The following is a 57,671-nucleotide window of genomic DNA, read 5'->3' on the forward strand; positions in this document are numbered from 1 at the left end:
TTCAAAACCTGTTCGTACAAAAAGAAGACTCCGCACAAGTTGCCAAGGAACATCAAAACACTTTTGAAGCGAATAAATAAGTGAGGATTTTACAAAAATCCAGTAAGCGACTTCCGATGAACAGTATATAGATCGAAATGGCCCAGTTCATCTAGATATTGCACTTTGGAGTGACTGGATTGGAATTTTGCAAAATCCCGAAGTAGCAGGCACTAGGGAGGGGGCGGAATGCTTCTTCCCTGATTGGAAATCATGTAGGTTGTACATCCTCAGAAGATGTTCAGAATCAACATAAAGGAGATTAGAGCATGAATGTACTGAAGGTGCCAGCACGTACCATTGCCGTTTTCGTGCTACCCTGCCTGTTGTTGTATACCTGTATGGTATTTGTTCCAATTTTGGTGTCGGTATATTGCGGATTGCTGGATTGGAACGGAATCGCCAAGGCAAAGTTTGTGGGGCTGGCTAATTTTGAGCGGATTTTCACATCAGATTCAGTGTTCTGGCCATCCGTGAAACGGACTATGATGTTCGCTGTGTTTTCCATGCTGGAAATTCCGTTTTGTCTGCTGCTGGCGATCTTGCTTAATCGCTATGTGCGTAAGGCCAATACGCTGGTAACGATGTATTTTCTGCCGGTTATTCTGTCGGTGGTCATTATCGGGCAGCTGTGGAAGACGATCTATAATCCAGCCTCGATGGGTGGAATGCTGAACGGTATTTTGCTGGCGATTGGGCTGGAAAGCTGGACACGCTCATGGCTGACGGAACCGCAGATCGCGATGTACGCCCTCTATTTTGTATCGTTATGGCAGTATTTTGGCTATCATTTGCTTATCCAGTTTACCGGGGTACAAAATATACCGAATGAGCTGTACGAAGCAGCCAAAATTGATGGAGCTGAAGGATTCAAAGCAGACCGCTATATTACGCTGCCGCTCATTGTACCTATTTTCAAGATATCAATTGTATTAGCATTTATCGGCTCCCTGCAATCGTTTGATTTGATTTGGGTGATGACGGGTGGAGGACCAGCCCATGCGACGGATACAGTATCTACGTATATGTACAATATGTCCTTTTTATCGATGAAATACGGATATGGCAGTGCATTGGCTTCAATTCTCGTAGTGATTTGCTTGTCATTTACAATTGTGATAAATTTTGTTTTCAAACGAATCGAAAATAAGGTAAGCTAAAGGAGATGGAACTGTTGAATGTCTTGAAGAAAACGGGAGTCTTTTCCTTATTGGCAATCTTGATTGTCACGCAGCTGTATCCACTCTTTTGGCTTCTGACCTATTCGTTGAAGACAAATGAAGAGATATTGAGCTCAAGCTTCTTTGCACTCCCTCAAGTGCCTCAGTGGCACAACTATCAGGAAGCCTATGAATCAGGGAGCTACTTGCGTTATTTAGGAAACAGTGTGCTGGTAACCGGGGTTACGATGATTTTCGTCATTTTATTAAGCTCGATGACTGCTTATGCGATTACACGTTTTCGTTGGCGCTTCGGGGCTGTTGTGCTGACCATGTTTCTAATCGGGATGATGATCCCGATGCAAGCTACACTGCTGCCGCTGATGGTGATGTTTAAAAATGTCCATATTCTGAATACGTATTTCTCACTGATTTTACCCTACATTGCTTTTCAGACACCGATTGCGGTCTTCATCCTATCCGGCTTTATGCGGTCCATTCCCCACGAAATTGAAGAGTCCGCTTACATTGACGGAGCGAGCATTTATCGTATTTTCCGCAGTGTAATCTTACCCATCTCGATTCCGCCTACCATGACGGTATGTATTTTAACTTTCATTAATATCTGGAATGAATACATTATGGCTGCCACCTTTATCTCGTCCGAGAAGCTCAAAACTCTCCCTTTCGGCGTATATACGTTCGTCAGCCAGTATTCTGTGAACTACGGTAATATTGGTGCTTTTCTAGTCATGGGTGCCTTACCGGTCATTATTATTTATTTTGTTCTGTCCGAAAATATCACCAAGGGCATGGTTGCGGGAGCGGTTAAAGGATAGGCGGCCGATGCGAAAGGAGCGCAGGGAGGTATGATGCGCCGTTTTCAATCCATTCAATACCGCTTGTTTGTTCTGTTCCTATTAAGCATGTCGGGCATTGTGCTGGCGGTCAGTCTATTATTTTACAATCGTACTACGGTGCAGTTCCATGATAAGGTCAGCGAGCTGGCGCGTAAAAATGTATCCCAGACGGCAGGACTGTTCGAATTGTTGCTCGGCAGCTATAATAGTCTCTCCAAATCAATCAGCAACAATATGGATTTGGTTCGTCTGTTGACGACGGATAATAGTGATTTACCTGCTGTCAATTACATCAACGAACGTACGATTACGAATATTCTGGGGGCTATCTATTATTCGCGTGAAGATCTGATTGGCATCCATGTCATCACAGACACAGGCAAGGTATATAACTATGGCAATTATATGAATGTCATTGATACTCATTACGAACAGACGGAATGGTATAAGGAAATTCGAAAGTCGGCGGGAAAAATTGCATGGCTGGGCGTGTATCCTCACTCTGTCATTGATCAGGTGGAAACCAGACCCGTGTTTGCGTTTGGACGGCAGCTCTATGATTTGGATGAGCACAAGCCGATTGGTATTGTCCTGTTTGAGGCTGAGCCGGGTTCTGTTTTGTCGGCTCTCCACAATTTGCGGTTAGGTACCAATAGTCAGGTATATCTGCTGGGTCATGAAAATCGAATTGTGTCGGCCACTTCCCCTGATCCGCCACCGGATTTGCGAAATCTAGAGCAGCAGGTGCCAGAGGGGGAAGTTATTGTAAATCGAAGTAATGAGAATGTTGTAATCGCTTCCAAGTTGCCGTTTGCCGACTGGTCTGTGATTAGTGTGACACCTAGTGAGGATCTGAACGTGGAGCTGGTGCAAAATCAAAGGTACCTATTTATCGTGGCACCTATACTTATTATTGTGTCGGCGTTAATTGCGTCCATCGTCTCCAGAAGCATTTCCCTTCCGCTCAAGCGAGTCATTCGGGAGATGAAGCGAGTAGAGACAGGGAATTTCCGCCATACGGTAAACACCAAATCCTATGAAGAAATCAATCAGTTAGCTACTTCCTTTAACCATATGGTAAGACGAATTGCAGAGCTAATCGAGCTGGTGCGTATATCATCGGTCAGTGAAAAAAATGCGGAGCTACACGCGCTACAGACGCAGGTCAATCCACATTTTCTGTATAATACGCTGGATATGATCTATTGGATGCTGGACGAAGAGGGACAGGATCAGCTCGGAGAGGTGATTCTCTCCTTATCCCATATGTTCCGTTACAGTAGCCATTGGGAAGAGGGGGCTGATGTAAGCCTTCGTGAAGAAGTGGAGCAGGTTGGCCACTATCTCACCATTATTCAAGCTCGGCTGGAGGGCAGGGTATCTGTAGACATTAGCATTAATGAACGATGGATGGATATCCGCTTGCCAAAAATGACCTTACAGCCCTTGATTGAAAATGCGGTGAAGCACGGACTGGAGCCTCTTCATGCGAATACAGGTGGCAAGCTGCTCGTCAGAGCGGAGGAATATGAGGGTGTATTGAGCCTGCACATCATCGACAACGGTGCAGGGATGGAGTACGAACGATGGGAGGTGGTCCAGGTCGCTTTGGCAGAACCCGGCAAACAGGCGGGCAGCGGGCAGGCGGGAGGCATCGGCCTGCAAAACCTAAATTTACGGCTACGGCACATGTTCGGAGAAGAGTACGGCCTACGGATCTCTAGCGCACCTGGGGCCGGAACAACAGCCACTGTAAGTGTGCCTCTGCCACAGAAGGAGGAGAAACATGAATATTCTGATAGCTGACGATGAAAGTATGATACGGCAGGGGATTCGGCGTACCATTGGCCAAGCTCTACCCACCTGCGGCATTCATCTCGCTGCTTCCACCGAGGAAGCAGCAGGCATTCTGGCGGAGCATCCTGTAGATATTGTATTAACTGATATCCTGATGCCTGGCATGGATGGTCTGGAATTCATGCGTATTTCTAAGCGAAAGCATCCTCATCTGCAGTGGGTTGTCATTTCGGCCCATTCCGACTTCCATTATGCACAAAGAGCAGTAAAGCTGGGTGCCAAAGACTACCTGTTAAAGCCGATTGGTAAAAGAAAGCTGCTGGAATGCATTGAAATGTTGGCAGCCGAGGCGCTTGTAGCCTCGCAGCAGGCGAACGAGGGTAGGCTTCTCAAATCCAATATGGTTTATTTGCGTGAGGCCGTTTTCCAGCGCTATGCCCTTGGATTGGATACTGGTAAGCTGGATATACAGCCTTTTGTCGAAAATTATCCGGAATTCCATCTCTTCATGGTTCGCATGGAACCTGATCACAAGCAGACACATCTGGAGCATTTTATGATTGAAAATGTACTGTCCGAACTCGTTGAGGCAGGGGGCAGCGGCTTTGTCGTTAGTCTAGACCGCCATAGTCTGCTGGGTATTGCAAGGCTAAGGAGTGAGGCAGAGGCCGCACGGCTAGAGACGTTGCTCGAATCCCATTTGAAGCGTTATGTGAAGGTGCCCCTACAAATTACACGTTCGGGTGTTCATCACAATTTTGCTTCCATACCTGAAGAGGTGGCGCGGCTAAGACGTACGCCAGAGGAGATTGCAGCCGCAGCAACGGATACAGGAGAATGTCTCCGCAAAGGCATGCATACGGTAGATGTGGCGTTGCAATACATTCGGGCTCACTTTACAGAGGAGCTGTCACTTGAAAAAGTGGCCTCAATTGTATTTTTAAATCCGGTGTATTTTAGCCAGTTATTTAAGCAAAAGACGGGACAAGGCTATAAGGATTACGTCATTTCCTTGCGTATGGAGGAGGCGAAGCGGTTGCTCAGTGATCCTCATTTGCGGCTGGCTGATATTTCAGAGCGGATCGGCTATCAGGATATGCGGCATTTTACACAGGTATTCCGGCGCAAATGTGGAATGACTCCAACCGAGTATCGACATCAGGGAGTCAAGTAAGGCGATATCAACGACCGAATGAAGGAAGTTTATCCAGCATCAGACTGTTTCAGGAGTAGAGCGGTAGAGCATCTACTCGGGAACAGTCTTTTTTGTGTTTTCAGCTTGTAGCAGTTCAACCAATTTGCGAGCTGCATTGGATAAATAACGATCCTTGCGCCATACGACGGCAGGCCGTGTGAAGGGGAACGGCTCCTTAATGGAGAGTGTGCGAAATCTGTCCCCGTATTCTTGTCCCAAGCCAGCGTCTGGAATGATGGTAATTCCCATGCCTGTGGAAACGAGCGAGAGAATGGTCGATATTTCAGGACAGTCCAGTACGACGCGCGGAACAAGATGGTGTTCCTGAAATTTGCGTATGACGGTTTCGTATAGTCCGTGTCCCTCTGTTCGGCGTCCCAGCAAGAGGTCATAGTTGGCAGCTTCTTGTAACGTAATTTCCCCACTGGGATGACGATCTGCCCATTCAGACGGAAGTACGGCAACAAAGGAAACGCCCTCCAACTCAATTGAATGGTACGATTTGTCATCTACCGGAAGCAGCAACAGGGCCAGATCCACTTTATTTTGGTGCAGCAGCTCTTCCAGATGATGTGTGTCTCCGTGTCCTATTTTAATGTATACCTCTGGATAATCTTGATGAAAGCGGCTGAGTTGTTCAGTAATCAGAGACATACAGGCGGATGACGTGCCTATAGCAAGTGTGCCGGTTACTTTGTTTTCAAACTCCCCAATTTCTCTACAGGTGTCCTCCATTTCAGCCAATAATCGTTTGGCGCGTGTATACAGTGTATACCCGGCCTCGGTAACTTCCCACTTCTTTCCTTCACGGTAAATCAGCTTTACGCCAAGCTCGTCCTCCATATTTTTGAGTTGTTGACTCAGTGGAGGCTGGGCCATGTTGAGCGTTCTGGCAGCCTTGGTGATTTGCCCATCCTCCACGATGACACAAAAGTAATACAGATGCTTCATATCCATTGGGATTCCTCCTTATTTCTAAACAACGCTTCAATTAGGATACTTTTAAAGTATGTATTACATATATTATATATATTTTTCGTGTGCAGGGAACAGGCGTATAATTTTTGACAGTAATGCATGGGTGAACATAAAACGATGGAGTGGAAGGAGGGGACATATGAAAAAAATGATTGTAGGAATATCGGGAGCGACAGGGTCGATCTTTGGTATCCGTATATTGCAACAATTACGAGAGGCTGGAGTTCAAAGCCATCTGGTACTATCCCCGTGGGCTATTGCGAACATTCCCTATGAGACAGGCTATACGGTGAAGGAAGTGGAGGCAATGGCGGATGCAGTCTACTCGTATAAGGATCAGGCTGCGCGTATTTCCAGCGGCTCCTTTCGGGTAGACGGTATGGTCGTCGCTCCTTGCAGCATGAAGACTCTTGCCTCTATTCGTATCGGTATGGCGGACAACCTGCTCACCCGATCAGCGGATGTGATGCTGAAGGAGCGAAAGAAGCTACTGCTCATGACCAGGGAAACACCATTAAGCAGTATCCATCTGGAAAATATGCTGGAGCTGTCACGTATGGGCGTGATGATCCTGCCGCCGATGCCTGCCTTTTATAATCATCCTGCAAGTATCGAGGAATTGGTAGATCATATTGTTTTTCGCGTATTAGATCAGTTCGGTATCGTCACAGCCGCAGCCAAACGATGGGATGGAATGAAGCAAACTGACTCCAGACTGCACCAGAATTGAGAAATCGAAAGACGAAGGAGAATGAATGATGGCTTATAAAGACTTTCGCGATTTTCTAAACACCTTGGAAAAAGAGGGACAACTACTCACGATCAGCGACGAGGTAAAGCCGGAGCCAGACCTGGCGGCAGCTAACAAAGCATTAAGCAATCTTGGTGATAAGACACCTGCTCTCTTTTTCAACAATATCTATGGATATACGGATGCTCGTATTGCAATGAATGTGATGGGCTCCTGGCCCAATCATGCCCTTATGATGGGAATGCCAAAAAATACGCCGCTGAAGGAGCAGTTTTTTGAGTTCGCCAGACGCTATGAACAATTTCCGGTGCCCGTGAAGCGGGAAGAAACGGCTCCTTTTCATGAAGTCGAGATTACAGAGGATATTAATTTGTTTGATATTTTGCCGTTGTTTCGTTTGAACCAGGGGGACGGAGGATTTTATCTGGACAAAGCGATTTTAGTTTCACGCGATCTGGATGACCCGGACACCTACGGTAAGCAAAATGTCGGCTTGTACCGGATGCAGGTGAAAGGAAAGAACCGTTTGGGCATCCAGCCTGTACCACAGCATGATATTGCGATCCATATCCGTCAGGCTGAGGAACGCGGCGAAAATCTGAAGGTGGCTATTGCCCTCGGATGTGAGCCTGTTATTACAACGGCTGCTTCTACACCGCTGCTGTACGATCAATCCGAATATGAGATGGCTGGGGCCATTCAGGGTGAGCCTTATCGTGTGGTCAAAGCGAAGGACGCAGATCTGGATCTGCCTTGGGGAGCCGAGGTCATTTTGGAGGGCGAAGTGTTGGCAGGTGAACGTGAGTATGAAGGTCCATTCGGTGAATTCACAGGTCACTATTCCGGCGGTCGCGCGATGCCAGTCATCCAGATTAATCGTGTATATCACCGCAAACAGCCTATCTTTGAGCATCTGTACATCGGGATGCCTTGGACGGAAACGGATTATATGATCGGTGTGAATACAAGTGTACCGTTGTTTCAGCAGCTTAAGGATGCTTTTCCTAATGAAATCGTAGCCGTTAATGCTATGTATACGCATGGGCTGGTCGCTATTATTTCCACGAAAACCCGGTATGGCGGCTTTGCGAAGGCTGTGGGAATGCGTGCGTTAACGACTCCGCATGGATTGGGGTATTGCAAGCTGGTGATTGTGGTGGACGAGGGGGTCGATCCGTTCAATCTGCCGCAAGTCATGTGGGCTTTATCCACCAAGCTTCATCCAAAGCATGATGCTGTCATTGTTCCTGGCTTGTCTATTTTACCGCTTGACCCCGGCTCTGATCCGGCAGGTATGACGCACAAAATGATACTGGATGCGACGACACCTGTAGCACCGGATATTAGAGGCCATTACTCGCAGCCGCTCGATTCCCCGCTGGGTGTAGCGGAATGGGAGAAAAAGTTGAGCCAAATGCTTCGCTAAATATTTTAAAAAAACAAAGAAAGATTAAAGGAGTGCTGACAGATGCATATTTGTCCCCGTTGTGAGTCCAATCGTTCAGAAGTTGTTTCCCATTCGCCGGTTAAAGATGCCTGGGAGGTTTTGTTGTGCCCTGTATGCCTGTTCACATGGCGAACCTCAGAACCGGATAGCATTACGGATCCAGCAAAGTATAAATCGGCGTTCAAGGTAAACCCCAAAGATATTCCGAATGCTGCTCATGTTCCTCCTATTCCAGAGCGGTTATAGGGTCGTTCGTAAGTAGCCGTAAATTATGGTACTTTGAAGTTATAGGCCAAAAGTAAAGGGGATTATACTTCATGCAGACACCAAGGATCGGTAAGGAACTGTTCACGCTACTGGACGGCAAGGCATTGGAGAACAAGCAGCATGAAGCCATGATGCTGCTGACGGTCACGGAAGATCAGTGGCCGCACATAGCGATGATTAGTGTGGGCGAAGTTGTAGCGCTGGACGAGGGGAATTTGCGTCTGGCCCTATGGCCGGGTACAACCACGACGGGCAACATGATCCGCACTGGGAAGGCGACGCTTGCGGTGTTTACCGGGGGGAAGGCGCATTATGTGCGGTTGTCACTGGAACATCTGCCTGCTTTGCCCGGAGCCAAGCATGTACGTGAGCGATTTGCGGCTCATGTTTTTGCAGCCAGAGAGGATTCGGCCCAATATGCGGATATTTTGACAGGTGTCACGGTTCGTCTCAAGGAACCGGAATCGGTGATTCATCGCTGGAAGGAAACGGTGGCTGAGCTGTTAATGTAAAGCCATCTGATTATGATAAATAATCTATGTATTTACCAAGTTTACCGTTAAAATAAATGCGAGGGAATAAGCGCTTACAAGAAATCACGCTGAACTTGTTGGAACAAGAATTAGAGCGCGAGGGGAAGCTTGTTTCTTTTGAAGGAAAAATAGGAGGGATGAATATGTCTCGTTTTGACAAGGTAGATCAGCTATTGCAACAATTTATAGTAAATGGGCCGGCAGGTTGCGGTTGTGCCATTGCCCAGAATGGTGAAGTGTTGTATGAAGGGTATCATGGATATGCTGATCTGGAAGCCGGAAAGCCAATCACTGAGGATACAGTGTATCGCTTGTTTTCCATGACAAAGGTTGTTGTCTGTGCGGCTGCACTTATGCTGTACGAACGTGGGCAATTTTTGTTGAATGAACCCTTGTATGAATATTTTCCCGAATATCGTAATGCGCATGTATTCAAAACCGCTCCTAACGGATACACCTACGTGGATAAGGAAGAGAATCCCATTTTAATTAAGCATATATTCAATATGAGTATGGGTCTTCCTTACGCTTCCGAGTCTTCAGAAACAGGAAAAGCTATGCAGAAGGCCATTGCAGGATTAAAGGAAAAGCAGGGGAAATATGACCTACGCACAGAAATTGAAGCGCTTTCTGAAGTTCCACTTGCGTTTGAGCCCGGAACACGCTGGTTATACGGATATGGTCATGATTTTGTTGCAGGCCTTATTGAAGTGATTTCAGGTAAATCAGTAGGACAATTTTTAAAGGATGAAATCTTTGATCCACTTGGAATGAACAATACAGGTTACCGTTATCGTGGAGATATTGAATCGCGGATGGCCTCCATGTATCAACGGAAAGACGCCGGAAAACTTGAAAAAATGGAGGGTTTCCTGGATGAATATCATCAGCCAGATGCTATATATGAAGGCGGAGGCGCAGGTTTATATTCGACAGTCAAAGATTACCTCACATTTGCACAAATGATGTCAAATGGCGGCACGGTAAACGGTGTGAACTTATTGGGGAGAAAAACCATTGATTTAATGCGCACCAATCATCTGAATACAGCTCAACTATCGGATTTCACCAATTCATACCATACAGGTTATGGCTATGGACTTGGTGTGCGCACGTTAATGGATAAAGCGGTTGGGCATGCAAACAGCTCGATTGGAGAATTTGGCTGGACGGGAATGGCAGGCACCTGGGTTTCTATAGATCCGAGCGAACAATTCTCCGTCGTATATATGCATCAGCTCGATCCCAATATGGAAGAGTACCATCATTTGAGAGTTCGCGCGGCAGCTTATAGCTGTTTATAAATGCGGGATTGTGGATCTGTTGTGAAAACTCTTCACTATGGCCCTGAAGATACACAAATTGTAATGTCTAAATCTTTATCAGAAATGATCTAGTTAATAAGGACCAAATTTCCCTTGAAGCCTAAACTATTCTTTTCCATATGACGACATAAAACGTAGGTATAAGGATTTTGCGAAATCCTTAATTTAAGTTTTGAAATGGGAGGGAATTAGATTTTGAAGAATAGATGGTCCGGTTTTCTGGCGTTGGTCATCCTGATTTCAAGTTTTACATCATATGCAGGGTTTGCATCTGCAGCAGAAGCAGTGCTTTCCAAGATTGTCCTTTCGTCTAACGAGGTAACTTTGCAACAGGGGGATACAGCTGCATTGACGGCTACGGCTGTTTTTAGTGATGGGACAACCTCAAATGTAACCGTAAGCACGGATTGGAAAAGTGATAACACAGCTATTGCTACTGTGTATAATGGTACAGTTTCGGCCAAGGCTGAAGGGGAAGCCACCGTGGTTGCGACCTATAAAGATAAGGTACAATCGGTTCAGGTACATGTAACGAAAAAGGTTAAGGCGCTGACATCTAGTGTACAAAGCCTGAACTTGCGTTCAAGCGGTACAGGACAGGTTGATTTGACAGCGACATACAGTGATAATACAACAGCTCAGGTTTCGGGTGATGCTACTTGGACCTCGGATAATCAAAAGGTTGCAACTGTAGTTAACGGTTTGGTTACCGCTCAGGGAGCAGGTACAGCCAATATTAAGGCCGTATATGGTCAGCAGACCGTAACCATTGCTGTACAGGTAGAGCAAGTTAAACGTCTTGATGTCAGTTCATCAGAGGTTTCTCTTTTGCTGAAGGATACTGAGAAGGTTAAACTTTCAGCGACGTTCCCGGATGGATCGGTACAGGACGTGACAGAGTCCGCTGAGTGGAGCTCCAGCAATGCAGCTGTGGCGGATGTACTGAAAGGCACCATTACCGGCTATAGCGCGGGAAAGGCGACAATTACAGGTAAATATGGCACGATGTCCGCTACGATTTCGGTGGATGTCGATCAAACGAATAAGCTGAAAGCCAGCGAATCCAATATTTTTCTCCGTCTGGATGAATCTAAAAAAATACAGGTTTCTGCTGTTTACCCGGATGGAACAGTAACGGATATCACGGATAAAGCTACTTGGGCATCAAGCGATGAAAAAATTGCAACGGTGAATAAAGGAACGATTATGGCCATCGGTGCGGGTTCGGCAACGGTGACCGCTAAGTATGGAGATAAGACCGTTTCGATCAAGACAGATGTCGAAACCTCTAGATTTCTGGATTTGAGCGAGGACAAGCTGAGCTTGAATGCCAAGGAATCCAAAAAGCTCAAGCTGACCGCAACGTACGTAACAGGTACGGAAGAAGATATCACAAGTAAGGCAGAGTGGAAGTCCAGCAATGAAGATATCGCTTTTGTCAGCGCGGGGGAAGTCACAGGTTATAAAACAGGTGAGGCTACCATCACCGCTTCTTATGGCGGCAAAACAGCTACAGCTACGGTATCCGTAAATGTACCCGGGGATCTGTCTCTGTCCTCCAAAACGGCAACAATTGATATTAATGAGGACTATACTGCAACTTTGACGGCTACTTATGCGGATGGGCGTAAGGAAGATGTAACACAGGATGCAGAATGGGCTTCAAGCGCGGAAGATATTGCCTCTGTGTCCAAAGGGACGATTACGGGTAAATCTGCTGGTAAAGCGGTTATTACAGCGACCTATAATGGCAAAAAACTAACAATTAACGTACAAGTGGGCCTTGTAGACCGTCTGGAAACAGACTCGCGTGTAATTGCGCTTGGTGCTCAGGAAACGAAGCAGCTGAAAGTAACAGGAGTTAAGAGTGGTGGTACAAAAACAGATGTAACCAAGGATGCCACCTGGACAACTAGCAATGTAAAAGTGGTTGAAGTTAGCGAAGGTTTGATCAAAGCGAATGGTAGTGGTAAGGCAACTGTGACTGCTTCATATGGCAAGCAAAACATTACGTTTACGGTAGAAGTGGACGTAGCGCAAAAGATTGAAGCGGATGCAATCGCGCTATCGCTCAAATCTGGAGATCAAAAAACCATCGCGATTGTGGTTAAATCGAGCGATGGTAAAGAAAAGGATGTTACAACCCAAGCTGAATGGAAAACGTCCAATTATAAGGTAGCCACTGTTAAAAAGGGTCAGGTTACCGCGGTCAGCTACGGTAAAGCTAACATTCAGGCGAAGTTCGGCGGGAAGATCATCAGCGTACCTGTAGATGTTGATACGCTTAAATATTTGCAAACAGACGAAGTCGCCTTGAATTTGAAGGCAGGACAGCTGGCTAAGGTTACGGCTACAGCCACGTATAAGGATGAGTCGGAGAAGGATGTTTCCAAACCGGCTGTCTGGTCCTCGTCCAGAATTATTGTGGCGACCGTCAAAGACGGTAACATTAAGGCACAGGGCAAGGGCAAAGCAGTAATTACTGTGAAATATGCAGGTAAAATGACGAAGATACAGGTAACCGTTCAGTAATCTGTAACCCGACTAAAAAGAAAAAGAGCAAGCATACGTCCAGCGACGATATGCTTGCTCTTTTCTTTATAAGGGCGAATTCTCTTTCCCTAGGACAATGTAGGGGAGAGGTAGTCGCCTTGTTTTATAGAGGAAAAGTAATTGGTTTAAAGCTTAGAAATTACGACTTATTCTTCTTGATTGATGCGTTGCGTGTAAGTGATTCGGTCAAACGCTTGCCAGTCGGCGTCTGAGCCAAGCCGCCTTTGGCGGTCTCGCGGTGCTTCGACGGCATCGCGCTGCCGACTTCAAGCATCACGTCAATGACTTCGTCAGACGGAATAGCGCTGCGCACACCCGCCAAAGCCATGTCCGCTGCGGCAAGCGCAGTCACGGCTCCCAGCCCGTTGCGCACGATGCACGGAATCTCCACGAGTCCGGCGACGGGGTCGCAAATCAGGCCGAGCGTGTTCTTAAGAGCGAGGCCCACGGCGTGAACAGCTTGTTCAGGCGTACCACCGCGCAGCTCGACCATAGCGCCAGCGGCCATCCCGATAGCTGAGCCAATCTCAGCCTGACAGCCTCCCTCCGCGCCAGAAATGAAGGAGTTGTTGGCGATCACGTAGCCAATGGCTCCAGCGGCGAATAGGCCGTTCACCATATGCTCATCATCCCAGCCGAACCGTTCCTGCGCACTGATGAACACACCAGGGATAACCCCACATGAGCCTGCGGTAGGAGTGGCGACAATGCGACCCATAGATGCATTAACCTCCGACACGGAGAGGGCATAAGCCATGGCGAGCGCGGAGGCATCACCGGAGCAGGTCTCCCCTGACCGCAGATACTCGGCCAGGCGCTTGCCGTCGCCGCCCGTCAATCCACTGCGGGATACGGTGGCTTGTGTCTGACCGCGATGAACGGCTTCCTTCATGATTTCATAATAATCAGACATTTGGCGAAAGATTTCTTCCTCCGTTGTATTCGTTTCTTGTACCTGCTCTTGAATCATCAAGCGGCCAATCGTGGTGGATTCTTCAGCGCATAAAGCGCTGATCTCATGCAGATGGCTAAACCGCATCGGATTCAGCTCCTTTTTTCAAATTAATCATCTTAATTTCATACATATGAGGTAAAGAACGCAGTTCCGCAATCAGTTCAGCTGGAGCAGAACTGTCCGTTTCAATGGCGGTGAGTGCTTCACCATCCCGGCCTTTGCGATCTACGTGCATATAGGCAATGTTAATGTGGGCCGCGCCCAGCGCTGAAGTTATTGCGCCCAATGTACCGGGCTTATCCGAGTGGAGAAGCACCAGCGTAGGCAGCTCCCCGGTCAGATTGACCCGGAATTCGTTGAGTTGCTGGACATGGATGCTGCCGCCGCCGATGGAGGAGCCCAGCAGTGTGCGCTGATCCTCGCCCTTCCACAACTCGAAACGGACGGTGTTCGGATGAGGAGCGGGGAGTCCACTGACGGCGAATTCCACGGTCATCCCGGCTTGCTCGGCCCATTGCTCGGCATCTGGAATCCGGTGATCGTCCGTATCGTAATTAAGCAGTCCTGCGATGAGCGCCAGATCCGTACCGTGTCCTTTATACGTATCGGCAAAGGAGCCGTACAGTGTCATACGGGCACGGTCAGGCTGCGCCCCGAGCCAGTGCCGGGCAACGCGTGCGAGTCGCACCGCGCCTGCGGTGTGTGAACTGGAAGGTCCGGTCATGGCCGGGCCGATAATAGAAAATACATCTTTGAAACGCATGGTGTGGCCCCCTGTATGTTCTAATACCATACTATATGGTATTTCCGCGTCTTTGCGCGGTTATGACGGTTCCTAATGCTGACGCACAATGTGAGCACAAAAAAGGACAGGATAAGGAAGTTTCCCTTATCTCTGTCCTCGTTACCTGAGAGTTTCGTGCGGTGTTCTTACCGCCTTACCCCTTGGGTGGCTTGCGCTCTCTCCAGAGTTGCGTCAGATGACGATACATGGACCTGAGAGATTATCCGCCAGCCGGGTGCTGGCGTCTTGCTCCTTCGGTGCCGCCAGAGTGTAAGCCCCCTGGACAGACTCTCCCGTCATCTTCATTCGCGTATACCGTTCTACATGTCTTTCTTAGCGTAATGTATGACGTGCTCGGTGTCAATCACAGGGTTTAATTTTTACATAAACAGGTGCATTTCCAATAAAAAAGATTAAAGTTTACATAATTATGGATGAAATCAGGAAGGAATTAGAAGATTGGCGGCTAATCTGATAGAGGACAAGTACATTTATGGAAATCATAGGAGGGATATTGACGTATGGTAAAAGGCTTGCGGTTCACAGGTTCACGCTTAAAAGGGATGCTGCATCTAGCAGCGATCGTTTCACTGCTGATCGGGATCTTCGTTCCGTTCGGTCAGGTCAAGGCAGAGGGAGCATTGACAGTAGCCGAAGCACTTCAGGGCCAAAGCAGTGGAGGTACGGTGACGGTAGAAGGTTATATCGTCGGACATGCTACCGGATCGAAAACGGCTAACTTTTCTTCTCCGTTTGCGAATGATTTTAACGTACTGATTGCCGACCAGGCCAATGAACGTAGCACGTCTAATCTATTGGATGTACAGCTGACATCCGCGTACAGAGGGCAATTTGGGCTAACAGGCCATCCTGAGCTGATTGGCAGCAAAATCCGTGTGACGGGTACACTCGGCGCCTACAATAATTTTGGTGGAGTGAAAAGCCCAAGCGCTGTTGAACTGGTGAACGGAAGCGAGCCGGGGGAACCAGGTGAACCTGGTGAACCTGAACCTGGCAACCCGGGTCAACCCGGTACTACATTGCCGGATGGAAAAGGCAAAAAGGTGCTGTTCGATAATACGCACGCACAGACCGCTGGTGCAGCAGATTGGGTCATTGAAGGCGCCTTCTCCGACTTTGCCAATGGACTGCGTAATGTAGGCTTTACGGTAGACCCATTAAATCGTCCCATTCCTTTTACTTATGGAGAGCAGGCCATAACCTATGACAAGCTGCGCCAATATGATGTGTTCATTATTGGTGAAGCGAATGTTGCCTTTAAGGCATCCGAGCAGGCTGCCCTGCTGCAATACGTGAATAACGGAGGGAGCGTCTTCTTCATCTCCGATCATTATAATGCAGATCGTAACAAAAACCGTTGGGATTCCTCCGAGGTTATGAATGGCTACCGTCGTGGAGCCTATACTAATCCGGCCAAAGGCATGACTGCAGAAGAGGCTGCATCACCGGCAATGCAAGGATTAACAAGCTCCGATTGGCTGGCGGCCAACTTTGGCGTTCGTTTCCGTTACAATGCGCTCGGTGATGTGAATGCTACCGACATTGTAGCCGCAGATCAATCTTTCGGTATTACCAAGGGTGTGCGCTCGATTGCCATGCATGCAGGATCTACGCTGGCTATTATTGATCCTACCAAGGCTAAAGGCATTGCTTACATCCCTTCAGGCACGAAAAAATGGGGTAATGCGGTAGATCAGGGGGTTTATAACGGCGGGGGCCGTGCGGAAGGACCTTATGCCGCTATCTCCAAGGTAGGCCAAGGCAAGGCAGCATTCATCGGTGATTCTTCCCCTGTAGAAGATGCTACACCGAAATATGTGCGTGAGGAAAACGGACAGTCGAAGAAGACATATGATGGCTTCAAAGAAGTGGATGATTCAACCTTCCTGGTGCAAACGGTTCAATGGCTTGCATGGAAGCAGGACTACACGAAATTGTCCGATGTGGCAGGTTTGACTCTGGATCAACCAACGAAGCTTCTGCCATTCGAAGAGCCTGCGGCGTCCACGGAACCACAGCCTGAGCCTTGGTCTGCTCCGGCAGCAGGCTACAAATGGTACGATCCTAGAACATTCAAGTCTGGCTCCTATGGAGCGGCTTCGTAAATTATATTGTCAGGAGCTCAATGTGAGCTTGGGTTAGTTAGTCGTTTGATCCCTGCTGAGGGATCAGGCGACTTTTTTTGTGATGAAAATTAACCTGTGGTTGGTTATTTCATTACATTTTGTGCCAGAAAGGCCGCACTATTGCTGGATCATTGATTTTTTAAATGATGTTGATAGCATAATCTTAATTGATATATCCATATACTGGTGATAGGATGTATTCAAATTATTCCGACAAAAACGGTATGTAATGTTCATGAGAGGTTTTAAACATCAAACATGGTGAGAATAAGCGGGACAAGACCATGGAGAATGGAGGAAGCGCGCATTGAATACCGAACCTGTGTTGGAAATTAAAGGATTATCCGTATCTTTTCGCATCCAGGATCAATATCACCCCGCAGTCGACCATCTGGATCTGACGGTCAACCCCAATGAAGTGCTGGCTGTAGTCGGAGAATCCGGCTGTGGCAAAAGCGCGTTAGCGCTTTCGATCCCGCAACTGCATGACATGGAACGCACGCGTGTAGAGGGGGAGGTCTTTTTTAAAGGAACGGACTTGAACCGTCTTTCCTCAGGGCAAATGAATAAAATCCGCGGAGCGGGAATTGGCATGATCTTTCAGGACCCGTTGACAGCACTCAACCCGTTGATGAGCATTGGCAAGCAGATTGAGGAAAATCTTGATTATCATACGTCACTATCTACGAAGCAAAAAAGGGAACGTGTGCTGGAGCTGCTGGAAAGTGTAGATATACCGAATCCAGTGCGTGTGTATGATCAGTATCCGCATGAACTGTCAGGAGGGATGCGGCAGCGTGTGATGATCGCGATTGCCATAGCTTGCCGACCTTCTCTTATTATTGCAGATGAGCCGACGACTGCGCTCGATGTAACGATCCAATCGCAAATTCTCGACTTGCTCAAACAACTTCAACAGGAGACTGGGAGCGGTATTATCCTGATTACGCACGATCTTGGTGTTGTGGCAGAAGTAGCCGACCGCGTGGTGGTCATGTATGCCGGAGAAATCGTGGAGAGCGCTGATGTTTTTGAATTATTCAGGCATCCACAGCATCCGTATACGCGTTCTTTGCTTGCTTCCATGCCGGGATCGCATACCAAGGGGGAATCACTGCATGTCATCGGCGGCATTGTTCCCTCATTACAAGATATCCCCCGCAATAGCTGCCGCTTTGCTCCACGTATTCCCTGGATTCAGCAGAGGGTGCATGAAGACCATCCCCAATTAAATGAAATTTCCCCTGGACATTGGGTCCGTTGTACATGTTATCAGCATTTTCATTTTGAAGACGAGGCAAAGGGGGAGGCTGCTCATGGCACTACTGGAGTTAAATGATTTGAGGGTGCACTATCCGGTGCGCGGTGGTTTCTTCCAGCGTGTTATCGATCAGGTGAAAGCAGTGGATGGCGTGTCGATCAGCATTGAGGCAGGCCAGACCTACGGGCTGGTGGGGGAATCTGGCTGTGGGAAAACGACGACAGGCAGGACGATCATCGGTCTAAATAAGCTGACGAGCGGACGGATTTTGTTTAAAGGAAAGGACCTTGCAGCTCTAAGTAGTAACAATCGTCATCCATTGCGTAGAGATATTCAGATGATTTTTCAGGACCCATACTCTTCGCTTAACCCGCGTAAGCGCGTATTGGATGTCATTGCTGAACCGCTGCGAAATTTTGAAAGGCTGAGTAGTGAGGAAGAACGGAGAAAAGTACAGACGTTGCTGGAAAAGGTCGGCTTGAACGCCGATGCAGCCTATAAATATCCGCATGAATTTTCCGGGGGGCAACGACAGCGGATCGGGATCGCGCGTGCGCTGACATTAAACCCCAAGCTGATCATTGCTGATGAGCCAGTGTCAGCACTGGACGTTTCCGTGCAGGCACAGGTGCTTAATTTTATGAAGGATGTGCAGCAGGAATTTAATTTGACGTATTTGTTCATCAGCCATGATTTAGGTATTATCCGCCATATGTGCGACCAAATCGGTATTATGTATCGGGGCCGTCTAGTGGAGCAGGGGAGCGAGCAAGATATTTATGAGCGTCCACAGCATCTGTATACCCAGCGCCTCATTGCAACCATTCCCAATATTGATCCTACAAAACGGCTGGAAAATGCTCGAAAAAGGCGAATGCTTTTATCCTCCTACAAAACAGAGCTACCCAAACATCTAGACGCGAGTGGAAAACCGTTTGCACTAAAATCAGTAAGTCCATCCCATCAAGTCGCACTACCATAAGGGGGGTACAGAAATGTGGAAATTTACACTGCGTCGGCTGCTGGTTATGATCCCTCAACTTTTTGCACTGAGCGTGCTTATATTTTTCCTGGCTAAGGCTATGCCGGGGGATGCCCTGACAGGACTTATTACTTCGACACCCAATCTGAATCCGGCCGCACTGGAAGAGCAGCGACAAAGACTGGGACTGAATGACCCGGTGTGGATGCAGTATGGGAACTGGCTCGTCCAGCTTGCTCACGGGGATCTGGGCAAATCTTATGTACATAAAATTAGCGTTACCGATCTGATTGGCAGCCGTCTGGGGAACACGTTCTTTCTGGGCGTAGTCATTCTGGTTCTGACGTATCTGATCGCCATCCCGCTCGGCGTACTCAGCGGTCGTTATCAGCATAGTCTGCTGGACAAAACCGTAGTGGGCTATACCTATCTCAGCTTTGCGACACCTCTATTTATACTCGCGTTGTTGCTGCTGTACGTATTCGGATTCAGGCTCGGCTGGTTTCCAACCAGCGGCAGTGTGGATGTAGGCGTGGAGCCGGGGACATGGGCATATTACGTGAACAAGTCGTATCATCTCATTTTACCGGCGGTTACAGGCGCATTGCTCAGTACAACGGCTACGATTCAGTATTTGCGCAATGAGGTCATTGACACAAGACTGAAGGATTTTGTGAAAACAGCGCGTTCCAAAGGGGTACCCGAAGGTAAAATTTATTCCCGCCATATTTTCAAAAACTCTCTATTGCCGATTGCTGCCTTTTTGGGCTATGACCTGACGGGAGTAATTGCAGGCAATATTTTTCTTGAATCTATTTTCGGTTATCCGGGGTTGGGCCAATTATTTCTCCAGTCCATCACTCAACGGGATTTTTCAGTCGTGAACGCGCTGGTCATGATCTCTGGCTTCTTGGCGCTATTAGGAACTCTTTTATCTGATGTCATCCTAAGCAAAGTCGATCCCCGCATTCGAATTGAATAGCGAACAAGTCTAGAGAAAGGGAGGGATTATGGTGTCTATACAGGTGGAGGAGGTCTTCACGCCGGAAATCATTCATAAATCACCATCCAGTTGGTCTGTACTGCGTCGTGAGCTGGTGCGTGACAAAATGTCCTTGGTTTCCATTGGTTTTGTAATTCTGTTCTTGATCTTTATATATGCCTCTGTCCTGTTTGTAAATCAGGATGTAGTCACGACGGTCGATTTGGGCGCGATCCGTGAAGCTCCAGGCTCAGTGCATTGGCTGGGGACAGATCGAGCGGGCAGGGATATTTTCGGTCAGCTGGTCATTGGAGCCCGCAATTCCTTCACCATCGGCTTTACGATTACATTGTTATCCGCGGCTATTGGCTTAACGTTAGGTTTGCTGGCTGGTTTTTATGGGGGACTGGTCGATAACATCATCATGCGAATCATTGATTTTATTCTGGTGCTTCCGTTTTTGATGCTGGTCATCGTATTTGTCAGCATTGTACCCAAAAGCGGCATAGGGTCCTTTATTTTCATTATGACTGCCTTTTTATGGATTGGGAAAGCACGTCTGATTCGAGCCAAGGTGTTGTCGGAGCGCGAACTGGATTATGTGCAGGCTTCCAAAACCCTTGGCACACCCAATTGGAAAATCATCTGGTTTGGCGTGCTGCCCAATCTTAGCTCGGTCGTGATCGTCAACCTGACCCTCAGCCTCGCGGGAAATATCGGGATTGAGACCGGGCTTTCTTATCTCGGCTTTGGCTTACCGGAATCTACTCCAAGCTTGGGTACACTGGTGAGTTATGCCAATGACCCGGATGTTTTGCAGAATAGCTGGTGGATGTGGTTGCCTGCATCACTGCTTATTTTGGTGTTAATGCTGGCGATTAACTTTATTGGTCAGGCGCTCAAACGCGCCACGGATGCCAGACAACGATTGGGTTAACCGAAGTTCAAGGATAAGGACAATAACAAGGAGGGATTTACAATGGTTAAACGCTGGAAAAAAGGGATTCTGCCTGTTCTATCTGCAATTTTGGTGCTTTCACTGGCCGCATGCAGCGGTTCGCCTTCCGCTTCAAATGGAGGGAAATCGTCTGACGGTACAGGCGGCTCAGGGTCCGACAGCAAGCAGGTGAATGCGACAGCGCTGGCGAAGGCGATCAAGAACGATAAGGCGCCGATTAAGGGTGGCACCATCAATTATGCACTCGTGTCTGATACCCCTTTTGAAGGTATTCTGAATCCTGTATTTTATGATGGCAATCCTGATTTTGAAGTCTTCCAGTTTTTCTACCCTTCTATGTTTTCGATTGACTCCAATCTAAATATTGACGATAAAGGGGCGGCGACGATTTCCTTTTCCCCAGACAATAAGGCTGTGACTGTCAAAATTGATCCCAAGCTGAACTGGACGGATGGTAATCCCGTAACGGCAGAGGACTATGCTTTTTCCTATGAAGTGATTGGTCATAAAGACTACGAAGGTCCGCGTTATGATAGCTTTATGACCAACATTGTGGGCATGGAGGATTATCACGCGGGTAAGGCCAAAACCATTTCTGGCATCAAGGTGCTGAATGAGAAAGAGGTTACCATTCATTTCAAGGAACCTAATCCTTCGGTGAAATCGGGACTTTGGTCTACACCACTGGAGAAAAAGGTATTTCAGAATATTCCCGTGAAAGATATGGCCGGATCTGATCCTGTTCGTAAAAATCCGATTGGCTATGGGCCATTCAAAATTAAATCTATGGTCACAGGTGAATCTGTGGAATTCGTCAAAAATGAAGATTATTTCCGCGGTGCGCCCAAGTTAGATGGCCTTCATCTGAAGGTGGTGAACCCGAATGTCATTACCGAGGCGCTGAAAAGTGGAGAAGTCGACTGGGCCAGCTATCCAACCACCCGTTACAATGAGGCCAGCAATCCGAAAAATGTACAGTTTCTCGGTCAGGAGGAATTATCTTATAGCTATGTAGGCTTTAAGATGGGCAAATTCGATCAGGCCAAGAATCTAAATATCATGGACCCGAACGCCAAGCTGGCGAACAAGTCATTGCGTCAGGCCCTCGGCTATGCGCTGAATAATGAGCAGGTCGGCAAGCAGCTCTATCATGGACTTCGGATTCCAGCAACATCCCTGGTTCCGCCTGCCTTTAAGGGATATCATGATGTGAATGCGAAGGGCATTGCGTATGATCCAGACAAGGCGAAAAAGCTGCTGGACGAGGCAGGATATGTGGATACCAATGGAGATGGATACCGTGAGGACCCTAAGGGCAAGGAACTGGTACTCCATTATGCAGCAATGAGCGGGGATGCGACAGCCGAATCGCTGGCGAAGTTTTATTTGCAAAATTGGAAGGATGTCGGACTTCATGTCGAGCTGGTGGACGGTCGTCTGCTTGAGTTCAATTCTTTCTATGACCGTGTGCAAAAGGATGACCCCGGCATTGATATTTTTGGCGGCGCATGGAGTACAGGTACAGATGTAAACCCTAGTGGGCTGTATGGACGCGGAGCCAGCTTTAACTACTCGCGCTTTACCAGTGAAGAGAATGATAAGCTGTTGCGGGAAGGGGTGTCTGTGAAAGCCTTTGACGACAATTATCGTAAAGATATATACAATCAGTGGCAGGCGTATATGAGCGAGGAGGCACCCATCGTACCGACGTTATTCCGTTACTCGTTAGAGGCAGTGAATAATCGGGTAGCCAATTACGATATTACTCGTGGCAAGGAGTATGATGCAGACACGTTTGCGAATATTACGTTGACTGCGGAAAAAGCCGAAGTAGCCCAATAATCTAAAAAAGCGCAATAACCTGAAGAAGCGCGAACCGGATTGATCCGATCTTGCGCTTCTTTTGACCTTTTCATGCAATCATTCTGGGGATTCTCGAAGGGGGAGAAGGAAGACGGAAATACGTCAGCTTCAATACTTCATTGCCGTATGCGAGGAACTACATTTTACGAAAGCTTCGGAAAAGATCGGAATCTCCCAACCCACGCTTAGCTTGCAAATTAAGGCGCTGGAGGAGGAATTGGGCATGACGCTTTTTGACCGTGCAGGCAAGAAAATTAAAATGACAGATGCCGGGAAATTGTTGCTGCAACACAGTGCACATGCGCTCAAGGATTTACAGCAAGCAAAGGCTTCCATTGAGGAGTTGCGTACCGAGCAACGCGGGAGTTTGCGGATTGGTATTGCATTATCGGAGCTGGAGGAACCATTGCAAGAAATGCTTATCCATTTTCATCAGTCATTTCCTAGAGTCAGCCTGCACATCCATCCATCATTTGATGTAACAGAACAGCTGCTGGATAACCGAATGGATGTTGGCATTACGCTGCATTCGGGTACGGATGAAAGGCTTGTCCAGCTTCCTCTTCGTACGGAGAACTACTGTCTTGTTGTTCCGGTAGAGCATGTGTTTTCCAACCGTTCTTCCATTACGCTGGACGAATTGAGGCATGTATCGTGGGCGATGCAGCCAGAGTGTCATCCCGGCAGGAAGCTGATTGAGAAGTGCTTCCGGGATCGCGGGTATCCCTTTGCAACCGTCTTGGAGACAAATTCCATACCTTCAATCCTGCACTGGGTGCAGGAGGGACTTGCCGTAACCCTGCAGACGGAGTCCCTTGCGGCAGAATTGGATCGCTCACAATTTTGCACTGTACCTATTTTGTGCGGCGTGCTCCAGGGTCAGCTAGAGTTGATTTATCGGTCTGGCCGTTATCAGGGAGAAGCATTGAAGCGATTAATTGAAAAGATACAAGCTGTACTAACAGTGCGTTCCAACTAGTGGCAACGCTGATGAGTATCACGAACTTTAATGTGTACGAACTTCCAGCCTGCGTGCAATCAGTGACATACTGTAATTGACAGCAAAGTACAGGAAAGCTGCGAACAGCAGGGCTGGAATGACAAAGGATTGATTTTGCCCACCGACAATCTGAATGTTATGCGTCAGCTCCGGCAAACTGATAATGACAGCCAGTGAGGTATCCTTGAATAGGGAAATGAACTGGCTGACAATCGGGGGCACCATGCGACGAAGCGCTTGGGGCAGAATGATATGCCATAAGGTTTGAGAGTAGCTTAGACCGGAGGAACGTGCGGCTTCCACCTGTCCTTTATGGACCGAATTCAGACCGCTGCGCACAATCTCGGCGATCATGGCTCCCTCGAAGATCGACAGGCCTGTAATGGCTGCCCACTTGAGGGAAATCGACAATCCGATGGATGGTAAAACCATACCGATGAAGAAAATAATGAGCAATAATGGAAGATTGCGAATGAGATCAATGATAAAGGCTGCAACCTGTGAAATGACAGGTAAGCGAGTATAGCGCAGGATGCCGAATAAGATACCGAGAACGAAGCTGAACACGATAGAGTAAATAGCAACCTCCAGCGTGAGCAGGAAGCCCTCCAGTATAAAACGCACATTAGGCCATACAAACAATCCACCGAAATCCATACGGGCTTCCCTCCTTAGGATGTTTTGGACAGACGCCGTTCCATATATAGTACAAGAAAGCTAAGCGGAACCGTCAAGATAAGATACAACAGCGCCGTGATGGCGTAGACTGTGATGGGCAGGAAGGTATCCGAGTTAATGAGGTCCGAGTAATACATTAGGTCCAGTCCGGCCACAATAGCCAGCACGGAAGAGTTTTTGACCAGATTAATGAATTGGTTGCCGATCGCAGGCAGTACAATTTTGATGGCTTGCGGTAAAATAATGCTGATCATCGTCTGGTTGTAACTCAACCCGGAGGACCTTGCCGCTTCAAATTGCCCCTTGGGCACAGATTGAATGCCGGCACGTATGGCTTCAGCAATAAAGGAGGCTGTGTATACGGTCAATCCAAGCGTTCCAGATACGAATCCGTCCAAAGGGATGCCCAAAGTGGGAAGCCCGAGATAAAAAAACAGTACGACGATCAGCAATGGGATATTGCGGATGACCTCTACATAGACGGTACCGATCCAGTTCAGCCATTTAAAAGGCGCAATTCGGAGGATGGCAATAATAGCCCCCAGAATAAAGCTTCCAACCAAGGCAATGACACTAGCTTGAACGGTATGAAGCAAGCCTTCTCTGAAACGGTCGCTATGATCAAAAAGTATGTTGATATCAAAAGTAAGCATCTGCGAATTTACCTCCTTATCCAGACCTAAGAAAGGAAGGAGCTCGCAATCGCGGCTCCTTCACAAGAATACTATTCGGGTTTAACCCCAAGCCATTGCTCGTGGAGCTTATCGTATTCACCGTTGCTTTTCAGTTCCTTGAGCGTATCATTAATGGCTTGCAGCAGTTCGGGTTGTCCCTTCTTCACTGCAATGCCGTAAGGTTCCTCTGTGAAGTTCCCGCCTACAAGAGTATAATTCGGGTCTTGCTGCTGCATGCCGAGCAGAATAGAGTTATCCGTAGTCAAGGCTTCTCCTTTACCTGCTTTGAGGGCGTTGAAAGCATCCTGATAGTTTTCGAATTCCAATATCGTTGCTTCAGGTGCTTTTTCGCGGATATTTTTGGCGGAGGTAGAGCCTTTCACGGCGAGCACCTTGGTTTTTGGGGTCAGAGACTCCAGCCCGGTGATGGGGCTCCCCTTTTTCACGAGCAGAGACTGCCCGGCGTTAAAATAAACGTCGCTGAAATCAACCTGCTTTTTACGTTCATCCGAAATGGTCATCGTCGCGATAATGGCGTCGATGTCCCCGTTTTGCAATAAGGTGATTCGTGTTTTGGACGTGACCTCTTTTAGTTCAAGTTTGGTTTCATCGCCAAAAATATGTTTGGCTACAGCCTTAGCGATGTCGATATCAAAGCCTTCTACTTTTCCGCTAGCCGGGTCTTTCAGTCCGAACAGCTTGGTATCGTATTTCACACCAACGACCAGTTTGCCACGCTGTTTGATCGCTTCCAGCCCGTTGGCTGCTGCAGACTCATTCCCCGACGTTGCCGCTCCTTCTTTGCCTCCACAGCCTGCCAAGACGAGCAGACAAGATAAAGCTACCAGCACCAAAGTACTCCATTGAAATCTTTTTCTCATCAGAACATTCCCCTTTCGATTTACGCTACATTGGTAGTCTGTTTAATGATGAATCAGACGGCTCAGGAACAGGCGAGCCCGTTCTTCACCCGGATTCTGAAAAAATTCGGCAGGTTGGCTGTCTTCCAAAATCTGTCCTTTGTCCATAAAAATCACGCGGTCTGCTACTTCACGTGCAAAGCCCATTTCATGAGTGACAATGACCATTGTGATGCCCTGATGGGCGAGCGAGCGCATAACATCCAGTACCTCTCCGATCGTTTCGGGATCAAGTGCTGAAGTAGGCTCGTCGAACAACATAATTTTTGGATTCATCGCGAGCCCACGGGCGATCGCGACCCGCTGCTGCTGTCCACCGGACAATTGGGCGGGGTAGCTTTGTGCCTTTTCTTCGATTCCGACGCGCTTTAGATAGGTGATGGCTGTTTGAGTAGCTTCTTCTTTCGAGATGCCCAGTACCTTCATAGGTGCCAGTACAATGTTTTCAATCACCTTTTTGTGTGGATACAGATTGAAATGTTGGAACACCATCCCGATGTTGCGGCGGAAGGCATTAATATCAATCTTTTTGTCATGTACAGGGACCTCGTTAACGATCAGCTCCCCATCCGATATCGTTTCCAGACGATTGATGCAGCGAAGCAGGGTGCTTTTACCCGAGCCGGAGGGACCGATGATTACGACGACCTCGCCCTCCTTAATTTGAAGATTGATGTCTTTGAGTACATGGAAGTGACCGTAATGCTTGTTGACATTGCGAAACTGGATCAGAGAGCTCACCCCTTTTAGGCTTGGATACATAGCTTAGTAGACGGATTGACATGATCAAGCTCTATTAGAATTTCAAAATTTCTCTCATGATACTATAAGCTTACAATAAAAAACAAGATTTTATGTCATAAAACTTTACGTGTATTATATTTTGGTATGTCCTTTTGCTTGTTAACTGCTATTTATATGATAAAATTAAATGAATATTCACAATTTAATGTTATTTAATTTTACATGGAATAATAGCGTTCGACATGCCAAGGGAGAAACGTGACAAAAGCAACGCTATGTTTTACAGTAGGGAAGAAGGAATTTAGGGTAAAGGAAGGTTAGACAATGACGAAAGCTATTTCACCGCTAGTAACGGCATTGGGCATGGAGCCCCATCCAGAAGGCGGCTGGTACAAAGAGATGTGGAAGGCCCATTTCCAAATTCCGAAGCCTGTACTGCCGGATGTGTATTCCGGTCCGCGCTTTGCAGCTTCGTCTACGTATTTCTTGCTACATCCGGGCGAGTTCTCCGAGTGGCATGTGGTCCATTCTGATGAGCTGTGGTTATATCATAGCGGAAGCCCTGTAGAGTTGAAATTGGGTGGAAGCGGAGAAGAGCCTGGTGAAGAAACTGTGATTATCGTCGGTGCGGATGTGGAGGCAGGACAGCATCCACAAGCACTCGTCCCAGGAGCAGTATGGCAAACGGCACGTCCGCTTGGGGATGAGCCCGTGCTGGTAACCTGTGTGGTTGCACCAGGATTCCACTTTGATGATTTCAAGCTGATTGCCAAGAATCCAACTGAATCATGATGTGAGCATTGGCGGGTGTATTTCTGTAATGAACAGGAATGGCCCGCCTGATTTATTTTTACTCATAGAAATAGGTACTTTAAAATGGCTTTAGGTGCTTAGTTTGGCCTGAACAATGAGACGATGGGTGGGGTTGACGAGAGGGTCACATGTAATCAGCGTGAGCAGCTTTTGTTTTTTGAAGCTTTTTAGAACAGACACGTCCGTAGGATCAACCACCTTCAGGCTATAAACGCTATATACATATTGGTTACCCCGAGTGTTGACAACAATCTTATCCCCAATCTTCAATTCATTTAGACGATTAAATAAACGTCCAGAGGTACGGGCTCGATGAGCAGCAATGGCGGCATTCCCCACTTGTCCTAGCGTCCCCGTTTCCGGCATATGTACAGCCGCGTGTCTCATATTTATCCTCGTTGCGCCTTCCAATACAGGGAGCTTTAAAGCAATACGACTTATACTAATAGTGGCTATGGGAGTTTGTTCATTAGCGCTTGCCATGGGAGCAGGAGGTGGGGAAGTATTTTGTCGTGCTTCACTAACCGGAACTTTCGTAAGACGAGTGGACAAGCGAGCATAGCTGTCTGTAAGACTGGCGGTTCTAAGCGCATCGCTTTTTCCTGATGGTAGCTCGGCTGCTTTTAATAGCTTGCTTTGTTCCTGATCCTCATTCCATTCCGTCGCTTTAGGAAACAAAATAAAAAGTAAGCCTAACACAATAAATACGTAGGAAAGTTTACGCAGACGCAGCAATCTCGCCTCCCCTAAGCAAAGTACGGATTATACATACTTTTTAAAAAAATGCCCCATTCCCGGCTCATTCCAATCGGGAATGAGCCGGGAGATCAGGGCAGGTGATTAATTTTATTTTTTGTTTGTCCGTCTAAATTTCATAAATACGCCCCATATAACCATCGCTATGCCTGTCAAATAGAACGGAACGGGGCTGCTTTCACCTGTTTGGGGTAATTGATGTACCGCAGGTGTATCCTCCGGCTCTTCAGGTTCTTTCCCCGGAACCTTGAGACGGATCTTAGGTTCGGGATCGTCTTTCGAATCCACCGGAGGAGGAGGATCTTGATGAGGCATGACGGCTGGCAGTTCCGGCGGTATAGGCGCAGGTTCCTCCTGTGGAGAGACTATGTCCTCCGGAGACTTTGGCAATGACGGAGGGACGATTATAGACGGAATATTGGGTATTTCCGGATCTTTGTCATGTTTTTTACCTGAGCCTCCAGACGGGGGTGAGGGGTTTGGATGAGTAGGCGTTCCTGGTCCTGAGGGATTCGTGGGGTCTGTTGGAGTTCCCGGGTCTACAGGTGGTTCAGGGTCGTTTTTCTTTTCTTTACGATTGGTGATCACAACCCTCTTTACGCCAGAGCTTTGTCGCAGTGTTGCGTCTATTTTGATCTCGAGCTTGCCCTCGGTAATTTTATAGCCCTCCGGTGCTGCCAATTCTTCCAAGATGTAGTCGTCATGAAGCAAGGAAGAAAAGATGATTTTGCCTTCCTGATTGGTGGTCTGAATGAGAGGGGTTCTTTTTTGACCTTTATCATAGAGCGCAAACTGTGCGCCAGGCAGTACCTTGTCAGGCATATCCTGATCTACCTTGGTCAGCTCAAGACTTTCGGTCACACCCCCGCCAGAACCGGAGCCGGAAGACGTTCGTACGATGATTTCCTGGCTGGTTTCCCGCAGTTCTGTCGTCAAGCGATCCCCCTCAAAGGCAACCTTATTACTCACCTTGGCTTTGTCTTCAGCATGAATGAACGATTGGTATTCAAGTATAAAAGCAGTGGAAATATCCTTAGCAAAAGTAAGTTCAAAAGTTTGCTGGCCTTGAGCATCTGTCTTGATATACAGCTTGTAATCTTGATTTCTAATCAACTCGGTGCCCTTGGTGGTATTTCCGTTGGCAGCGATGATTGTAGAGTACAAATGAAAGGAATCCTCAATTAAGATTTGATTGCTGCTAGGCTGATCTATAATTTTAGCGTTGGATACATGGGACTGTCCTTCATTGATGCGGATGCTCCAGTCAATCTTATTTCCATTTTGTGTACCGACTTTAGATACATATTCTCCGCCATGAGGTAACGTGACTTGCGCTGTCCATTCGGAGACAGTTTTTTGTCCATCTAGTAGAAGGGCTTGATTATGGATTTCCTTTTCAATCAGTTCTCCTTCCAATGAAGTTTGAAAGGTAATCCAGTAGGGAGTCTGTATCTTATTTTTGAACTGGATACGCAATTCATTACCATTTTGCTCGGAGGGAGGAATAATGGTGTATTGATCTGCTGGGATTTCAGCCCCTTTTTGTACGCCATCCCACCATCCCAGCAAGGTCATATCGTATACTTTTACGGAGGCGGGCAGTAACTTCTGACCTTGCAACAAGGGGTCTCTCACTTCCGCGTGATTCAGGATCTTGCGATTGTAGTTAGCTTTAATGTCCCAGGTAATGAGCTTGGAGGTCGCATTATAGCTTCCTTGCTTGGCACCGTTTCGTTGTGTCATAAAGTCCGGCCAGATCGGGCACTCCACTTCTTGCGATGATCTTTCTCCGTCTTCAAACTGGTATTCTATATGGGATTTATTACGAAACTCGGGCTTCGTTGTATCCGTTTTCCAATCATTATTATAGGTAGTTGAATACTTGATTGTATAAGCCTTCTGAATGGCTTTATGAAAAATGAGCGTAAATCCTTGTTTATAGTCCTGTGATAGCGGAATCAGCTCATAATCCGTGGGTGCACGTAGCTCCGTTGTTCCGTCAACACTTTGAATTTTCAGGGTGTCCGGTAACAAGGCCAAGCCCCCGTTTGGAAACACATCCTGAATGACAATATTTTTCATGATGTACAAGTCTGTATTGATGGTAATCACCCAAGGTATGATTTTGGTGTTGTAATTGGGTGTGTCATACATTTTAGTCATAACTCCGCTTATGATTTCCGTCGATACGATCTTCTGGGTTCCATCTGAGGTTATGATGTTTGTAACTTTTTCATTTTCATAGACACGGTCTCTGGCTTGAGTCTGGTATCGGATGGTATAGGCTGAATCTACGTCGAAGTTGAATTGAAGTTTGAAGCCGTTGCGGTCCGGATAATCAACTGGGATGACAGTATACGCCCACGATGGGAGTTCCTCCAGTGTGTTTCTCTTAAATACTTTCAAAGAACCGGGCAGCAATTCTTGAGTTTTATTGAAATGATCAATTAAAAGAGCTTTGGCTTCGGGAATTTTTGTCTCGCTGAAGTTATATCTTATGGCCCACGAGAGTGTTTGTGTGGCATGATCATATTTTTCAACCTTTTTGGACAAAAATTCACCACGTTCCACCTGAACAGTAGCGGTAGCAACAACGTTCTCTATCGTATCTCCTGAAAGCGTTGCTGTGTTGGAGAAACGAGTTTCATCGCCAATAATACGCGTGGAATATTGAATCTGATAGGCCGTGTTAATGCTATCGTCTTGAAAATGAATCACAAACCCTGTCCCGGCTTGATCTGCTTCAATGGCATATTCACTTGCATTCACTAGGTCTCGAACAACGGTCGAGCCGTCGATATTGACTTGTAGATGATAGAGCCGAATAGAGTCTCTTCTGAGTTCCAGCCCTGAAGGAATTGGATCGGTGATGAGGGCATGCTTTACGGTGTTTAGCTGTTTGTTCACATCAATGATCCAGTCGATCTGATTGGTGCCAGCTATTTTCCCTTGTTTGCTTAGGGTTGGCCCTGACTGGGGTTTTACATTCACGATGACCGTTTGTACCCCGCCTTTGATCGGAATCGCAATGATGATCTCTGTACTGCCTTTCACCGTTTCTTTCGTAAACTCGGTTTTGATTTGCAGTTTGCCGCTGACATTGGAATGATTCTCTACATATTGGTTAAAGGTCATGATCACCTTGCCCTGACGATCTACTGTGAAGTATCCCACGGTTCCGTCGGTAGTGACTAACGGAGATGAGATATCAGTGTAGATGACAAACTGTTCTGGTAAATGAAAGGTGAAGCTGTCCCCTGACTTATAGGTATTGTCAGGAAGCTCCCATGCATAGCCTAGTTGGATGGCTGATCCGATGTCGAATTGGCTGTCTGGACTATATACCGCATCAATGACACGCCCTGCTTCGTCGGTCAGGCTCAACTTCGTTAATATGCTCTGCGGAGCTGCATCATGTTGAGACTTTGAACTGGTTGCTCCTTGAACGAAGGGAACCGTGTTTGAAGGAATCTCCCTAGGAGGTTCAAGGTTTGGGACAACATATACAGCATCCGTAACGGTATGGTTAGGATCGGATACAGCACTCTGCGGCAGTTCTGGGACTGGAGCATCTGCGTAAGCCAGCGTTGCGCTGAAAAAGCTTTGGACAATGAGCAATAAGGCAATGATCATTACATTTATTTTTGTTCTCATGCTCCAAGTGATTCTCCTATTCATCGTAATATGGCAATGCTTCGGCGGTTATGTTTTTTCCTTCCCTCCTCCTAGTTCGAAATTAGTATATTCAGCATGCTAGGCTGACATGACTATCCCAATAGAAAAAAAGCCCTGATCATAGCGATCAGGGCTTTCTTCGAGAGAGGTAAAGCAATTTGTGATGGATCTATGTAAAAAAGACATAATAAAAAGCTCGTTCATCTGGTAGCTGGCTGCCATCTGGAAAGGAAGGCCCTATAGTTTTGCGTCACTGCCTTTCGACAGTTTTGCCATTAACTTGAATAGCTTGTGCGTCTATCATCTATCAAACTGATTTCATGTAACCTCTCATTTACAACTTTGAACGGTTCCCCCATTTTTTGCGGAAGGAATGAGGTGTTTCTCCTACATGCTCCTTGAATAGGTTAATAAAATGGCTCGTATTGGGAATCCCTACGTACCTTGCGATATCCACAATGGACATGTCACTGGTTTTAAGCCAGCTTTGAGCGGCTGTGATACGGACATTAATGAGATAATCAATCGGAGAGAAACCGATCTGCTTTTTGAAATTTTTAGCCAGATTAAACTTGTTTAATTCAAACATATCTGCCAGCGAGTCCAGTGTTATTCGCTCACAGTAGGACTGATCCAAATATTGCTGTACCCGACGTACTTCGCTCAGGGTTTCAGCATTCACACACGGATGATCATAGGGATGTTGCAAAATGCACGTTAGTATTTCACCAATGAGCCTGGACGTTAGTAGCTCAGCGGAAAGACTTCTGTCAGACTGCCCACAAATCAGAGCATGGAGCTTATCCAATATAATATGCGGATTATGCATGGAAATGACCGGTTTATTATGCTTGGCAAATTGTTCGTAAAAATTTTCAATCAGATTGCCATACAGGTACAGGCTGATAAACTCCCAGGATTCATGACCGGAGGTGCTGTATTGAACATATTCCTCGCAATTAATAAAGAACAAATCTTGAGGTTTTAAGATATATTTCTTGCCCCGGTACAGTAATTCTCCCTTACCAGACAACGTAAAGACAAGCAAAAAAGAGGAAAGTTCTTTCCTTTCCATCGTAAAAGCAGAAGTTTTTTGGAAGTAGCCTAATTCCTGGATATATAAAAGGGATTGCTTGGCAAAAGCGGAGGGAGTGCGTACAATTACGACCGGATCGCCATTCCAGAGGCCCACGTTGTTTTTTTGGTCTGTTGTCATATTCAATTCCTTTACAAAAAAGCAATTTTATCTAGCATATCTTGGTTTGAATTACCAATATATAATGGCTGATTAAACATGATTCCCTATTTATAAAAGTTTATTTTATCACATCAAATATGTCTATATAGCAAAATATGTGTTTGAATTTTATGGGAGTAACACTTTTTATGGATATTTAACCTGGTAATCCATATGAAAAAGTCGAATGCTGTTGAAAGAATCTGGGGTTATCATGGATTCAAATCCTTTCTGAGGTCCAATACCAAAAGGGTACTGAAAAAAGGTATCTTATGCCCATTCAACTTTCTTGTTCACTTCTCCTTTCGGTTTAAAAAAATTGGGACTTGGTTCTGATAAAATGGTTCGTAAGGCTTATTATTGAAAATAAGAGTTTGGGCCCAGTGCTGTGATTTTGTTCACAAACATGAATGTAAAAAAGAGAGATATATGCATAAAAAATTACGCAAAAAGTGCCCTTGCGCGTTTCATCTCAAGTGCTTTCAACTTTGGAAATGACACGGGCAATGATATGATGGTTAATACAGGTATAGTGCTTTACTTACTCGACAGTCAGTTTGGAGGATTACAGGATGGGAAAACCAAAAAATACGAAAACCGCAGCGGCTTGGTCGCTCGTTATTCTAGGGGCAGGCTTTGCAGCCACATTGCCCTTCCAGCAATATGGCTGGGCTCGTTTGTTAGCCGGAGCTTTTGAGGCAGGACTTGTAGGGGGACTGGCAGACTGGTTCGCTGTCACTGCTTTGTTCCGTCATCCGCTAGGCATTCCGATACCACATACCGCGCTGCTTCCTAAAAATAGGGACAAGCTCACGAATGCATTGGTAAGTACGGTGGAAAATAACCTGCTAAACAAAGACAGCATCGCGTCTAAAATTGCAGATATCCGTTTGGCCGATTTGGTGCTGAGCGGTGTGGAAAAAGGAATGCGCACGCCGGAGGCGGCGGCATCCATAGATGTTCTTGCCAAGCGTCTCGTCCAGTCGCTCCCGCTCGCGGAATTGGCTCCGGTCATCGTGGCAGAGCTCAAGCGGCAGGTGACTGACTTTGACGCCGGACCGCTGCTGGAGTCGCTTGCTCGTCAGACCAGCGCGAAGGGCTATGATCGCCGCGCACTGGATTACACGCTGAAGCAAGCCGAGTCCTGGCTTTTGCGACCAGAAACGGGTTATACGCTGGGCACCTTAGGGATGCAGGCTGTCAGTGGTTTGCAGGTGAGCGGGCTGATGCAGTTTGCTTTGAACGCATTCCTCGGCTATCTGAACGAAGAGCGTATGGGTGAAATGATTCGTCATTTCCTGCTGGATCAGGTAGCAGAATTGCAAAGGGAAGAGCACCCGCGCCGTCAGGCTGTGCTGGATGGTCTGAGGACACAGGTGACCCGATTGGCGACGAAAGATACGGTTCAGGAAGGGTTGAACGGCTGGAAGGATAGCCTTGTTGAAGCCTGGGAAGGCGATGCGTCAGTGCTGGGCAAAATGGAAGAACTGCGTATACGCTTATTGGACTACATGGAAGACGGAAGCTATGTGCAGACCTATATTTTACCGCTATTGAATCGGATGCTGACTGATTTAAGAGGGAATACCGAGCTGCTGGACAAGATCAATGTGCGAATTGTGGAAGGTATTACTGGACTGGTGGAAGCCAACCATAGTCGAATTGGTAACTTGGTACGCGAAAATGTAGACAAAATGGATAACAAATCCCTGATTGCACTGATGGAGGACAAACTGGGACAGGATTTGCAGTGGATACGTATTAACGGCGCAGTTACAGGCTTCCTGATCGGCATTGTGCTGACAGGTATCCGTATGCTAATCCAATAGACCAGAAAAAGCTACAGATAGGGTTGTGGAAGCATGAGGCTTTGGCATGAACATTTAATCGACAAGTTACCCCGTCCGCAACTGCTGGGGCAACATCGTGAGTGCTGTGCCCTGCGCGGGAACGGGTGGGGCAAGCCACACGCCACCGTGAATTATGTGTTCGATTATCACCCAATGCTGCTGGTGCGCTATCATAGGCTCATTATGGACGAAATGAAAAGCAGAGGGTACAATGTTGATCCCCTGTGGGAACAGCCGTTGTATCGCGGTAAGCAGTGTGAGCCTTGGGAGGCGGAGCTGGGTGAGGAACTGGCAGGTGCGGGTGCATATGTGGAGCATGACGATGAGTATATGAAGGAGTGCCTGGACAACCTGGCTTCCAAGGGTATTTTAATAGAGATTGATGTGACCTAAAAAAGACGGGCTGCGGTATGTTCATCATTCAGATGAAGTGCCGCAGCCCGTCTTTTTTGATGCTTCAGTGTTCAGTGTTTGGGGGAGAGACTCGAGATATTAGATTACAGAATCCAGCGGGTGACCTTTTCCAGTGGTTGTCTGGATTTTTCCCGCTTGGGTTCATGAGCGCGATAACCAAAGGCAGCAATGACTGAAATATCGAGCAGCCCGTTCTCCAGAAGTCCTTCTTCCTCCAAAATGGCATGCACCTGATCGTAGTTAAAGCCCTCAATTGGACAGGAATCAATACCGATCTGAGCCGCTGCTGTCATCATATTGCCTAAGGCAATGTAGGTTTGCTTGGAAGCCCAGTCAAATAACGTACGTTCGTTTTCCAGCAGACGTTGACTTTCACCCTGGAAAATCTTATAGCGGCCTGGCAGTGAGGCAAAGTCCTCCTCAGACATACCTTTAACCTCTTTATACATATACTCCACGTAAGGAGAATCATAACGAACATCCTTGCGCGCCAAAATCAGGACGACGTGGCTAGCCGCAGGAATCTGCTTTTGACCGCCGCTGGAAACTGCAGCCAGCTTTTCTCTCAATGCCTGATTTTGTACAACTACAAACTGCCATGGTTCAAAACCGACGGAGCTTGGAGAAAGTCGTCCGGTTTCGAGAATGAACTGAAAATCCTCTTCCGGTATGATGCGATTGGGATCGAATTCTTTCGTGGCGTGCCTGAACAGAAAGGCGTCCAGAATTTCCTGCTTTTTAGCTGATGTATTAGACATAAAATGTACTCCTTTGGGTATGGGTTTAGTTGGTACTCTATGGGTTTTCTGCTACTATAATGAGAGCTGATATCGAATATATAGTTATCATATAGAAAGTTTTTGCAGGGAACAAGTACGCACATATTTGTTCCTTGTCATACGTCTGGGGCTATTGGTTTACACATTCTACAGAAAGAAGGGGTATACATGGCACAGGAGATGGAACATGCAGTTAGCGTTAATTTTGGATGTCCGGTAGCGAAAACCGTCGGGGTTATAGGTGGCAAATGGAAGGGAGTCATCTTGTATCATTTGACCACAGGACCGCGGCGCTATAACGAAATTCGACGGACCTTGCCTAATATTACACAGCGGATGCTAACCTTGCAGTTGCGCGAATTGGAGAGAGATGGCATTGTGCACCGTGAAATTTATAATGAGAACCCACCGCGTGTGGAATACTCGCTTACCCCGTTAGGAGATACGTTAAGGCCGTTGCTGGATTTTATGAGAGACTGGGGGATCTTCTATGGAGAACAGGGTTGCGAGCCTGTGACGACAACTTCCAAATCAGGCAAGCACTTTTGTTAAAGGGGATGAAGAAAGCCCGCCAAATGATTTCATAGAAGACTCATAAGAAATCATCTGGCGGGCGAAATAAGGTCGGTTTTACTTGGATAAAATGTACACTTATTTAAACTCGATGGCTTCGTTCATCTGTGACCAGGCCGTTTCTCCAATGATGCCCAAGCGCCAGATAGCGATTCCTTTGAGGTCATAACGTTTGGCTAAACCGATCTTGGCGTTAATGGTACTGTCTTTTTCGCTACCCATTGAAATCCCCAAAATGAGCTTGTCCCGCGAGGTTTCCTTCAAGGCCAGTTGGATGGCTTCATCCACTTTATCCAAAGGCTCAGGCGTAGCCTTTTGTCCATAATCATAGGCCATGATGATCAGGTCGTCCGCCAGATTGCCCAGCGTTTTGTAGTCATAGCCAGAGTAAGAGCTGTTCAGCGGATGCAGAACGACGGTGAGCTTGAGCCCGGCCTGATGCGCTTTGGTCGATAGCTTTTTAATAAAGGTGTTGTAGTCTGAACGAGCTTTGGCTTTGTCGCCGCTCCAGCCCAATCCTTCCAGGTCTAGCGAAATGCCTTTAAATTGTTTGTCGGTGGCGGTGCTGACAATTTGGGAAATGGTTTGTTCTTGAAGCTGCGCATTTTCCAAAACTTTGGTCAGCTCGTGATTGCCATCTCCGGAATAGACCATCAGGTAAGGGGAAGTCCCCTGGCTGTCTGCCTCCTGCACAATGGACTCTGGCGTTACAGTTCCAGCGGCTTGAGGCCATTTGTATTCTTTGCCGTTTGTGGTAAATTGTCCGTTCGTATCAATTCGACTCCAGCCGAAGGCAACGACGTTAAAATCCGGTATTTTGGATTTTTGGTCAAAGGAAGACAGCGCATAGAAGCCTACTGTATACATCGATTCACGAGGCGATGTAATGGAGACCGTCCGTGTTCCCTGGTTCCAGTTCACCGTGGCTCCAAACTGCTGCCCGAAAAAGCCCAGCGGAATCATGGTGCTGCCGTGCACGGTTTGCGGAGCGGCTGTTAGTTGAACCGCTTGTCCGTCCACTGTGGCATTGCGGCTACCCATCTTTAGAATCACCTGCTTGGTAGCAGAACCTTGCGCTTTGGTAGCGGTGATGCTTTGGCTGGCTTGGTCCCATTTCACTGTAATGCCAAGAGCTTCAGAAATCGCACGAAAGGGAACCATGGTCGTGCCGTTCATCATGGCAGGTTGTACAGGGAACGGTAATGCATATCCGTCCAGCATAATGCTGATCTTGCCGGCTTCAGCTTGTGCCAAGGGGCTATAGATGCCCACTGTGGTACTCAGAAAAATAGCACTAGATAACAGAGCTTTATTTACGATTTTCATCCTATGATCTCCTATGCTCAATAGATTGCAATGCTATCATGTTAGAATCGTGAGGGTTCTACCTATTTTACCAAAAAAATGATAGAAAGGTGAATGTGAAATAATAGGATGAGATGAATCTGAATATGTGTTAAAGCTGAATATTAATCGTTTTCTTTCATACCAAAAAAGCTGACCCCTTTTAAATAGGTGTCAGCTTTTCTTTTTAAAACGATCTTAACTTTATACGTAACCCAGATTACTTGCGGCGCTTGAGTGCAATACCAACAGCTGCGGCACCAAGAATGACTGCAATGATCGAGAGGACGAGAGCTGTCGTTTGTGCAGTAGAGCTGGCTGGAACAGAAGCGGCAGGTGCAGCTTCTACAGCATTGTTTGAAGCAGGTGCGGGGCTGCTGCTATCTTTAGTCGTATCTGTGCTCGCGTGACCTGCTGCCGTACCCGCCGAATCGTGTCCGCTGTCTGCGGCAGGTGCAGGGGTTGCGGACGTGGCGTCCGTCGTAATTTCGGTAATGGAATGAGGATTGCTACTTCCTTCGTCGCCTGTCCATTCCACGATACTTCCGTCACTGTAATACTGGAAGGCGTCCCAGGCTGCTGCGGTATTCTGGTCTGCATTTTGCGCTACAAAGCCGAAACGCTGATATTGACCTGCTTGAATGCCGTCTTTTTCAGTCGTCCAGGTCACGGTGATTACTTTGCCAGAGCTGTCTTTTTCGGTGGCTACCTTCCAATCCGGTACAGGCTCGTATTGTTTGAAAACGACCTCTTTCGGAATTTTCAAGGCGACTTTGGTGGTTGGAATGTTTTTTTCCACGGGTACTTTCAATGTGTACGTTTCCCACGCATTAGGTTGTGAAACAGAAGGCTTGACTGTCACATGTGCACTGGCCATACCTGCAAAAAGTAAGGCACCCGCTGCGATTAGACCCACAGAGGTCGCAAACCTGGAAAATCTGGATTTTGCTGTTTGAATTGTTGTATTCATATTCAATTATTCGCTCCTTTTAACTGAGGATTTCACAAAATCCTGAAGTATAAAATAATTATTTCTTACCGCCTACATGCAGGGTGAATTCAGCATCAACCGCATCGAGTGAAGCCGTCAGAGCATGTACCTTTACCGCCCATGTTCCTTCGGAGGTCATCAATTCCTGACTGCGGAATGGCTGTTGCTGCTTCACAGGTAGAACAAATTCCTGTTGATCTTGGTCAGGGTCTGCTGGAGTGAGCGTTAATGTAACCTGCTGGATTCCTGAAACGGCAGCACCCTTGCTGTCCTGAACGGATACCTTAAATTCATTGCTGCCCACAGCATTGGGACTGACTGCCAGGGTAACGTTATATCCACCCGTAGTGCGAGTCTCCTCAAACGGTACAGCAGGTGCCTGACCGGGTGACAGGTGAGTGAGCACCGCAGTCAACAGCATCACGAGCAGGCCGACGGACAACTCGGCACGCAATCCCCGGGCGGCTTGCTTGCTGGGCGCCGCTTGCCGTGCGCTGCGGAACTGGCTGGCCGCGAAGGCCAGCATGACTAGCAGCAGCGCTGCCTTGCCGAGCAGAACGAGTCCATAGGACGTGTTCAGCAGCATGGAGGGAGCCGGAATGTACAGCACGGCTCCATATATACCGGTGGCGAGTAACGCCGCCACCATAGCAATGCCCCAGCCGGCGAAGCGGCGCAAGGCGGCTTGTCGTAGAGTTGCCCGCTCGGATACGGGCAACTCTGCTCCGGCAACCGGCAGGCACACGACCATGACGGCAAGTGAGCCGATCCAAAAGGCTGCTGCCGCGAGATGGACGAAGTCCGCCGCAATGGCTGGAGCTGGATGGGTAGCCGCTGCCGGGTGACCGACAAAGGCCTTGGACAGCATGAGGCATAGCGTTAGGAGAGCCGAGCTGTAGCCCCAAAGACGGCGCTGGCGACTCGAAATGCTGTAATCCAGCGCGTAAATCAGCGTTACGCTTAGGAGTAGCACGAGAATCATCTGGATAAACCAAATTTGTCCGGCTCCAGTAAACTGGAGAGCTTCTCCCAGAATCGGGAGTGAGAAGCCCTCCCTGATGGAAACCCCGGCATCCCATGAAGCCTGAAGTGGCAGGCTGATCAGAATGGCGGCAGACGTTATGCCGTAGCCGCTCCATAGCAGTTTATTCCAGCGGGGCGATGTTTCAAAGGGCCGCTGATTTTGCTTATGCTGTTCACTTTGATTCTTGTCTTGGCTTATGCTCGGTAAGATGAACAGCCGGAAACAAATCGCTCCAAAAAGCAGCGATAGTCCTATGTAAAGAAACCAACGGACAGCGATTAAGTCGATTCGTGATGTCCCTGAGCCTTCAGGTGCGGTAGCTTGATGGGTAGGCGCATTGGAACCGCTGCCTACTTGAAATGGAATAACTCCATTAACTGGATGTCCGTCTGCGGATAAAGCTCTCCAACTAACAGAGTAAATTCCATTTTTCATCCCTGGGATCAATTGGATTTCCATGGTGGCTTTGTGATTCGGGTCAAGCTGTGCTTTTCCTGTGTCGACCCGCTTGCCTGTTTCGTCGGTCACTTTGATCGACATGAAGGCAGATTGCAAATCTTCATTGAAGGTAATGGTCACCTGAGAAGGCGACTTGTCCAAAACCTGATTTTCGGTCGGACTGGATTCAATGACAAATGCATGAGCCCACGAAGAGTGAGGAAACAGGACCAGAAGGGGGAGACACAGCAATAAAAGACAAGCCACACGGGCTGGTCTGGACGGATACAACATGCTTGTGAAGTCACCTTCTCTCGATTACTTGAAGCGAGGATATCCCCATTTATAACATTTTATACAGGAGGATTTTGCCTGACGTACAAATCCATTCCTATCTTAATCATAGTGCATATAGCGCGAATAGATGGAGCGAATTATGACATTTATATGAAATTTGAAATAATAAGCATTATACAAAATGCCAATCATATGAAAACCCCTAGTGTGGTTGAATTCAGGACGATTTCAACCATGCTAGGGGAAAGAGGAAGAGCCTATGAAGGAATTAGAGCCCTGTTTCCATGAGATCCGTGAAAGCAGGTTGCTTGTGTTGAATATAATGGATAAAAGTAGCCGTTAGTTTGGGATCGAATTGGCTACCCGAGCAAGCGCGTAATTCTTCAATGGCCTCCTCGAACGTTTTGGTGGGTTGATAGGGACGCTCGGTTGTCATCGCATCAAAAGAGTCGATGATCGTCAGCATCCGACATAAAAGTGGAATTTGCTCGCCCTTAAAGCCAAACGGATAGCCTCCTCCGTCATAACGTTCATGATGCAGCTCCACAAAAGGAATCAAATCTACGAATCGTTCGTTGGCTTCTACAATACGCTTGCCCCACATGACATGCGCTTGCACCATCTGCCATTCCTCACCGGACAGCTTCTCTTTTTTATTGAGGATATTCCAGGGAATCTCCAGTTTACCAATGTCATGAATGAGAGCTCCTAGTATGAAACGCCGCTTATCCTCCGGTCCGAGTTGAAGCACATCGCTCATGTCTGCTGCATATCTGAACACCCGTTTGGAATGCTTGAAGGTATTAATATCCTTGTATAAGAACAAATTAAGCTGCTGCTCAAGATCACGAATATCCTGCCCCAGATCCACCTCACGCTCCACTTCATTTAAGCTTCCATGCGTATGAACGATGTTTTTGCCCTGTTTCTTGGCGTAGTACAGGGCTTTATCCGCCAGATCGACCAATTGTGATTTGTCGTAGATGTCAATGCGGCTTTGGGCAATACCTGCGGAGAAGGACAGACAGCCATGTGGAAAAATTTCGACACCCTCATAACGAGAATCATTTAATCTTTTTCGAATAGCATTGACTATTTCATAAGCTTGTTCAGCGGTATGATCAGGCATAAGCAGGGTGAATTCTTCTCCACCGTAGCGGGATACGGTGATGGGGGTGTCGGAGGTTTCCTTCTTAAGAAACTCACCGAGAAATCCCAGTAGCTGATCGCCTTTAAGATGACCGAAATGATCATTGTATTTTTTGAAATCATCTATATCAATCAGCGCCAGACTGAGGGGAGTATTCTCGGATCTCGATATATTTAATTCAGCTTCAAGTGTATTTTCAAAGTAGCTGTGATTGTATAGCCCTGTTCTGCGATCCATGTTTGCTTTTTCTTCGATTTCCCGATACAGCGTGAACATTTGCTTGAATGCGTGAGATAGGAGCATGCTTAGCCCAAGGAACAGCAAAAGTCCTAGAATGCCATTGTTATAAATCAGTGTAGTCAATACCAAAGACAGAATGAGTGTACATAAGTATACGAGCAGGGATTCAGCCAAAAAAGCCTGTTTAAGCTCATTGAAGGACCCTTTGTATGCGATATAAAAGTAGATGCCCAGTGTGATTGTGTTCACCGCAAAGTAGCAAATTAACGCCAGCAGGTAGGAAGCGAAATGCTCTTGGTTTAAAGCTCCCTGCGTTCCGCCGCTTAGTTCAAATACTGTTGAAGACAGGAAAATGGAAAGGGCGTAAATAGAAAAATTGACGGTATGCTTCCACCAGGACAGTTCTGTGTGCCGGAACATAGCAATGATTACGTTTAACAGTAAAATTAGAATAGCAATTTCGGTGCCGTGCACAAAAATACAAGCCAGATACACGGAGGAATCCATGGACTGCTTGTTACTGGCTGGGGGTAGCTGAAATGTAAAATGCTCCAGAATTAGAACTGCTCCCAATAGGGAATAGATCGTGACCCACTCTGTTGTCGTATAGTGTAAAAAGGACCACTGATTCGTATACAGGAGGACGATCAAGCCTGCCAAACATATGAAAAACACATATATTCCCGTCGCGGTAACCCGTTCTTGCAGCTTTTTTATTATACTCATCATTTCTTCTCCTGCCTTGTCGTATCTTGATGTCAAAGCTACCAGGGGTGAATGGGATAATTTACAATTTTATAATCGAAAATTTCACATGAAAAAACAGGCCGGAATCCAGCCTGTTTTGTTGAGCCTGTGCTTCCTTTTTTTCTTATCGGTGACTAGCCCCCGATTTTGTAACCGGAAGTCAAAGCAATTATGACAGAAGCTACAATAATAGCATTGATAATCACACGGGAGTATTTCAAGTTTTTCATAGGGTTCCCTCCCTTCCTTGGAATAAGGTACGCACTAGGCGTGGCGGGGATTGGTTTCTTGCTGCTTATCCGTGGTCCTTTTCACGACCATAATGCTTTGGATAAACAGAAACATCCCGAAGTTCATGACAACATCTCCAATACTAATTACCTGCGTGCGGGGATAGGGCTTGGAGAGAGGAATAATGTCACCAAGCAATGATAGACGCGTGCTCGCATCCATCATGTAATGTTTCGAGATGACACTTCCGGATTTAAGCATATCTGTATAATAGGGACCCAGCACCTCCGAAGCGCTCAACGAGACTGGCATCCTGCCGCCATTCACCGCCATAACGATAAAATTCATCAATACGCCGATGATAATAAGCTTGAATCCCTTATGATGTCTGTTCAACCAGAGAAATATCAATCCAACCACGTAGACTCCCATAAATAGATACCCGTTAATGGCTGCCAGCCCAGTCCATTTTTCTTGGAAATAAAAAATAATGAATTGTACCAGTAGCAGCACGGGGAACATCCAGCCGGCTATAAGGCGAATTTGACTGAAACGGATCAGACCTTGCCGCCAGCCTCCTCTGAACAGACCTACAATGAGACCCAGTAGCACTCCATCATAGACCATTATCATTCTCCAGATTCCACAAATTTTTTGTTTTGGTTACCGTATAATTCGACCTGAAATTGGTAAATTCCTGCCTGATATATAGCAGTTTTGAAAAAAAATTGCGGATTAGCGTGTAATGATTCGAAGCCAGACGAAATGAGTGATATCATGATATATTGAAGTAATTATTTATATTTTTGTGAAAAGGATGATTATTATTATGAACCGGTTATCCAATACTGTTATGGTTGCCGCAGATATGACCAAATCGCGAATATTATGGATCGCCTTTGTCCTGGGTGCATTGAGTGCTTTCGGGCCGTTGTCCATAGATATGTATTTGCCGTCGCTGCCTACATTAGCCGACAATTTGCATACGACTACTTCGTTGGCGCAGCTTAGTTTGACCGCCTGTCTGTTGGGCCTGGCCGTTGGACAGATCGTTGCTGGTCCGCTTAGCGATGTAAGGGGGCGCAGAGGACCGCTGGTGATCTCGCTCATTCTGTACGCTGCTGCTTCGCTGTTATGCGTGTTTGCGCCGAATATCGGTATGCTCATTGCACTTCGCTTTATTCAAGGGCTTACAGGATCGGCAGGGATCGTGATTTCCAGAGCTGTAGCCCGTGATCTATACTCGGGCAAAGAATTGACACGCTTTTTCTCACTACTCATGCTGGTGAACGGCGTGGCCCCCATTGCTGCACCAGTACTGGGCGGTGCCATTTTGAACTTTGTTTCCTGGCGTGGTGTATTCATGGTACTTTGTGTGGTCGGCGTGGCTATGCTGATTGCCGTCGTATTGGGTTTGCCAGAAACGTTGCCAACGAACCGCCGCTCATCCGGTGGTTTGAAGCAGACGCTGGGGACACTCGGTCACTTGTTTGCCGATCGACGCTTTATGGGCTATGCCTTCTCACAGGCGCTGATTACGGGAGCGATGTTCGCGTATATTGCTGGCTCACCATTCGTGCTTCAGGATATTTTCGGGGTTTCCCCTCAGACGTATAGCATCATTTTTGCAGTGAATGGTTTGGGGATTGTACTGTTTTCCCAGTTAACGGGTAGACTTGTGGGTCGCTTCAGCGAACGACAGTTACTCTTGTCGGGTCTGGTCATTGCGGCTGTAGCCGGAATCAGCTTGCTTACTGTAGCCTTTACTGGAGGTCAATTGTTTGCTGTTTTAGTTCCTCTGTTTTTTGTCGTTTCCTGCGTAGGGATTGTAAGTACAACGACGACTTCATTGGCAATGCAGAGTCAGCAGCGCTCCGCAGGCAGTGCGTCCGCTATGCTTGGTTTGTTGCCTCTATTGCTGGGTTCCATCGCTTCACCGCTAGTAGGCTTGGGGAGTGGAACAACCCCCGTACCCATGGCGGTCGTTATAGCTATAGCCGAGGTTGGTGCTCTATTAAGCTTTATCGTACTTGCTAAGGAAGCACGCTCAAAAGTATAAAATAGGGCGAAAAAGTGACATTTATCTGGAAGGTTGACATACCCCATGGGGGTATATTATGATGGAACTATAATAAATGCATGAATGCATATATACACCACACAGGAGGCTGATGTATGGCTGAGGAGCAATCTGCTTCCCACACTGAAGTCCATGAGAATCACTGTGGAACAGATGGGGAAAAGACAATTAGAAAAAGTCATCATTCGGCAGAGTTCAAGAACAGCCTCGTATCCCGGTTGAACCGTATTGAAGGTCAGGTTCGCGGAATTAAGGGCTTGATTGAGAAGGATACCTACTGTGACGATGTACTGAACCAGATTGCGGCTGTCCAGTCCGCGCTGAATGGTGTCGGTAAGCTGCTGCTGGAAGGGCATATGAAAAGCTGTGTCATTGAGCGCATGCAGGCAGGAGAGCAGGAAGTGATTGACGAGCTGCTGGTTACGGTCAAAAAGCTAATCCGTTAAGAGTAGTATTCATACACATTATGGGTACGGAAGTACCCCTGAGGAGGAAAAGAAAATGGCACAAGTTACATTGAACGTAGAGGGCATGAGCTGCAATCATTGCGTGAAGGCAGTAGAAGGGGCTTTGGAGAAGGTTGGCGCTACCGCCAAGGTCAGCCTCGAAACGAAGCAAGTAAATGTAGAATATGACGAGTCCAAGCTGAACGTTGAAGCGCTGAAAACAGCCATTGAAGACCAAGGCTATGATGTTGTTTAAGTAATGAAGGTGTTTTATGTGTGAAAAGACTTGTTTCGAAGGAGAAGCTTCCGTATTAGAAGCTTTTTCTTTTTGGATATGATATACCCCACTGGGGTATAGGAGGAGGGTTATACCATGGAAAACCGTGCGACCGACGGTGACAAGCAGACAACGCTTCACATTACAGGGATGTCCTGTGCCGCCTGCGCAAGCCGTATTGAGAAAGGTTTAAAGCGAATAGATGGTGTGGCACAGGCTAATGTGAATTTGGCTTTGGAGCAGGTGTCGATATCCTATGATCCCAAGCAGGTGGAGATCGCTGAATTCCGCGATAAAATTGCTTCTCTTGGGTTTGGAACTGTAAGTGAAGAAGCCAATCTGAATGTAACGGGCATGACTTGCGCGGCCTGTGCAACCCGGATTGAAAAGGGATTGAATCGGATGCCTGGTGTAACAGGTGCCACGGTAAATTTGGCGATGGAAACCGCTCATGTGGAATATGCCGCGGGGAGTATTGCGGTTGGTGATCTGGTGAGCAAGATTGAACAGCTAGGCTACGGAGCGATCCCGCAGAGCGCTGAGGACAATATCGCGGATGTCCGCAGTAAGGATATCCATCGTAAAAAATGGAAGTGGATTGTGTCCGCAGTGCTGTCGTTGCCGTTGTTGTGGGCGATGGGGGCTCATTTTTCCTTTACATCATGGATTTATGTGCCAGAACTGTTCTTGAATCCATGGTTCCAACTAGTGCTGACAACGCCGATTCAGTTCGTCATTGGTTGGCAGTTTTATGTGGGCGCGTACAAAGCGCTTCGTAACGGCAGTTCGAATATGGATGTGTTAGTTGCACTGGGTACGTCTGCGGCTTACTTTTACAGCTTGTACCTTACTCTGCGTCCGGCTGATGTTATGGAGGGGATGGCGGGAATGCCTGTCATGACCATGCCGGAGCTGTATTACGAGACAAGTGCGGTGCTAATTACGCTTATTTTGGTTGGTAAATGGTTCGAAGCGGTAGCCAAAGGGCGTTCGTCCGAGGCGATCAAGAGCCTGATGAGTCTACAGGCGACAACGGCACGTGTAGTACGTGATGGGCAAGAGCTTGATATTCCGATTGAACAGGTACGTGTGAAGGATATCTTTATTGTACGACCCGGCGAGAAAATTCCTGTCGATGGTGTGGTCGTAGACGGACGTTCGGCAGTGGACGAATCCATGTTAAGTGGTGAGAGTCTGCCGGTTGAAAAAGAAGCTGGTTCCGCAGTTACAGGAGCGACGCTCAATAAAAACGGGATATTACGTATCCAGGCCGAGCGTGTGGGTGGTGATACGGCGTTGTCCCGTATTATTAAGGTCGTGGAAGATGCGCAAAACTCCAAGGCTCCCATTCAGCGGATTGCGGATCAGATTTCCGGTATTTTTGTCCCCATTGTTGTTGCTATCGCTGTGTTGGCCTTTATCGTCTGGTTTTTCCTTGTGACGCCGACTGATTTTGCAGGCTCACTGGAGAAAATGATTGCAGTTCTCGTCATTGCTTGCCCTTGTGCGCTCGGATTGGCTACTCCAACGTCCATTATGGCAGGATCGGGACGTGCCGCTGAATATGGTATTCTGTTCAAGGGCGGCGAGCATTTGGAGATGACCCGTTCAGTCAACGCAGTGGTGTTGGATAAGACAGGTACAGTTACGAATGGCAAGCCAGAGCTGACGGATGTTATGGTTGGAGCAAGCGGCATGGCTGAAAAGGATTTGCTGCGGTTGCTCGGTGCGGCAGAAAAAAGCTCAGAGCATCCGCTGGCGGAAGCCATTGTAAAGGGGATTGCAGATCGAGGCATTGAGCTAGTAGGACCGACAGATTTTGAAAATATTCCGGGTTATGGTGTGAAGGCACATGTGGAAGGTAAACAGGTATTGGCCGGTACACGCCGATTGATGAGCAGGGAAGGCATCGCAATAGATGACTTAGCTGAGCAGTATATGAACAATCTGGAAAAAGAAGGGAAAACCGCGATGCTGGTCGCTGTGGACGGTTCCTATGCCGGACTGGTGGCCGTAGCGGACACGATTAAAGAAACGTCACGGGAGGCCGTTGCTCGTCTGCGGGCGATGAACATTGAAGTCATTATGATTACTGGTGACAATGAACGGACTGCGCGGGCTGTTGCCGCCGAGGCCGGAATTGAACGAGTGCTGGCGGAGGTGCTACCTGAAGGAAAGGCTGAGGAAGTGAAACGGCTTCAGGAACAAGGCATGATCGTAGCTATGGTTGGGGATGGTATTAACGATGCGCCTGCGCTGGCTACTGCTAATATTGGTATGGCGATGGGTACGGGAACGGATGTGGCCATGGAGGCGGCGGATATTACCCTCATGCGCGGCAACCTGAACAGCATTCCTGACGCGATTGAAATGAGCCGCCGGACCATGACAAACATACGGCAAAATCTGTTTTGGGCGCTCGGGTATAACGTGATCGGTATTCCGATAGCTGCTTTGGGCTTCCTTGCCCCATGGTTGGCGGGAGCGGCCATGGCATTTAGCTCTGTTTCAGTTGTGCTGAATGCGCTGCGTCTCCAACGAGTAAAGCTGTAAGTGTATGGATGTATCGGCAGGATAACGTGCTGTCGGACTTCTGTATCGAGATAAAGTTATTATCAGAGTATAGAGCAAGTACGCGCAATTGGTTGGTTTCTCTGCGTGCTTGCTTTTTGTTGTGTTTGGTTTTTTAAAACCATTCAACTTTCATTACGTCAGGTTGCTTATCATTCGCGAAAGTTCCATAATATTTGTAGGAGTGCCATGCAAGCATGCAAGAACTTCTTCGTATACTCACAGCTTGAAGTAGATAAAGAGCTTATATTATGGATTAGGAGTGAAGCAGTCATGAATGATACGATTTCCTTGTTGATGAATCACCGGTCTGTGCGAAAATTCAAGTCAGCCCCCATTACCGACGAGCAGCTCGCAGCTATTGTGGCAGCTGGCCAAATGGCTTCCTCGTCCAGCAATGTGCAGGCATATACCGTTATCGCCGTTACCGAGCCTTCTTTGAAAACAAAACTGGCGGAGTTGGCAGGAGGGCAGGCTTACGTTGAGCAATGCCCTGCGTTTTTGGTATGGTGCGCAGACCTGTATCGCTTGAAACAGGTCACGCTCCACCATCAGCCAGGTCAGCCTTCCTATGAAGGGTCCGTTGAAAATTATACGGTTGCGACTATTGATGCCGCGTTAGCTGCACAAAATGCAGCGGTAGCCGCTGAATCACTGGGCTTGGGCATCGTCTACATTGGCGGCATTCGTACTAACATAGCAGAGGTGTCTGAGTTGTTAGGGTTGCCAGAGCTGGTGTATCCAGTATTTGGTATGTGTATTGGTGTACCGGATCAGGAAACGGGCTTGCGTCCACGTCTTCCGCTGTCCGGTGTTTTGCATATGAACGGCTACGACAAAAATCAGACGATGAAAGCTGTAGAGGTATACGATCACACATCAGCGGAATATTTGAAGGAACGTACGGGCGGTCAACGCTCTACGCCATGGTCTGAGCAAATGGCCGGAAGATTGACCGAGCCAGCACGCTTGCAGTTGAAGCCATTTTTGGAACAGAAGGGTTTCCTGAAGCAATAAAATTTGAGTAGCGACAAAAAACTCTGCAAAATACAAGTACATTTGAGCTATATACGTTTGAAAATACAAGAACCTCCTTATTTACGTATGATGAAGTTCCGCGTAAATAAGGAGGTTCTTTGCTTTGGTTGCATGTTGTGGTTGTAAACCTTCCAGTCAGTAAACAGCTGGTATACCTTTATCCATCAGATAGTGAGTAAAAGCGTCTCGTATTTTCATAAAATAATTGATGGACGGCAGATTCATCTTGCTGGGTCAGCTTGCTGTACGCGCGAATGACGTCGGCAGTCATCCGGGGATGTGTCTGTTGTCCGGTAAAAGGACCCTCGAACGGCCAGGGACCGTCTGTCTCTGCCATGATCTGATCAGACGGATACTGTCTTGCCAAACTGCGGATCTCTTCTTCGTACAGGAGATCCGGTGTGAAGGAGACATAATAGCCGTTCCGGGCGATACGTTCGGTCGTGGCGGCAGAGCCTTTAAACCAGTGAAAATGCGCCTGCATGACGCCGTGACGTTCCAGAAGGTCACAGGCGATGTCTGCGTCTTCATAAACGGCGTGCAGGACAATGGGCTTGCTATGCTTGCTTGCAAACTGGATGAAACGCTCCAGTAGCACTATGTAGGGAGCGAGGTCAAAAGGAGCTCCGCTCTGCGAGGCTTCTAGCCGATTGTAATAGGGTAAGCCGACTTCACCCACGGCGACCATCTGCTGTACATGTTCGTCCATCCAGTCGAACAAGAGGTCAAGCTCAGTTTGCGGTGGAAGGGCCTGTTCGGGATGAAAGCCAAAGGCTGGCCGTACTAGCCCAGGGTAACGCTCGGCTAACCGTAGATTGGCTCGGCCGGAGTCCAGATGCATCGACACGGCTATCACAGCTTGGACGCTGCTATCAGCAAGTGAAGCGAGCAATAGCTTCTGTTGCTCGGGCGGGTAGCTGTCTACATGAATGTGCGCGTCGATTAATGGAGCGGGTCTTGTTGTGGTCAAATCCAAGCCTAGCTTTGTTTGGCTGTTCCATTTCGATGCACATCGAACTTTTACGTCACTCATGCCGATTCAATCCATCTTCCGGGATATTCTTGTGAACGCTCTGAGCATTGTCCATGTCGCCGTCCAGTTTGTACTTTTCCTCACGCATCCAGCCGGTCATGGTTCGCTTCCATTCAATAAAGAGAGGATCGAGGGTGATTTCTTCCCTACGCGGGCGGGGAAAAGGGACATCTACGACATGCACCACCGAAGCAGGTCGCGCTGACAGCACATAAATGCGGTCGGAGAGCAGCAGCGCTTCTTCAATGCTGTGGGTAATGAACAGCACAGAGCGGCGGTTCTTCTCCCACATCCGCAGTAACCATTGCTGCATATCTGCACGTGTCAGCGCGTCGAGTGCGCTGAACGGCTCATCCAGCAGCATTAATTCCTGCGGGCTGAGCAGTGCGCGAAGAAAGGCTGCACGCTGTTGCATTCCACCAGACAGCGTATGTGGATACGCCTTGGCGAATTTGCCTAGTCCAACCTGCTCGAGCCATTGCAGGGCTTCTTTGCGACGTTCGCGTTCACTGGCGTACTGAGGGGGGACTGCTGTATTTTTACGTGGAGCATTTTCCTGCCCAAGCAGTACATTATCCAGCGTGGTGCGCCACGGGAAAAGGGCGGACTGCTGTGGCATATAGCTGATATGCCCACGTTCACCAGTCATGTCTCGTCCGTGCATACGGATACGTCCCTGCTGTGGTTTGAGTAGCCCGCCGATGATGTGAAACAGCGTACTTTTGCCGCTGCCTGACGGACCGATGAGAGAAACGAATTCTCCCGGCTTGACTGTGAGGGATACATCCTGCAGCACGGGCAGTAAGCTTCGCTTTTCGCGGAAGGCGAGGCTGATCCCGTCCAATTCCAGAGCAGAAGGGGCAGTTGAAGGACTCTGCTGGTCCCCGGCTCGTTGTTCATTAGCCACGTTGTGTGATGATAAGTCAGTCGGATGCAGACTCATATGTGCCACGTCCTTTCTTTGCTGTATTTAATTCAAGGAGGAAGCTATTCCTGATCCGGTTTCCAGCGAACCAGCCATTTTTCCAGTAGTACTATGATGACAAACATCAGTAAACTGAGCGCGACAATGATGCCGATGGCGGCAAAAATGAGGTCCGTGCGATAGGCCGATTTTTGCAGCAGCATATAATATCCGATTCCTTCGCTCGCACCAATCCATTCGGCAATAATTGCGCCCATCACACTGTAGGTGGCAGCAATCTTGATGCCGGAGAATACTTGCGGCAACGAGTGTGGCAACTCCAGCTTCATAAAAATAGCCATGCGACCTGCACCCGACATCTGCATATAGTTCATCATCATACGGTCCGTCCGTGTCAGCCCGTCCATGGTCGCTACAGCCACGGGAAAAAAGCATACTAAGGTAATGACCATCAGCTTGGGCAGCATGCCAAAACCAAACCACACCATGAGCAGCGGCCCCAGGGCGATGATCGGAATGTTTTGGCTCAGGATAAGCAGCGGATACAGGGCGGATTTGAGAAAAGGAATGGTATGAAGAACGATGGCGATCAACAGTCCCGTTGCTGTCCCTATAGCGAATCCCACAAGTGTCAGGCGAATTGTAGCCCATGTATGGGCACCAAGCAGCGCCGTCTGGGCCATGCCCTCCTGTACGATGAGGAATGGAGCTGGCAGTAGCCAGGATTCAATATGTAAATAGGAAACCGCCCCCTGCCAGGCTGCTAAAAAGAAGAGGACCGCCACAAGGGGCGGCCATACGCTTTTCCACCAGGATGCGTTCTTGCCTTTCGGATTCATGGGCGATATTTCTCGGTCAGCTTGTTCATGCTGATGCCTTGTGGGTTATGTGCGATTTTGATCTGTGAAATGACGCTGGGACTGCCCGCTTCCGTCAAAGCCTCATGCATTTCTTTAACCACTTTCAGCAACTCGTCGAGCTCGCCCTCCATGGTCGTATCCAATGGGTTCACCTGATGTTTGACACCGGAGCGCTGAATGACCTCAATCGCCTTATCTACATACGGGTAAGAGTCCTCGTTATTAGGAGTTTTAGGGATTACTTGAATACTGAGCAGTGTATTAGCCATGCAAATTCACCTGTCCTTCATTTGGAGTGTTTTAGAGAAAATAGGGTGGTTTAAGGCGTTTGAGACCGCTCCGCGTTTCATTTGGTCTTACGATCGCTGTTGCAGGGGGATTCTTGGATTATTTAAGTTTTCAAAGGTAAGAATTCCCCTGCAAAGGCGAACGCTCCGCTTCTCCAGATTCAAATGAACCGCTCCGCTGCTGCCCGCCTTAAAAGCACCCTATTTTTAAAGCTGGTTTGTGCGGCATTTTTAACACACAAGCGCACCTACTTAGCGCTTAGATAATATGAAACTAAAGAATAAACCAAGTTGAACGAGAACGAAGTGGGCGGAATGGTGCTGTACAAGCGTTAGCGTTCGCTTTAAAAGCTTTCCGTAGGAAAGCTCGCTTCGGAAGCATAACCTCCCCGGATTTCTACATTAATCATAAGTTTTTATTAAGAAATCCGGGGCGGTGGCGATGGGAAGCACCATCCGACTGCGTAGTGGCGCTTCGTTCACTTCTCTAGTTCAGTCTTATTTAGCGTTTTAACAAATGGTCAGCGCTTGGGCAAGAAGTCGTTTGTGAAGGCCTTATCGACTTCCAAAGGCTTGCTGAGCAGCTTGCGTTCGTACATCCAGTCCGAATAGTTTTGCCATACCTCCGCTTTTTGCACGCCCCATTGCGCGGCATCATCCTGATAACGTGGGCTTAGCCATTTTTGGCTGGCAAGTACCAGTTTTTTATCCAGCTCCGGTACAGCTTTGCTTAAGATGTCCGCGGCTTCTTCCGGATGGGCGATAGTGTATTCATAGCCTTGGGCGGTAGCGTCCATGAACGCTTTGACCAGCTCGGGATCATTTTTTATCGTCTGTTCGTTGCTCACAATTACAGGCGTATAGTAGTCGAGGCTTTTGGAATAATCTTTTACATACAGCATATCCAATGGCTCATCTCGAAGTTGGGCCTCGATTCCGGTCCATGCGTAGAAAATCCAGGCAAAGTCGATATCCCGCTTCACGGCTGTAAAATAGTCTGCATTGCCCATGTTGACGATCTTCACTTTGCTCACATCGCCTTTGTCTGAATCCATGATGGATTTCATGACCGCTTCTTCTACGGGAGAGCCCCAACCGCCGTATTTTTTACCTTCAAAATCTTTCGGGCTTTTAATTCCGCGATCTACCGGGGCTGCGAAGCCTGAGGTATTATGCTGAATCACCGCAGCGATGGATACAAGCGGCACACCTTGCGTGCGGGCCTGTGTGACGCCTTCTTGGTAGCTGATACCAAAAGGTGCAGCATTAGAAGCAACCATTTGATCGGCTCCGCCTGAACCAGGTTGAACAATTTGGACATTTAAACCTGCTTTTTCGTAAAATCCTTTGTCCTTGGCGACATAGAGTCCCGTATGATTCGTATTGGGTGTCCAGTCGAGCACGATTTTAACATCTTTGAGCCCCTTTGCCGGAGTAGACGTTTGAGTGTCGGTAGCGGAAGCTGCTTCTTGGGATGTAGGGGGACTTCCACCGCAAGCGGTCAGGGTCAGGGCCATGAGCCACAGACTGATCAGTCCCAGGCTTAATATTTTCATGCGCTTCATCGTTAGTGTTCTCTCCTTTTGATTACCCGTTATCCATCCAATCAGACAGCTTAAGTTTCCCATTTTCATAAAAATAACATCTGCCGGACGCGATCTTTCCAACAACTTAATCCTCAACAAAAAAGCGCCCCGAGTTTCCGGGACGCTTGCGCTTGTATATACCAAAGTAAGGGATGGTCCTATGTAAAGAAGGCACATCTTGCTTAAGCATTCCTACGCTGGCATTACCCAGATCAGGTTGTAAGGGTCAGTGTCTTGGGACACACTCTCAGCCGGCCGATTCCAGCACCCCTGGCATTGTATGGTTTAATGGGTTCATTTATTCGGGTTTACTACGACGATTATATGCTTTGAATGCGGGTCTGTCCAGCATGAAGGGAGAGATAACGGTTCATTTGCCGAACGACAGGGTACACTTTTACTGTGAGCTTTGATCTGAAAATGAGTATGAATCAATCCGATTCGATCCGGTCATGTTATTTTCAGAACAGCTGCGCAGGTAGGTTCAGATGGGCTGGTGCCCAATGGCATGGCCGTAGAGAATTCTAATTCGTGAAAAGGAGTTGTTGTACTGTGGGTAAAACGGAAACATTGGATCGCAACCAACTGGAACAAGCCATTGTGAAGGCTTTGGATAACAACAAATTTTGTTCGTTAGGTACGGTAGAGGGTGGCAAACCGAAAGTACGCTATATGGCCCTTTTTAACGATGGAATGAACATTCATCTGGCGACAGATCGCAAAACGCATAAAGTGGATGAGCTAAAGGACAATCCGAATGCTTATCTGCTGCTGGGTTATGAGGTTGGCGGTACGAAGGAAGTTGTAGAAGTGGAGGCTACCGTCCAGATTACAGCTGATGAGGGGCTGCGCAAACAAGTGTGGAACGATTCCTTGAAGGAATGGTTCTCCGGACCGGATGATCCCGATTATGTCATTCTGGACGTGAATCCGACTCGCATTGAGTATGTGGGTCAGCAAACGGAGCGCCAGGTGTGGAAGAAATAATACGAATATAAATGGATAAACCAGTGAATCTCCGAGTTTTTATTAGGAGGTTTGCTGGTTTTTTTATGTTTGAGAAAAATAATTATTTTTTCATAAATAATTTTAAGTAAATGACTACTCTTTTGTCTGGCGTTGGATTAAAATAGAAATGGTGGGTTCAAGGCTTACATATATGTGCAAAAGTATGTATATGAGGCATACACCTTAATGAGGAGGGGTATATTTTGTTATTACGTAAAAATTGGTTTAAAGGGTTTACAGCAGCAGTTGTAGCTTGTAGCATGCTGGTGTTTTCGGCCGCTCCATCTTGGGCAGCTAACAAATCCCGCGATGAAGCTACGGTGAATCTGCGGATCATGGAAACAACGGATATTCATGCGTCCCTGATGAACTACGATTACTACTCGGACAAAGAAACCAACGAATATGGCTTGATTAACACAGCCGGACTAATCCAACAGGCGCGTAGTGAAGCGAGAAACAGCATGTTGTTCGATAACGGTGATTTATTGCAGGGCAATCCATTAGGTGATTATATGGCCAGAAATAAAACCTTCGAGAAAGAAGGCGGCGTCCATCCGGTCTACAAGATGATGAACTTGATGGGCTATGATGCGGCTACAGTGGGCAACCACGAATTCAACTATGGTCTAGGCTTTCTGGAGAAATCGCTCAAGGGAGCCGATTTCCCTTACGTAAATGCGAATGTTTATGTTGACAAGGGGGGTCAAGCTACTAAAAATTATTTTACCCCTTATCAGATTCTTGATAAAACAGTAACGGATGAAAAAGGTGATCAGCATACACTCAAAGTGGGTGTAATCGGCCTGGTAACACCTCAAATTATGCAATGGGATGAAGCCAATTTAAAGGATAAGGTCGTTACGAAGGATATTGTGGAAACGGCGAAAAAGTTTATTCCTCAAATGAAAACGGAAGGTGCCGACATTATTGTCGTGCTTGCGCACACAGGTTATGAGGATGTGCCACAAACGCCAATGATGGAGAATGCTGTTAAATATTTGAGCCAGGTGGAAGGAATTAACGCGATTCTGTTTGGGCATGCTCATAAATCTTTCCCAGGCCCTGATTTTAAAGATATGAAGGGTGTAGATCTGGATAAGGGAACCATTAATGGCGTACCGGCCGTGGAAGCTTCTTCATGGGGCAAGGATTTGGGCATTATTGACCTGACTCTGGAAAAGGAAAAGAGTGAATGGAACGTAATCGACTCTCAGTCTCAAGTGCGTCCGGTAGTGAGTACTACCAATCAGACTGTGAAGTTTACGCCTGAATTCAAACTGATTGATGCGGTCAAAGAAGAGCATCAAGGAACGCTGGATTATATTCGCCAGCCTGTAGGAACAACGACGGCGCCAATTACCAGCTATTTTGCATTAGTGCAGGACGACCCTTCCATTCAAATTGTGACGAATGCACAGAAATGGTATGTTCAAAACCATCTTAAAGGAACTGAATACGAAAATCTTCCAGTATTGTCGGCAGGCGCTCCATTCAAGGCCGGCGGTCGAAACGGAGCCGAGTATTACACTAATATTCCTGAAGGTACGGTAGCGATTAAAAACGTGTCCGACCTGTATGTGTACCCGAACACGGTTCATGCTGTAGAAGTGACCGGTGCTGAAATTCAGGAATGGCTGGAGTGGTCTGCGGGTCAGTTCAACCGTATTGATCCAAAGCAAACTGAGGAGCAATCGCTGATCAACAAGGATTTCCCAACCTACAATTTTGATGTCATTGATGGTGTGAATTATCAGATTGATGTAACGCAGCCTGCACGGTATGATGCCAAGGGAACTATTATTGATTCTTCAGCGCATCGTATCAAGGATCTGCAATACAATGGAAAGGCTATAGATCCTGCACAGAAATTTATCGTAGCCACCAATAACTATCGTGCTTCCTCATCCAAACTGGCCAACCCAGATGGCAAACGAATTGTGATGGCAGCACCGGATGAAAGTCGTCAAGTCGTTGTTGACTATATCCGTACGAACGGAACGATTAATCCATCGGCGGATGGCAACTGGTCTATTGCTTCTTTTGGTCAGGCAAAGGTTACTTTCGAGTCCTCTCCTGATGCCAAAGACGTGCTGGCAGGCAATCAACAAATTTCATACTTGAGCAGCGCGGCAGACGGTTTTGCCA

The 57,671-nt window shown here is 47.5% G+C and carries 51 protein-coding genes, 1 pseudogene and 3 riboswitches (2 of these 55 running past the window's edge); of the genes and pseudogenes, 30 read left to right on the forward strand and 22 right to left on the reverse strand.

Annotated elements, in window-relative coordinates:
* The 5 genes from MHH57_RS01850 to MHH57_RS01870 form a co-directional block, all read left to right on the forward strand.
* A protein-coding gene (locus MHH57_RS01850) for an extracellular solute-binding protein (RefSeq protein ID WP_029514650.1) crosses the window boundary here: on the forward strand, positions 1 to 80 show its 3' end. Its footprint begins 1,252 nt before the window's first position; only the last 80 of its 1,332 coding nucleotides appear in the window; its start codon lies beyond the left edge, outside the window; its stop codon occupies positions 78 to 80.
* Between the two features lie 228 nt (positions 81 to 308).
* On the forward strand, positions 309 to 1,199 hold the full coding sequence (locus tag MHH57_RS01855; RefSeq protein ID WP_029514651.1) for a sugar ABC transporter permease: 891 nt from the start codon (positions 309 to 311) through the stop codon (positions 1,197 to 1,199).
* A 14-nt stretch (positions 1,200 to 1,213) separates the two neighbouring features.
* Positions 1,214 to 2,038, forward strand: a complete 825-nt coding sequence (locus MHH57_RS01860) for a carbohydrate ABC transporter permease (RefSeq protein ID WP_342434757.1) — start codon at positions 1,214 to 1,216, stop codon at positions 2,036 to 2,038.
* A gap of 30 nt (positions 2,039 to 2,068) precedes the next feature.
* Positions 2,069 to 3,865: a sensor histidine kinase gene (locus tag MHH57_RS01865; protein WP_340931217.1), complete on the forward strand. Its 1,797-nt coding sequence runs from the start codon at positions 2,069 to 2,071 to the stop codon at positions 3,863 to 3,865.
* On the forward strand, positions 3,846 to 5,030 hold the full coding sequence (locus MHH57_RS01870; protein ID WP_029514654.1) for a response regulator: 1,185 nt from the start codon (positions 3,846 to 3,848) through the stop codon (positions 5,028 to 5,030). Before MHH57_RS01865 ends, MHH57_RS01870 begins: the two co-directional genes overlap by 20 nt.
* A gap of 72 nt (positions 5,031 to 5,102) precedes the next feature.
* Here the strand turns inward: MHH57_RS01870 and MHH57_RS01875 are convergent, their stop codons facing one another.
* The gene (locus MHH57_RS01875; protein WP_069010724.1) at positions 5,103 to 6,008 is read right to left on the reverse strand and encodes a LysR family transcriptional regulator; all 906 of its coding nucleotides are present in this window, start codon (positions 6,006 to 6,008) and stop codon (positions 5,103 to 5,105) included.
* A gap of 160 nt (positions 6,009 to 6,168) precedes the next feature.
* Between MHH57_RS01875 and MHH57_RS01880 the strand changes: the two genes are divergently transcribed.
* The 6 genes from MHH57_RS01880 to MHH57_RS01905 all read left to right on the forward strand — a co-directional run bounded on the left by MHH57_RS01880 (position 6,169) and on the right by MHH57_RS01905 (position 12,884).
* The gene (locus tag MHH57_RS01880; RefSeq protein ID WP_069010725.1) at positions 6,169 to 6,759 is read left to right on the forward strand and encodes a flavin prenyltransferase UbiX; all 591 of its coding nucleotides are present in this window, start codon (positions 6,169 to 6,171) and stop codon (positions 6,757 to 6,759) included.
* Between the two features lie 28 nt (positions 6,760 to 6,787).
* Positions 6,788 to 8,206, forward strand: a complete 1,419-nt coding sequence (locus MHH57_RS01885) for a non-oxidative hydroxyarylic acid decarboxylases subunit C (protein ID WP_029514657.1) — start codon at positions 6,788 to 6,790, stop codon at positions 8,204 to 8,206.
* Between the two features lie 42 nt (positions 8,207 to 8,248).
* The gene (locus MHH57_RS01890) at positions 8,249 to 8,473 is read left to right on the forward strand and encodes a non-oxidative hydroxyarylic acid decarboxylases subunit D (protein WP_029514658.1); all 225 of its coding nucleotides are present in this window, start codon (positions 8,249 to 8,251) and stop codon (positions 8,471 to 8,473) included.
* A gap of 71 nt (positions 8,474 to 8,544) precedes the next feature.
* Complete coding sequence (locus MHH57_RS01895; protein WP_029514659.1) at positions 8,545 to 9,006, forward strand: hypothetical protein; 462 nt, start codon at positions 8,545 to 8,547, stop codon at positions 9,004 to 9,006.
* A gap of 164 nt (positions 9,007 to 9,170) precedes the next feature.
* Positions 9,171 to 10,331 carry a serine hydrolase domain-containing protein gene (locus MHH57_RS01900; protein ID WP_342434758.1) on the forward strand — a complete coding sequence of 387 codons (1,161 nt, stop codon included), beginning with the start codon at positions 9,171 to 9,173 and terminating at the stop codon, positions 10,329 to 10,331.
* Between the two features lie 216 nt (positions 10,332 to 10,547).
* Positions 10,548 to 12,884, forward strand: coding sequence for an Ig-like domain-containing protein (locus tag MHH57_RS01905; RefSeq protein WP_342434759.1), 2,337 nt, complete (start codon positions 10,548 to 10,550; stop codon positions 12,882 to 12,884).
* Positions 12,885 to 13,044: 160 nt separating this feature from the next.
* Here the strand turns inward: MHH57_RS01905 and sdaAA are convergent, their stop codons facing one another.
* Together sdaAA and sdaAB are read right to left on the reverse strand one after the other, a co-directional pair.
* Positions 13,045 to 13,944 (reverse strand): L-serine ammonia-lyase, iron-sulfur-dependent, subunit alpha, encoded by a 900-nt coding sequence (gene sdaAA / locus MHH57_RS01910; protein ID WP_342434760.1) that lies wholly within the window; start codon positions 13,942 to 13,944, stop codon positions 13,045 to 13,047.
* Positions 13,934 to 14,623: an L-serine ammonia-lyase, iron-sulfur-dependent subunit beta gene (gene sdaAB / locus MHH57_RS01915; protein ID WP_069010729.1), complete on the reverse strand. Its 690-nt coding sequence runs from the start codon at positions 14,621 to 14,623 to the stop codon at positions 13,934 to 13,936. The genes sdaAA and sdaAB overlap by 11 nt, the downstream gene beginning before the upstream one ends.
* A gap of 122 nt (positions 14,624 to 14,745) precedes the next feature.
* A riboswitch (glycine riboswitch) is annotated at positions 14,746 to 14,839 on the reverse strand.
* A 326-nt stretch (positions 14,840 to 15,165) separates the two neighbouring features.
* On the opposite strand from sdaAB, the gene MHH57_RS01920 reads away from it, so the two are divergent.
* From MHH57_RS01920 to MHH57_RS01955, 8 genes and pseudogenes are all read left to right on the forward strand, one after another.
* Positions 15,166 to 16,770, forward strand: coding sequence for a DUF6359 domain-containing protein (locus tag MHH57_RS01920; protein WP_342434761.1), 1,605 nt, complete (start codon positions 15,166 to 15,168; stop codon positions 16,768 to 16,770).
* A gap of 328 nt (positions 16,771 to 17,098) precedes the next feature.
* The gene (locus MHH57_RS01925; protein ID WP_069010731.1) at positions 17,099 to 18,130 is read left to right on the forward strand and encodes an ABC transporter ATP-binding protein; all 1,032 of its coding nucleotides are present in this window, start codon (positions 17,099 to 17,101) and stop codon (positions 18,128 to 18,130) included.
* Positions 18,108 to 19,034 (forward strand): ATP-binding cassette domain-containing protein, encoded by a 927-nt coding sequence (locus tag MHH57_RS01930; protein WP_029514666.1) that lies wholly within the window; start codon positions 18,108 to 18,110, stop codon positions 19,032 to 19,034. The genes MHH57_RS01925 and MHH57_RS01930 overlap by 23 nt, the downstream gene beginning before the upstream one ends.
* A gap of 13 nt (positions 19,035 to 19,047) precedes the next feature.
* Entirely contained in the window at positions 19,048 to 20,016 is a 969-nt protein-coding gene (gene opp4B / locus MHH57_RS01935) for an oligopeptide ABC transporter permease (RefSeq protein WP_342434762.1), read from the forward strand.
* A gap of 28 nt (positions 20,017 to 20,044) precedes the next feature.
* Entirely contained in the window at positions 20,045 to 20,953 is a 909-nt protein-coding gene (locus tag MHH57_RS01940) for an ABC transporter permease (protein WP_342419340.1), read from the forward strand.
* Between the two features lie 42 nt (positions 20,954 to 20,995).
* Entirely contained in the window at positions 20,996 to 22,816 is a 1,821-nt protein-coding gene (opp4A, locus tag MHH57_RS01945; RefSeq protein WP_342434763.1) for an oligopeptide ABC transporter substrate-binding protein, read from the forward strand.
* Between the two features lie 61 nt (positions 22,817 to 22,877).
* Positions 22,878 to 23,054: pseudogene (locus MHH57_RS01950) on the forward strand (LysR family transcriptional regulator); the annotation flags it as partial.
* Between the two features lie 6 nt (positions 23,055 to 23,060).
* Entirely contained in the window at positions 23,061 to 23,816 is a 756-nt protein-coding gene (locus MHH57_RS01955) for a LysR substrate-binding domain-containing protein (protein ID WP_342435157.1), read from the forward strand.
* Positions 23,817 to 23,843: 27 nt separating this feature from the next.
* Here MHH57_RS01955 and MHH57_RS01960 read toward each other — a convergent pair whose 3' ends face one another.
* The 4 genes from MHH57_RS01960 to MHH57_RS01975 all read right to left on the reverse strand — a co-directional run bounded on the left by MHH57_RS01960 (position 23,844) and on the right by MHH57_RS01975 (position 26,871).
* Complete coding sequence (locus MHH57_RS01960; RefSeq protein WP_039270255.1) at positions 23,844 to 24,494, reverse strand: amino acid ABC transporter permease; 651 nt, start codon at positions 24,492 to 24,494, stop codon at positions 23,844 to 23,846.
* Between the two features lie 14 nt (positions 24,495 to 24,508).
* Positions 24,509 to 25,168 carry an amino acid ABC transporter permease gene (locus tag MHH57_RS01965; protein WP_342434764.1) on the reverse strand — a complete coding sequence of 220 codons (660 nt, stop codon included), beginning with the start codon at positions 25,166 to 25,168 and terminating at the stop codon, positions 24,509 to 24,511.
* A gap of 71 nt (positions 25,169 to 25,239) precedes the next feature.
* Positions 25,240 to 26,070, reverse strand: coding sequence for a transporter substrate-binding domain-containing protein (locus MHH57_RS01970; RefSeq protein ID WP_342434765.1), 831 nt, complete (start codon positions 26,068 to 26,070; stop codon positions 25,240 to 25,242).
* A gap of 42 nt (positions 26,071 to 26,112) precedes the next feature.
* On the reverse strand, positions 26,113 to 26,871 hold the full coding sequence (locus MHH57_RS01975; protein WP_165178777.1) for an amino acid ABC transporter ATP-binding protein: 759 nt from the start codon (positions 26,869 to 26,871) through the stop codon (positions 26,113 to 26,115).
* A gap of 306 nt (positions 26,872 to 27,177) precedes the next feature.
* Here MHH57_RS01975 and MHH57_RS01980 point away from each other — a divergent pair, with 306 nt between their 5' ends.
* Positions 27,178 to 27,645, forward strand: a complete 468-nt coding sequence (locus MHH57_RS01980) for a cupin domain-containing protein (protein ID WP_013308442.1) — start codon at positions 27,178 to 27,180, stop codon at positions 27,643 to 27,645.
* Between the two features lie 90 nt (positions 27,646 to 27,735).
* On the opposite strand, the gene MHH57_RS01985 is transcribed toward MHH57_RS01980, so the two are convergent.
* The 4 genes from MHH57_RS01985 to MHH57_RS02000 all read right to left on the reverse strand — a co-directional run bounded on the left by MHH57_RS01985 (position 27,736) and on the right by MHH57_RS02000 (position 33,313).
* Positions 27,736 to 28,401: a class D sortase gene (locus MHH57_RS01985; protein ID WP_341162465.1), complete on the reverse strand. Its 666-nt coding sequence runs from the start codon at positions 28,399 to 28,401 to the stop codon at positions 27,736 to 27,738.
* A 111-nt stretch (positions 28,402 to 28,512) separates the two neighbouring features.
* Positions 28,513 to 32,076 carry a collagen binding domain-containing protein gene (locus MHH57_RS01990; RefSeq protein WP_342434766.1) on the reverse strand — a complete coding sequence of 1,188 codons (3,564 nt, stop codon included), beginning with the start codon at positions 32,074 to 32,076 and terminating at the stop codon, positions 28,513 to 28,515.
* Between the two features lie 99 nt (positions 32,077 to 32,175).
* Positions 32,176 to 32,319 (reverse strand): hypothetical protein, encoded by a 144-nt coding sequence (locus tag MHH57_RS01995; RefSeq protein WP_250267264.1) that lies wholly within the window; start codon positions 32,317 to 32,319, stop codon positions 32,176 to 32,178.
* Positions 32,301 to 32,381, reverse strand: a riboswitch (cyclic di-GMP riboswitch). It overlaps the preceding gene by 19 nt.
* Positions 32,382 to 32,431: 50 nt before the next feature.
* Entirely contained in the window at positions 32,432 to 33,313 is an 882-nt protein-coding gene (locus tag MHH57_RS02000) for an AraC family transcriptional regulator (protein ID WP_341162463.1), read from the reverse strand.
* Positions 33,314 to 33,906: 593 nt separating this feature from the next.
* Between MHH57_RS02000 and MHH57_RS02005 the strand changes: the two genes are divergently transcribed.
* Together MHH57_RS02005 and MHH57_RS02010 are read left to right on the forward strand one after the other, a co-directional pair.
* A complete protein-coding gene (locus MHH57_RS02005; protein ID WP_342434767.1) occupies positions 33,907 to 35,163 on the forward strand; it encodes a DUF445 domain-containing protein in 1,257 nt (418 codons plus the stop codon).
* Positions 35,164 to 35,196: 33 nt separating this feature from the next.
* Positions 35,197 to 35,577, forward strand: a complete 381-nt coding sequence (locus tag MHH57_RS02010; protein ID WP_341162461.1) for a TIGR02328 family protein — start codon at positions 35,197 to 35,199, stop codon at positions 35,575 to 35,577.
* Between the two features lie 104 nt (positions 35,578 to 35,681).
* Here the strand turns inward: MHH57_RS02010 and MHH57_RS02015 are convergent, their stop codons facing one another.
* On the reverse strand, positions 35,682 to 36,356 hold the full coding sequence (locus MHH57_RS02015; RefSeq protein WP_235307027.1) for an NAD(P)H-dependent oxidoreductase: 675 nt from the start codon (positions 36,354 to 36,356) through the stop codon (positions 35,682 to 35,684).
* Positions 36,357 to 36,545: 189 nt separating this feature from the next.
* Between MHH57_RS02015 and MHH57_RS02020 the strand changes: the two genes are divergently transcribed.
* Entirely contained in the window at positions 36,546 to 36,929 is a 384-nt protein-coding gene (locus tag MHH57_RS02020; protein WP_023986690.1) for a winged helix-turn-helix transcriptional regulator, read from the forward strand.
* Between the two features lie 99 nt (positions 36,930 to 37,028).
* Here the strand turns inward: MHH57_RS02020 and MHH57_RS02025 are convergent, their stop codons facing one another.
* The 5 genes from MHH57_RS02025 to MHH57_RS02045 all read right to left on the reverse strand — a co-directional run bounded on the left by MHH57_RS02025 (position 37,029) and on the right by MHH57_RS02045 (position 44,039).
* The gene (locus tag MHH57_RS02025; protein ID WP_209949255.1) at positions 37,029 to 38,276 is read right to left on the reverse strand and encodes a stalk domain-containing protein; all 1,248 of its coding nucleotides are present in this window, start codon (positions 38,274 to 38,276) and stop codon (positions 37,029 to 37,031) included.
* A gap of 238 nt (positions 38,277 to 38,514) precedes the next feature.
* Entirely contained in the window at positions 38,515 to 39,264 is a 750-nt protein-coding gene (locus tag MHH57_RS02030; protein WP_209949257.1) for a DUF1775 domain-containing protein, read from the reverse strand.
* A 58-nt stretch (positions 39,265 to 39,322) separates the two neighbouring features.
* Positions 39,323 to 41,041, reverse strand: a complete 1,719-nt coding sequence (locus MHH57_RS02035; RefSeq protein WP_318627670.1) for a copper resistance CopC/CopD family protein — start codon at positions 41,039 to 41,041, stop codon at positions 39,323 to 39,325.
* Between the two features lie 271 nt (positions 41,042 to 41,312).
* The gene (locus MHH57_RS02040) at positions 41,313 to 43,163 is read right to left on the reverse strand and encodes a diguanylate cyclase (RefSeq protein ID WP_342434768.1); all 1,851 of its coding nucleotides are present in this window, start codon (positions 43,161 to 43,163) and stop codon (positions 41,313 to 41,315) included.
* A gap of 282 nt (positions 43,164 to 43,445) precedes the next feature.
* Positions 43,446 to 44,039 (reverse strand): DUF5317 domain-containing protein, encoded by a 594-nt coding sequence (locus MHH57_RS02045; RefSeq protein WP_165147924.1) that lies wholly within the window; start codon positions 44,037 to 44,039, stop codon positions 43,446 to 43,448.
* A 202-nt stretch (positions 44,040 to 44,241) separates the two neighbouring features.
* On the opposite strand from MHH57_RS02045, the gene MHH57_RS02050 reads away from it, so the two are divergent.
* The 5 genes from MHH57_RS02050 (at position 44,242) to nfsA (ending at position 49,803) form a co-directional block, all read left to right on the forward strand.
* The gene (locus MHH57_RS02050) at positions 44,242 to 45,471 is read left to right on the forward strand and encodes a multidrug effflux MFS transporter (protein ID WP_340931224.1); all 1,230 of its coding nucleotides are present in this window, start codon (positions 44,242 to 44,244) and stop codon (positions 45,469 to 45,471) included.
* 116 nt (positions 45,472 to 45,587) lie between these two features.
* Positions 45,588 to 45,938 (forward strand): metal-sensitive transcriptional regulator, encoded by a 351-nt coding sequence (locus MHH57_RS02055; protein WP_029514687.1) that lies wholly within the window; start codon positions 45,588 to 45,590, stop codon positions 45,936 to 45,938.
* A gap of 55 nt (positions 45,939 to 45,993) precedes the next feature.
* Positions 45,994 to 46,194: a copper ion binding protein gene (locus MHH57_RS02060; protein ID WP_029514688.1), complete on the forward strand. Its 201-nt coding sequence runs from the start codon at positions 45,994 to 45,996 to the stop codon at positions 46,192 to 46,194.
* Positions 46,195 to 46,311: 117 nt separating this feature from the next.
* On the forward strand, positions 46,312 to 48,768 hold the full coding sequence (locus MHH57_RS02065; RefSeq protein ID WP_342434769.1) for a heavy metal translocating P-type ATPase: 2,457 nt from the start codon (positions 46,312 to 46,314) through the stop codon (positions 48,766 to 48,768).
* A 291-nt stretch (positions 48,769 to 49,059) separates the two neighbouring features.
* The gene (gene nfsA / locus MHH57_RS02070) at positions 49,060 to 49,803 is read left to right on the forward strand and encodes an oxygen-insensitive NADPH nitroreductase (RefSeq protein WP_318627665.1); all 744 of its coding nucleotides are present in this window, start codon (positions 49,060 to 49,062) and stop codon (positions 49,801 to 49,803) included.
* A 178-nt stretch (positions 49,804 to 49,981) separates the two neighbouring features.
* Here the strand turns inward: nfsA and MHH57_RS02075 are convergent, their stop codons facing one another.
* The 5 genes from MHH57_RS02075 to MHH57_RS02095 all read right to left on the reverse strand — a co-directional run bounded on the left by MHH57_RS02075 (position 49,982) and on the right by MHH57_RS02095 (position 54,494).
* Positions 49,982 to 50,794, reverse strand: coding sequence for a TatD family hydrolase (locus tag MHH57_RS02075; protein ID WP_069010961.1), 813 nt, complete (start codon positions 50,792 to 50,794; stop codon positions 49,982 to 49,984).
* A 55-nt stretch (positions 50,795 to 50,849) separates the two neighbouring features.
* Entirely contained in the window at positions 50,850 to 51,800 is a 951-nt protein-coding gene (locus MHH57_RS02080; protein WP_029514692.1) for an ABC transporter ATP-binding protein, read from the reverse strand.
* Between the two features lie 44 nt (positions 51,801 to 51,844).
* Positions 51,845 to 52,621, reverse strand: coding sequence for an ABC transporter permease (locus MHH57_RS02085; protein ID WP_342434770.1), 777 nt, complete (start codon positions 52,619 to 52,621; stop codon positions 51,845 to 51,847).
* On the reverse strand, positions 52,618 to 52,911 hold the full coding sequence (locus MHH57_RS02090; protein ID WP_016818835.1) for an MTH1187 family thiamine-binding protein: 294 nt from the start codon (positions 52,909 to 52,911) through the stop codon (positions 52,618 to 52,620). The genes MHH57_RS02085 and MHH57_RS02090 overlap by 4 nt, the downstream gene beginning before the upstream one ends.
* Before the next feature lie 539 nt (positions 52,912 to 53,450).
* Complete coding sequence (locus MHH57_RS02095; RefSeq protein WP_029514694.1) at positions 53,451 to 54,494, reverse strand: ABC transporter substrate-binding protein; 1,044 nt, start codon at positions 54,492 to 54,494, stop codon at positions 53,451 to 53,453.
* Between the two features lie 193 nt (positions 54,495 to 54,687).
* Positions 54,688 to 54,797: riboswitch (TPP riboswitch) on the reverse strand.
* Between the two features lie 270 nt (positions 54,798 to 55,067).
* Between MHH57_RS02095 and MHH57_RS02100 the strand changes: the two genes are divergently transcribed.
* Together MHH57_RS02100 and MHH57_RS02105 are read left to right on the forward strand one after the other, a co-directional pair.
* Positions 55,068 to 55,502, forward strand: coding sequence for a pyridoxamine 5'-phosphate oxidase family protein (locus MHH57_RS02100; RefSeq protein ID WP_029514695.1), 435 nt, complete (start codon positions 55,068 to 55,070; stop codon positions 55,500 to 55,502).
* A gap of 224 nt (positions 55,503 to 55,726) precedes the next feature.
* Positions 55,727 to 57,671, forward strand: the 5' portion of a protein-coding gene (locus MHH57_RS02105; RefSeq protein ID WP_340931228.1) for a bifunctional 2',3'-cyclic-nucleotide 2'-phosphodiesterase/3'-nucleotidase. 158 nt of this gene lie beyond the right edge of the window; 1,945 of the gene's 2,103 nt are visible here — the first part of the coding sequence; the start codon lies at positions 55,727 to 55,729; its stop codon lies beyond the right edge, outside the window.

This window comes from Paenibacillus sp. FSL H7-0442 (genome assembly GCF_038593105.1).
In the GTDB taxonomy this organism is placed as follows: domain Bacteria; phylum Bacillota; class Bacilli; order Paenibacillales; family Paenibacillaceae; genus Paenibacillus; species Paenibacillus polymyxa_D.

Bases quoted from the DNA above. Each gene is read 5' to 3' on its own strand.
- MHH57_RS01875 (WP_069010724.1), bottom strand. From the start codon at position 6,008: ATGGATATGAAGCATCTGTATTACTTTTGTGTCATCGTGGAGGATGGG.
- nfsA (WP_318627665.1), top strand. From the start codon at position 49,060: ATGAATGATACGATTTCCTTGTTGATGAATCACCGGTCTGTGCGAAAA.
- MHH57_RS01895 (WP_029514659.1), top strand. From the start codon at position 8,545: ATGCAGACACCAAGGATCGGTAAGGAACTGTTCACGCTACTGGACGGC.
- MHH57_RS01885 (WP_029514657.1), top strand. From the start codon at position 6,788: ATGGCTTATAAAGACTTTCGCGATTTTCTAAACACCTTGGAAAAAGAG.
- MHH57_RS01960 (WP_039270255.1), bottom strand. From the start codon at position 24,494: ATGGATTTCGGTGGATTGTTTGTATGGCCTAATGTGCGTTTTATACTG.
- MHH57_RS01965 (WP_342434764.1), bottom strand. From the start codon at position 25,168: ATGCTTACTTTTGATATCAACATACTTTTTGATCATAGCGACCGTTTC.
- MHH57_RS02020 (WP_023986690.1), top strand. From the start codon at position 36,546: ATGGCACAGGAGATGGAACATGCAGTTAGCGTTAATTTTGGATGTCCG.
- MHH57_RS01880 (WP_069010725.1), top strand. From the start codon at position 6,169: ATGAAAAAAATGATTGTAGGAATATCGGGAGCGACAGGGTCGATCTTT.
- MHH57_RS01940 (WP_342419340.1), top strand. From the start codon at position 20,045: ATGGTGTCTATACAGGTGGAGGAGGTCTTCACGCCGGAAATCATTCAT.
- MHH57_RS01980 (WP_013308442.1), top strand. From the start codon at position 27,178: ATGACGAAAGCTATTTCACCGCTAGTAACGGCATTGGGCATGGAGCCC.
- MHH57_RS02055 (WP_029514687.1), top strand. From the start codon at position 45,588: ATGGCTGAGGAGCAATCTGCTTCCCACACTGAAGTCCATGAGAATCAC.
- MHH57_RS02005 (WP_342434767.1), top strand. From the start codon at position 33,907: ATGGGAAAACCAAAAAATACGAAAACCGCAGCGGCTTGGTCGCTCGTT.
- MHH57_RS02095 (WP_029514694.1), bottom strand. From the start codon at position 54,494: ATGAAGCGCATGAAAATATTAAGCCTGGGACTGATCAGTCTGTGGCTC.
- opp4A (WP_342434763.1), top strand. From the start codon at position 20,996: ATGGTTAAACGCTGGAAAAAAGGGATTCTGCCTGTTCTATCTGCAATT.
- MHH57_RS02000 (WP_341162463.1), bottom strand. From the start codon at position 33,313: ATGACAACAGACCAAAAAAACAACGTGGGCCTCTGGAATGGCGATCCG.
- MHH57_RS02085 (WP_342434770.1), bottom strand. From the start codon at position 52,621: ATGAATCCGAAAGGCAAGAACGCATCCTGGTGGAAAAGCGTATGGCCG.
- MHH57_RS01930 (WP_029514666.1), top strand. From the start codon at position 18,108: ATGGCACTACTGGAGTTAAATGATTTGAGGGTGCACTATCCGGTGCGC.
- opp4B (WP_342434762.1), top strand. From the start codon at position 19,048: ATGTGGAAATTTACACTGCGTCGGCTGCTGGTTATGATCCCTCAACTT.
- MHH57_RS02090 (WP_016818835.1), bottom strand. From the start codon at position 52,911: ATGGCTAATACACTGCTCAGTATTCAAGTAATCCCTAAAACTCCTAAT.
- MHH57_RS02065 (WP_342434769.1), top strand. From the start codon at position 46,312: ATGGAAAACCGTGCGACCGACGGTGACAAGCAGACAACGCTTCACATT.
- MHH57_RS02045 (WP_165147924.1), bottom strand. From the start codon at position 44,039: ATGGTCTATGATGGAGTGCTACTGGGTCTCATTGTAGGTCTGTTCAGA.
- MHH57_RS02060 (WP_029514688.1), top strand. From the start codon at position 45,994: ATGGCACAAGTTACATTGAACGTAGAGGGCATGAGCTGCAATCATTGC.
- MHH57_RS01995 (WP_250267264.1), bottom strand. From the start codon at position 32,319: ATGGCAGCCAGCTACCAGATGAACGAGCTTTTTATTATGTCTTTTTTA.
- sdaAA (WP_342434760.1), bottom strand. From the start codon at position 13,944: ATGCGGTTTAGCCATCTGCATGAGATCAGCGCTTTATGCGCTGAAGAA.
- MHH57_RS01970 (WP_342434765.1), bottom strand. From the start codon at position 26,070: ATGAGAAAAAGATTTCAATGGAGTACTTTGGTGCTGGTAGCTTTATCT.
- MHH57_RS01990 (WP_342434766.1), bottom strand. From the start codon at position 32,076: ATGAGAACAAAAATAAATGTAATGATCATTGCCTTATTGCTCATTGTC.
- MHH57_RS01955 (WP_342435157.1), top strand. From the start codon at position 23,061: ATGACGCTTTTTGACCGTGCAGGCAAGAAAATTAAAATGACAGATGCC.
- MHH57_RS02050 (WP_340931224.1), top strand. From the start codon at position 44,242: ATGAACCGGTTATCCAATACTGTTATGGTTGCCGCAGATATGACCAAA.
- MHH57_RS02030 (WP_209949257.1), bottom strand. From the start codon at position 39,264: ATGAATACAACAATTCAAACAGCAAAATCCAGATTTTCCAGGTTTGCG.
- MHH57_RS01865 (WP_340931217.1), top strand. From the start codon at position 2,069: ATGATGCGCCGTTTTCAATCCATTCAATACCGCTTGTTTGTTCTGTTC.
- sdaAB (WP_069010729.1), bottom strand. From the start codon at position 14,623: ATGCGTTTCAAAGATGTATTTTCTATTATCGGCCCGGCCATGACCGGA.
- MHH57_RS01920 (WP_342434761.1), top strand. From the start codon at position 15,166: ATGGTAAAAGGCTTGCGGTTCACAGGTTCACGCTTAAAAGGGATGCTG.
- MHH57_RS01975 (WP_165178777.1), bottom strand. From the start codon at position 26,871: ATGTATCCAAGCCTAAAAGGGGTGAGCTCTCTGATCCAGTTTCGCAAT.
- MHH57_RS01870 (WP_029514654.1), top strand. From the start codon at position 3,846: ATGAATATTCTGATAGCTGACGATGAAAGTATGATACGGCAGGGGATT.
- MHH57_RS02080 (WP_029514692.1), bottom strand. From the start codon at position 51,800: ATGAGTCTGCATCCGACTGACTTATCATCACACAACGTGGCTAATGAA.
- MHH57_RS02040 (WP_342434768.1), bottom strand. From the start codon at position 43,163: ATGATGAGTATAATAAAAAAGCTGCAAGAACGGGTTACCGCGACGGGA.
- MHH57_RS01900 (WP_342434758.1), top strand. From the start codon at position 9,171: ATGTCTCGTTTTGACAAGGTAGATCAGCTATTGCAACAATTTATAGTA.
- MHH57_RS01890 (WP_029514658.1), top strand. From the start codon at position 8,249: ATGCATATTTGTCCCCGTTGTGAGTCCAATCGTTCAGAAGTTGTTTCC.
- MHH57_RS02010 (WP_341162461.1), top strand. From the start codon at position 35,197: ATGAGGCTTTGGCATGAACATTTAATCGACAAGTTACCCCGTCCGCAA.
- MHH57_RS02025 (WP_209949255.1), bottom strand. From the start codon at position 38,276: ATGAAAATCGTAAATAAAGCTCTGTTATCTAGTGCTATTTTTCTGAGT.
- MHH57_RS01855 (WP_029514651.1), top strand. From the start codon at position 309: ATGAATGTACTGAAGGTGCCAGCACGTACCATTGCCGTTTTCGTGCTA.
- MHH57_RS02035 (WP_318627670.1), bottom strand. From the start codon at position 41,041: ATGTTGTATCCGTCCAGACCAGCCCGTGTGGCTTGTCTTTTATTGCTG.
- MHH57_RS02015 (WP_235307027.1), bottom strand. From the start codon at position 36,356: ATGTCTAATACATCAGCTAAAAAGCAGGAAATTCTGGACGCCTTTCTG.